The organism is Candidatus Eisenbacteria bacterium, assembly GCA_016235265.1.
In the GTDB taxonomy this organism is placed as follows: domain Bacteria; phylum Eisenbacteria; class RBG-16-71-46; order RBG-16-71-46; family JACRLI01; genus JACRLI01.
In genome coordinates this window covers 1-57,671 of the sequence record JACRLI010000015.1, presented here as the reverse complement: position 1 = coordinate 57,671, position 57,671 = coordinate 1, and the positions used below count along the sequence as shown (strand labels likewise).

General features: G+C 70.5%; 44 protein-coding genes, 1 tRNA gene and 1 pseudogene (1 of these 46 running past the window's edge). 43 read left to right on the top strand and 3 right to left on the bottom strand.

Annotation, left to right across the window (positions count from 1 at the left end; all coding sequences use genetic code 11):
• The 34 genes from ptsP to HZB25_08190 all read left to right on the top strand — a co-directional run.
• Window positions 1-648, top strand: partial view of a phosphoenolpyruvate--protein phosphotransferase gene (gene ptsP, locus HZB25_08355; GenBank protein ID MBI5837241.1) — the 3' portion only. It extends 1,134 nt beyond the left edge of the window; only the last 648 of its 1,782 coding nucleotides appear in the window; its start codon lies beyond the left edge, outside the window; it ends in the stop codon at window positions 646-648.
• On the top strand, window positions 645-1,151 hold the full coding sequence (locus tag HZB25_08350) for an SIS domain-containing protein (GenBank protein MBI5837240.1): 507 nt from the start codon (window positions 645-647) through the stop codon (window positions 1,149-1,151). The genes ptsP and HZB25_08350 overlap by 4 nt, the downstream gene beginning before the upstream one ends.
• On the top strand, window positions 1,148-1,723 hold the full coding sequence (locus HZB25_08345; protein MBI5837239.1) for a hypothetical protein: 576 nt from the start codon (window positions 1,148-1,150) through the stop codon (window positions 1,721-1,723). Before HZB25_08350 ends, HZB25_08345 begins: the two co-directional genes overlap by 4 nt.
• Window positions 1,713-2,705: an NTP transferase domain-containing protein gene (locus HZB25_08340; protein MBI5837238.1), complete on the top strand. Its 993-nt coding sequence runs from the start codon at window positions 1,713-1,715 to the stop codon at window positions 2,703-2,705. The genes HZB25_08345 and HZB25_08340 overlap by 11 nt, the downstream gene beginning before the upstream one ends.
• 50 nt (window positions 2,706-2,755) lie before the next feature.
• Window positions 2,756-3,916: a methionine adenosyltransferase gene (locus HZB25_08335; GenBank protein ID MBI5837237.1), complete on the top strand. Its 1,161-nt coding sequence runs from the start codon at window positions 2,756-2,758 to the stop codon at window positions 3,914-3,916.
• Window positions 3,917-4,037: 121 nt separating this feature from the next.
• Entirely contained in the window at window positions 4,038-5,315 is a 1,278-nt protein-coding gene (locus tag HZB25_08330) for an adenosylhomocysteinase (protein ID MBI5837236.1), read from the top strand.
• Between the two features lie 334 nt (window positions 5,316-5,649).
• Window positions 5,650-6,102, top strand: coding sequence for a hypothetical protein (locus HZB25_08325; GenBank protein MBI5837235.1), 453 nt, complete (start codon window positions 5,650-5,652; stop codon window positions 6,100-6,102).
• A 68-nt stretch (window positions 6,103-6,170) separates the two neighbouring features.
• Window positions 6,171-8,465 (top strand): DNA translocase FtsK 4TM domain-containing protein, encoded by a 2,295-nt coding sequence (locus HZB25_08320; GenBank protein MBI5837234.1) that lies wholly within the window; start codon window positions 6,171-6,173, stop codon window positions 8,463-8,465.
• 78 nt (window positions 8,466-8,543) lie between these two features.
• A complete protein-coding gene (rimO, locus tag HZB25_08315) occupies window positions 8,544-9,893 on the top strand; it encodes a 30S ribosomal protein S12 methylthiotransferase RimO (protein MBI5837233.1) in 1,350 nt (449 codons plus the stop codon).
• On the top strand, window positions 9,883-10,641 hold the full coding sequence (locus HZB25_08310; protein MBI5837232.1) for a hypothetical protein: 759 nt from the start codon (window positions 9,883-9,885) through the stop codon (window positions 10,639-10,641). The genes rimO and HZB25_08310 overlap by 11 nt, the downstream gene beginning before the upstream one ends.
• A gap of 7 nt (window positions 10,642-10,648) precedes the next feature.
• Window positions 10,649-11,431 carry an outer membrane protein assembly factor BamD gene (gene bamD / locus HZB25_08305; protein ID MBI5837231.1) on the top strand — a complete coding sequence of 261 codons (783 nt, stop codon included), beginning with the start codon at window positions 10,649-10,651 and terminating at the stop codon, window positions 11,429-11,431.
• Window positions 11,428-12,024, top strand: coding sequence for a nicotinate (nicotinamide) nucleotide adenylyltransferase (nadD, locus tag HZB25_08300; protein MBI5837230.1), 597 nt, complete (start codon window positions 11,428-11,430; stop codon window positions 12,022-12,024). The genes bamD and nadD overlap by 4 nt, the downstream gene beginning before the upstream one ends.
• Window positions 12,021-14,735 carry a DNA polymerase I gene (polA, locus tag HZB25_08295; GenBank protein ID MBI5837229.1) on the top strand — a complete coding sequence of 905 codons (2,715 nt, stop codon included), beginning with the start codon at window positions 12,021-12,023 and terminating at the stop codon, window positions 14,733-14,735. The genes nadD and polA overlap by 4 nt, the downstream gene beginning before the upstream one ends.
• Window positions 14,722-15,381, top strand: a complete 660-nt coding sequence (locus HZB25_08290) for a dephospho-CoA kinase (protein MBI5837228.1) — start codon at window positions 14,722-14,724, stop codon at window positions 15,379-15,381. Before polA ends, HZB25_08290 begins: the two co-directional genes overlap by 14 nt.
• A gap of 169 nt (window positions 15,382-15,550) precedes the next feature.
• Window positions 15,551-16,573, top strand: a complete 1,023-nt coding sequence (gene prfB, locus HZB25_08285; protein ID MBI5837227.1) for a peptide chain release factor 2 — start codon at window positions 15,551-15,553, stop codon at window positions 16,571-16,573.
• A gap of 80 nt (window positions 16,574-16,653) precedes the next feature.
• A complete protein-coding gene (locus HZB25_08280) occupies window positions 16,654-18,018 on the top strand; it encodes a phosphomannomutase/phosphoglucomutase (protein MBI5837226.1) in 1,365 nt (454 codons plus the stop codon).
• 286 nt (window positions 18,019-18,304) lie between these two features.
• Complete coding sequence (locus HZB25_08275) at window positions 18,305-19,927, top strand: hypothetical protein (protein ID MBI5837225.1); 1,623 nt, start codon at window positions 18,305-18,307, stop codon at window positions 19,925-19,927.
• Between the two features lie 193 nt (window positions 19,928-20,120).
• Window positions 20,121-22,979 (top strand): TonB-dependent receptor, encoded by a 2,859-nt coding sequence (locus HZB25_08270; protein MBI5837224.1) that lies wholly within the window; start codon window positions 20,121-20,123, stop codon window positions 22,977-22,979.
• Window positions 22,980-23,008: 29 nt separating this feature from the next.
• Complete coding sequence (locus HZB25_08265; GenBank protein MBI5837223.1) at window positions 23,009-25,678, top strand: hypothetical protein; 2,670 nt, start codon at window positions 23,009-23,011, stop codon at window positions 25,676-25,678.
• 31 nt (window positions 25,679-25,709) lie between these two features.
• The gene (locus HZB25_08260) at window positions 25,710-26,672 is read left to right on the top strand and encodes a PorV/PorQ family protein (GenBank protein MBI5837222.1); all 963 of its coding nucleotides are present in this window, start codon (window positions 25,710-25,712) and stop codon (window positions 26,670-26,672) included.
• Window positions 26,673-26,728: 56 nt separating this feature from the next.
• Window positions 26,729-28,312, top strand: a complete 1,584-nt coding sequence (locus HZB25_08255; protein ID MBI5837221.1) for a GWxTD domain-containing protein — start codon at window positions 26,729-26,731, stop codon at window positions 28,310-28,312.
• Window positions 28,309-30,993: a hypothetical protein gene (locus tag HZB25_08250; GenBank protein ID MBI5837220.1), complete on the top strand. Its 2,685-nt coding sequence runs from the start codon at window positions 28,309-28,311 to the stop codon at window positions 30,991-30,993. The genes HZB25_08255 and HZB25_08250 overlap by 4 nt, the downstream gene beginning before the upstream one ends.
• 9 nt (window positions 30,994-31,002) lie before the next feature.
• Complete coding sequence (locus HZB25_08245; GenBank protein MBI5837219.1) at window positions 31,003-32,271, top strand: glycosyltransferase; 1,269 nt, start codon at window positions 31,003-31,005, stop codon at window positions 32,269-32,271.
• A gap of 231 nt (window positions 32,272-32,502) precedes the next feature.
• On the top strand, window positions 32,503-33,501 hold the full coding sequence (gene gap / locus HZB25_08240) for a type I glyceraldehyde-3-phosphate dehydrogenase (protein ID MBI5837218.1): 999 nt from the start codon (window positions 32,503-32,505) through the stop codon (window positions 33,499-33,501).
• 2 nt (window positions 33,502-33,503) lie between these two features.
• Window positions 33,504-34,703, top strand: a complete 1,200-nt coding sequence (locus HZB25_08235) for a phosphoglycerate kinase (protein ID MBI5837217.1) — start codon at window positions 33,504-33,506, stop codon at window positions 34,701-34,703.
• A 2-nt stretch (window positions 34,704-34,705) separates the two neighbouring features.
• Window positions 34,706-35,464 (top strand): triose-phosphate isomerase, encoded by a 759-nt coding sequence (locus HZB25_08230; protein ID MBI5837216.1) that lies wholly within the window; start codon window positions 34,706-34,708, stop codon window positions 35,462-35,464.
• 185 nt (window positions 35,465-35,649) lie between these two features.
• A complete protein-coding gene (gene secG, locus HZB25_08225) occupies window positions 35,650-36,027 on the top strand; it encodes a preprotein translocase subunit SecG (protein ID MBI5837215.1) in 378 nt (125 codons plus the stop codon).
• An 18-nt stretch (window positions 36,028-36,045) separates the two neighbouring features.
• Window positions 36,046-36,131: transfer RNA gene (locus tag HZB25_08220), tRNA-Leu, on the top strand.
• 212 nt (window positions 36,132-36,343) lie between these two features.
• A complete protein-coding gene (locus tag HZB25_08215) occupies window positions 36,344-36,910 on the top strand; it encodes a phosphatase PAP2 family protein (protein ID MBI5837214.1) in 567 nt (188 codons plus the stop codon).
• Between the two features lie 57 nt (window positions 36,911-36,967).
• Entirely contained in the window at window positions 36,968-37,315 is a 348-nt protein-coding gene (locus HZB25_08210) for a helix-turn-helix transcriptional regulator (GenBank protein ID MBI5837213.1), read from the top strand.
• 9 nt (window positions 37,316-37,324) lie between these two features.
• Complete coding sequence (locus HZB25_08205; protein MBI5837212.1) at window positions 37,325-37,525, top strand: hypothetical protein; 201 nt, start codon at window positions 37,325-37,327, stop codon at window positions 37,523-37,525.
• Window positions 37,526-37,555: 30 nt separating this feature from the next.
• Window positions 37,556-38,332: a hypothetical protein gene (locus HZB25_08200; GenBank protein ID MBI5837211.1), complete on the top strand. Its 777-nt coding sequence runs from the start codon at window positions 37,556-37,558 to the stop codon at window positions 38,330-38,332.
• Window positions 38,333-38,387: 55 nt separating this feature from the next.
• Window positions 38,388-39,788 (top strand): patatin-like phospholipase family protein, encoded by a 1,401-nt coding sequence (locus HZB25_08195; protein MBI5837210.1) that lies wholly within the window; start codon window positions 38,388-38,390, stop codon window positions 39,786-39,788.
• 109 nt (window positions 39,789-39,897) lie between these two features.
• The gene (locus HZB25_08190) at window positions 39,898-40,374 is read left to right on the top strand and encodes an OsmC family protein (protein MBI5837209.1); all 477 of its coding nucleotides are present in this window, start codon (window positions 39,898-39,900) and stop codon (window positions 40,372-40,374) included.
• A gap of 79 nt (window positions 40,375-40,453) precedes the next feature.
• Here HZB25_08190 and HZB25_08185 read toward each other — a convergent pair whose 3' ends face one another.
• Window positions 40,454-41,170 (bottom strand): class I SAM-dependent methyltransferase, encoded by a 717-nt coding sequence (locus HZB25_08185; GenBank protein ID MBI5837208.1) that lies wholly within the window; start codon window positions 41,168-41,170, stop codon window positions 40,454-40,456.
• A gap of 371 nt (window positions 41,171-41,541) precedes the next feature.
• On the opposite strand from HZB25_08185, the gene HZB25_08180 reads away from it, so the two are divergent.
• The gene (locus HZB25_08180) at window positions 41,542-41,742 is read left to right on the top strand and encodes a cold-shock protein (protein ID MBI5837207.1); all 201 of its coding nucleotides are present in this window, start codon (window positions 41,542-41,544) and stop codon (window positions 41,740-41,742) included.
• A 356-nt stretch (window positions 41,743-42,098) separates the two neighbouring features.
• Window positions 42,099-42,734, top strand: coding sequence for a hypothetical protein (locus HZB25_08175; protein ID MBI5837206.1), 636 nt, complete (start codon window positions 42,099-42,101; stop codon window positions 42,732-42,734).
• A 68-nt stretch (window positions 42,735-42,802) separates the two neighbouring features.
• On the opposite strand, the gene HZB25_08170 is transcribed toward HZB25_08175, so the two are convergent.
• Entirely contained in the window at window positions 42,803-44,092 is a 1,290-nt protein-coding gene (locus tag HZB25_08170; protein MBI5837205.1) for a hypothetical protein, read from the bottom strand.
• A 276-nt stretch (window positions 44,093-44,368) separates the two neighbouring features.
• Here HZB25_08170 and HZB25_08165 point away from each other — a divergent pair, with 276 nt between their 5' ends.
• Together HZB25_08165 and HZB25_08160 are read left to right on the top strand one after the other, a co-directional pair.
• On the top strand, window positions 44,369-46,138 hold the full coding sequence (locus HZB25_08165; protein MBI5837204.1) for a hypothetical protein: 1,770 nt from the start codon (window positions 44,369-44,371) through the stop codon (window positions 46,136-46,138).
• An 83-nt stretch (window positions 46,139-46,221) separates the two neighbouring features.
• Window positions 46,222-47,865: a hypothetical protein gene (locus tag HZB25_08160; GenBank protein ID MBI5837203.1), complete on the top strand. Its 1,644-nt coding sequence runs from the start codon at window positions 46,222-46,224 to the stop codon at window positions 47,863-47,865.
• Between the two features lie 17 nt (window positions 47,866-47,882).
• Here the strand turns inward: HZB25_08160 and HZB25_08155 are convergent, their stop codons facing one another.
• A complete protein-coding gene (locus HZB25_08155) occupies window positions 47,883-49,460 on the bottom strand; it encodes a YifB family Mg chelatase-like AAA ATPase (protein ID MBI5837202.1) in 1,578 nt (525 codons plus the stop codon).
• A gap of 233 nt (window positions 49,461-49,693) precedes the next feature.
• Here HZB25_08155 and HZB25_08150 point away from each other — a divergent pair, with 233 nt between their 5' ends.
• The 5 genes and pseudogenes from HZB25_08150 to sucD form a co-directional block, all read left to right on the top strand.
• Window positions 49,694-52,282 carry a GAF domain-containing protein gene (locus tag HZB25_08150; protein ID MBI5837201.1) on the top strand — a complete coding sequence of 863 codons (2,589 nt, stop codon included), beginning with the start codon at window positions 49,694-49,696 and terminating at the stop codon, window positions 52,280-52,282.
• Window positions 52,283-52,447: 165 nt separating this feature from the next.
• Window positions 52,448-53,575 carry an S-layer homology domain-containing protein gene (locus tag HZB25_08145; protein ID MBI5837200.1) on the top strand — a complete coding sequence of 376 codons (1,128 nt, stop codon included), beginning with the start codon at window positions 52,448-52,450 and terminating at the stop codon, window positions 53,573-53,575.
• A pseudogene (gene rfaE1, locus HZB25_08140) lies at window positions 53,572-55,051 on the top strand (D-glycero-beta-D-manno-heptose-7-phosphate kinase). Before HZB25_08145 ends, rfaE1 begins: the two are co-directional and overlap by 4 nt.
• Window positions 55,052-55,324: 273 nt before the next feature.
• Window positions 55,325-56,464 carry an ADP-forming succinate--CoA ligase subunit beta gene (sucC, locus tag HZB25_08135; GenBank protein ID MBI5837199.1) on the top strand — a complete coding sequence of 380 codons (1,140 nt, stop codon included), beginning with the start codon at window positions 55,325-55,327 and terminating at the stop codon, window positions 56,462-56,464.
• Window position 56,465: 1 nt separating this feature from the next.
• A partial coding sequence (gene sucD / locus HZB25_08130; GenBank protein ID MBI5837198.1) for a succinate--CoA ligase subunit alpha occupies window positions 56,466-57,671 on the top strand: 1,206 nt, incomplete at its 3' end.

Genomic DNA, 57,671 nt, shown 5'->3' with positions numbered 1-57,671 from the left:
CAGCTGCGGGCCATCTACCGCGCCAGCGCGTTCGGGCAGCTCCAGATCATGATCCCCATGGTCACGCAGGTGGGGGAGGTGCTCCGCACCCGCGAGCTGTGCCGGCAGGTCATGGAGGAGCTCACCCGCGAGGGCCACGCGTTCGCCGCGGACGTGCCGCTGGGGATCATGGTGGAGACCCCCGCGGCGGTCCTGATGGCCGATCACCTGGCGCGCCACAGCGACTTCTTCAGCATCGGCTCCAATGACCTGCTCCAGTTCACGCTGGCGGTGGACCGCGGCAACGAGCGCGCCTCGAAGCTGTATGAGCCGCTGGATGTCGCCGTGTTGCGCGCCATCCGGCTGACGGTGCAGGCGGGCCACCGCCGGGGCTTCCCGATCTCGGTGTGCGGCGAAATGTCCAATGACCCGCTGGCGTGCGTGGCGCTGGTGGGCCTGGGCGTGGACAAGATCTCCACCAGCCCCTTCGGGCTTCCCAGCATCAAGAGCATCCTGCGCTCCATCGCCTACGAGGAGGCGCACGAGTGGATGGAGGACGCGGTGCGCCTGGAGTCGGCCTCCCAGGTGCGCGCCTTCCTCACCGAACGGCTGCCGCAGGCCACCGAGATCCTGAGCTGGGGCACCGTCCCCGGGAGGAAGACTACATGAGCGCGCCGCGATCCCTGGACTCCCTGGACCTCGCCGTCCTGGATCCCGCCTCCATGCACCGCCGCATCGCGGGGCTGGCCGTGGATGCGCGCCACGCCCACGAGGCCGCCGCGGGGCTCGACTGGACCGCCCGCCCGCGGCCGCGCGCGCTGGCGGTTTCGGGGATGGGTGGCTCGGCGATCGCGGCCGACCTGCTGCGCGGCTACCTCGAGGAGGAGCTGGAATTCCCGGTGGCGGTGGTGCGCGACTACTCGCTGCCCGGCTGGGTGACGCCCGACTGTCTGTTCGTGGCCTCGTCGTATTCGGGAAACACCGAGGAGACCCTGGCGGCCTACCTGGAGGCGCGCCGCCGCGGGGTGCCCCGCGTGGCCCTGTGCTCGGGGGGGCGCCTGGCTGACCTGGCCAACGAGGACGGAGTGCCGCGCGCCTCGTACCCGCCCGGGTACCCGCCGCGCGCGCCGCGCTGGCGTGGTCGTTCTTCACCCTGCTGGGGGTGTTCGTGAAGCTGGGGCTGGTGGGCAACCGCGATCGGGAGGTGGCCGCGGCCATCGGGCGCCTCGAGGCCGCGCCGGCGGAGCTCGGGCCCGACGTGCCCGAGGCCGCCAACCTGGCCAAGCGCGTGGCCCGCGGCCTGCATGGCCGGATCCCGGTGATCTACGCCGCGCAGCGGCAGCTGGAGCCGGTGGCGCTGCGCTGGCGCCAGCAGCTCAACGAGAATGCCAACACCCTGGCCCATCATGGGGCGCTGCCCGAGCAGAACCACAACGAGGTGGTGGGCTGGGAGTGCCCCGCGGGGCCGCTGGCCGCCACCGCCGTGGTGGCGCTGCGCGACCGCGGCGAGCATCCCCGCGTCCGGGCCCGTTTCGAGCACGTGCTGCCGCTGGCGGAGGCCGCGGGGGCCCGGGTCGCCGCCGTGGAAAGCCGCGGGGAACGCCTGCTGGAACGCCTCTTCTCCCTTGTTGTCACGGGGGATTGGGTCAGCTTATACTTGAGCTTTCTGAACGGAGTGGATCCCACGCCCGTAACCAAGATTGACGGCCTCAAGAGCCGGCTGGAGCAGATCCGTGCCACTTAGCGACGTCCGCGCCATCATCCCGGTGGCCGGCGTGGGCACCCGACTCCGGCCCCACACGCATACTGTCCCCAAGGCGCTCATCAACGTCGCGGGCAAGCCCATCCTGGCTCATATCCTGGATGACCTGTCCGCGCTGGGCGTGGGGCGGGTGGTGCTCATCGTGGGGCACATGGGTGACCGCATCGAGACCTACGTGCGGCGCCACTACGGGCACCTCGAGACCGAGTTCGTGGAGCAGCCGGACCCGCGCGGCCTGGGCCACGCGGTGTACCTGGCGCGCGCGGCCGCCTCGGGCGGGCCGGTGCTGATCGACCTGGGCGACACCATCATCCGGGCCGACCTGTCGCGCCTGGTGCCGGGCGCCCCCAGCATGCTGGGGGTAAAGGAGGTCGCCGACCCGCGGCGCTACGGGATCGTGGAGCTGGTGGAGGGGCGCGTGAAGCGCCTCACGGAGAAGCCCGACAAGCCGGCCAGCAACCTGGCGCTGGTGGGTTTCTACTACCTGAAGGATTCGGCGCTGCTGTTCGAGTGCCTGGATGAGCTGATCCGCCGCGACGTGCGCACCCGCGGCGAGTACCAGCTGACCGACGCGCTGCAGCTCATGCTGGAGCGCGGCGAGACGATGCTGCCGCTCCCGGTGGACGCGTGGTTCGACTGCGGCTCCCCGGAGACGCTGTTGCTGGCCAATCGCGAGTTGCTGGACCGCGGCGCCCCCGCGCCGCACCTGCCGGGCTCGATCGTGGTGCCCCCGGTGTTCGTCGCCCCGGATGCCACGGTGGAGGGCTCGATCCTGGGGCCGCACGTGACCGTGGCCTCGGGCGCGGTGCTGCGGGGGTGCTCGGTGCGCAATTCGATCGTGAACGAAAACGCCCACGTGGAGGACATCTTCCTCGAGGACTCGGTGATCGGCGAACGGGCGCAGGTGCGCGGCCGACGCAAGCGGCTGAACGTCGGGGACTCCTCCGAGGTGGAACTGAGCTGACGCACCCGCGCCGGTCCCGGCGCGGGGTCGAATCGACAAGGAGCATGAGCATGGCGGACGCGAAGCAGCGCTACTTCTTCACCAGCGAGTCGGTGACCGAGGGCCATCCCGACAAGATGGCCGACCAGGTTTCCGACGCGATCCTGGACTCGCTCCTCGAGAAGGATCCCAACAGCCGCGTCGCGGTGGAGAGCCTGCTCACCACCGGGCTGGTGCTGGTGGCCGGTGAGGTGACCACCAACGCGTACATCGAGATCCCCGAGATCGTGCGCAAGACCGTCCAGGACATCGGTTATGACGACGCCGCCTACGGCTTCGACTGCCACACCTGCTCGGTGCTCACCGCCATCCACTCGCAGTCCCCGGACATCGCCATGGGCGTGGACCGCGAGGGCGCCGGCGACCAGGGGCTGATGTTCGGCTATGCCACCGACGAGACCCCCGAGCTGATGCCGCTGCCCATCGCGCTGGCGCACCGCCTGTGCCGCAAGCTCGCCGAGGTGCGCAAGGGCAACATCCTCCCGTACCTGCGCCCGGACGGGAAGAGCCAGGTCACCGTCGAGTACGAGGACGGCCGGCCGGTCCGGGTGGACGCGGTGGTCGTCTCCTCGCAGCACGCCGAGTACGCGCGCGACCTGACACACGAGAAGCTGCGCCAGGACGTGGTCGACAAGGTGATCAAGCCGGTGATCCCGGCCCGGTTCGACGACGGCGAGATCAAGTACCACATCAACCCCACCGGCCAGTTCGTGCAGGGCGGCCCGGCGGCCGACACCGGTCTCACCGGGCGCAAGATCATCGTGGACACCTACGGCGGCATGGGCCGCCACGGCGGCGGGGCGTTCTCGGGCAAGGACCCCACGAAGGTGGACCGCTCGGGCGCCTACATGGCCCGCTACGTGGCCAAGAACATCGTGGCCGCGGGCCTGGCGAAGCGCTGCGAGATCCAGGTGGCCTACGCCATCGGGGTAGCCGAGCCGGTGAGCATCCGCGTGGACACCTTCGGCACCGGCGCCATCTCCGAGCAGGAGATCGAGCACCTGGTGCGCAACCGGTTCGACTTCCGGCCGCGGGCCATGATCGAGACCCTCAAGCTGCGCCGCCCGATCTACCGCGCCACCGCCGCGTACGGCCACTTCGGCCGCGACGAGGAAGGCTTCACCTGGGAGATGACCAACGCCGTCGCCGACCTGAAGGCGGCGGTCAAGTAACACCGCCGGGGCCGGGCGCGCGATCGCCCGGCCCCGCGCGCGCAATCGCAGCCCCGGTTCCCGCCGGGCGATGCAACCCCAGGGGCGCGGTCCGCCGCGCCCCGCAACACGAAGGACCGAGATGGCCAGCCAGACCACCCCGCAGACCCACCACGTCGCCGACCCCGCCCTCGCCGCCGCGGGCGTTCAGCGCATCGAGTGGGCCGACCGCTTCATGCCCGTGCTGCGCGGCATCCGCGCCCGCTTCGCCAAGGAGAAGCCGCTCCAGGGAGTGCGCGCCGCCGCCTGCCTGCACGTGACCACCGAGACGGCCAACCTCATGCGGACCCTCAAGGAGGGTGGCGCGGAGGTGTACCTGTGCGCCTCGAACCCGCTGTCCACGCAGGACGACGTGGCGGCCGCGCTGGCGCTGCACTACGGGATCCCGACGTTCGCCATCAAGGGCGAGGACAACGAGAGCTACTACTCGCACATCCGCGCGGTGCTGGCCCCCGGCCCGCACTACACCATGGACGACGGCGCCGACCTGGTGACCGTGCTGCACACCGAGCGCAAGGAACTGCTGCCGGGCGTGAAGGGCGGCACCGAGGAGACCTCGACCGGGGTCATCCGGCTGCGCTCCATGGAGAAGGAAGGCGTGCTGGCCTACCCGGTGATCGCGGTCAACGACGCCAAGACCAAGCACTTCTTCGACAACCGCTACGGCACCGGCCAGAGCACCATTGACGGCATCGTGCGCGCCACCAACGTGCTGATCGCCGGCTCCACCTGGGTCATCGCCGGCTACGGCTGGTGCGGCCGCGGGCTGGCGATGCGCGCGCGCGGCATGGGCGCCAACGTGATCGTCACCGAGATCGATCCTCTGCCCGCGCTGGAGGCCGTCATGGACGGTTTCCGGGTGATGCCCATGGCCCAGGCCGCGCCGCTGGGCGACGTGTTCGTGACCGTCACCGGGAATATCCACGTGATCCGGCAGGAGCACTTCGACCGGATGAAGGACGGCGCGATCGTGGCCAACAGCGGTCACTTCAACGTGGAGCTGGACCTCGAAACGCTGGGCAAGTCGGCCACGCAGCGCCGCCAGGCCCGCCCGTTCGTGGAGGAGTTCCTGCTCCAGGGCGGCAAGCGCGTGTTCGTCCTGGGCGAGGGCCGCCTGATCAACCTGGCCGCCGCCGAGGGCCACCCCGCGATGGTGATGGACATGTCCTTCGCCAACCAGGCGCTCTCGCTGGAGTACATGAAGAAGGAGGCCGCGAAGCTGCAGAAGAAGGTGTACGTGGTCCCCGCAGAGATTGACCGGGAGATCGCCCGGATCAAGCTCGAGACCATGACCACGAGCGTCGACGTCCTGACCCCCGAGCAGGTGAAGTACCTGGCCAGCTGGCAGGAGGGGACGTAGCGCCCCTCCGCACCGCCGGGGCGGGTGAGGTCACCGCCAGGGATTTACATCTTCGGTCGCGCGTGCTACAGTTTCTCAACACATTTTGCCGGGGAGGTGAGGGGCGGATCGCGCGGGGCGCGGCCGCCCCGCTGCATTCCCGGAACCCACATCGGCCCGCCCGTGCGGGCCCGCAGCAAGGCCGCGGGGCCCGCCCGCTGCGCCCCGGCATCCCCGGTTGCCGGTGAGGCGCGCCGGGCCCCCGCGCCCTCTTCCAAGGGAATTCCACCGCACCGGCCCCGGCCGGGTGGACGCGGTGGTCGCGGACCGCGGATGCCCACGCGGAGGTCCCCCCGTGACTCGCTATGCCGCCATGATGGTGGTGCTGCTCGCGGCGCTGTGCCTGGCGTTCGTGGCAGACTCCTGCGAATCCAACCGGCGCGTGCCCGGTCACCCCGTGTCCCGGGCCGGGGCCGAGGGCGCCGACGCCGGTCTCACTCCCGCCGTGATCCGCGCCGACATGCTGGGATCCGAGGCGTTGCGCGCCATCGAGGATGAGGGGCGCCGGGAGGCCATGGCGCTGCGCCGCAGTCTGTTGCGGGCGCCGGACGGCAGCGATCGCCGCGCCCTGGAACAGGCGGCCCGGGAGCTGCGCCGCGAGACGCAGGCCCGCCTCCTCGAGACCCAGGCCGGGGTGGCCCGGCTCTCCGGGGATGAAGAAGCCGCCCGCCAGGCCGAGCACCGGCTTCAGTTGATGCAGGACCCCGCCTCCAGGGGTGGCGCCGGACCTCCCGCTGGTGTAAAGTAGCCAGCCGGGGCGATTCCAGCCCCTGCAGGACCCTCGAGGGCCCCTGACGCCATGGAGGACGTCGCGCGATGCCAGCCTGGGAACTCTCCGACCGTCGCCAATCCCAGATCCTGGGGGTGCTGCTGCTGGCCCTCGGCGCGCTGACGGCCGTCTCCCTCTTCACTTACGACATCGCCGACTGGCCCCACGCGCTGGGGACCGGTTATCGCAACGCGTGCGGCCCCGTGGGGGCCCTGTTCGCGTTCGCGCTGCGATTCATCTTCGGCAAGCTCGCGGTGTGGGCGGTGCCGGTGGCCCTGTTCGCCTGGGGCTGGAATCGCCTGCGGCAGAACGAGGCCGGGGAGCTGGCGGTCCGGACCGCCATCGGCGCGGCCATCCTGGTCACGTTCGTCACGCTGGTCGCGCTGTGGGTTCCGGAGGCCTGGACCGGCCGAGTGGGCGGCGCGCTGGCGGGAGTGGTCACCGGCGTGCTCAGCCGCGTGGGCAGCGTCATCCTGCTGGGCACGCTGCTCACGGTGCTGCTGCTGGTGGCCAGCGAGGTGGGCTTTTCGCTGGTGGCCCAGGGCATGGGCGCCGCGCTGCGGATGCCGCTCCGGCTGGGAATGGGACTGGCCGAGAGGCTGCGCCCCGGCAGCCGCCGGGCGCCCCGCCGCCGCGCGGAGAAGCCCGCGCGGGGCGACGAGCGGGACGAGAAGGGCGGCAAGCCCGGCATGAAGATCGTCCGCGAGCCCGGCGCGGCGCGCGCCGCGGCGGAGGCGGACGACCTGGACCTGGAAGAGATCGCGCCCGGGCCGCCCGCGAAGAAGCCCGCGCCGCAGATCCACCTGCCCTTCAGCGGCGGGGCCCGGCCCAAGCCCGAGAAGCCCCGGGAGAAGCCGGCCGCCCCGATGCCGCCCGCCGTGGTCACCTCCGGCGACCTGCCGCCCACCACGCTGCTGGCCGAGCCCATCGTCAGCGGCGAAGTGCTCACCGAGGCGGAGCTCAAGGCCAAGGCGCAGGTCCTGGAGCGCACCCTGGCGGAGTTCGACGTCCTGGCCCAGGTCAGCGAGATCCACCCCGGGCCGGTGGTCACCATGTTCGAACTGGAGCCGGGCCCCGGAGTGAAGGTCAGCCAGATCGTGACCCGCTCGGACGACCTGGCGCTGGCGCTGCGCGCCAAGCGCATCCGCATCCTGGCTCCCATCCCGGGAAAGGCCGCCGTGGGCATCGAGGTGCCCAACCCCAACCCGCAGACGGTCTACGTCCGGGAGGTGGTGGAGACGGAAGCCTTCCGTTCCGGTCAGGGCCGGATGCCCATCGCCATGGGCAAGGACACCACCGGCAAGGTGTTCACCACCGACCTCACCAAGGCGCCGCACCTGCTGGTGGCCGGCGCCACGGGCTCGGGCAAGAGCGTGGCCATGAACGTGATCATGGCCAGCCTGCTGCTGCGCCACTCGCCGGCAACGCTGCGCCTGCTCCTGATCGACCCCAAGATGCTGGAGCTCACCGGCTACAACGGCATTCCACACCTGCTGTGGCCGGTGGTGACCGCGGCCAAGCCCGCGGCCCGCGCGCTGCGCTGGGTGGTCTCCGAAATGGAGCGCCGCTACCGCACCCTGGCCGGCAGCGGCGCGCGCCACATCGACACCTACAACGCGGCCGTGGCGCAGAAGGGCGAGGGCGAGAAGCTGCCCTACATCGTGGTGATGGTGGACGAGCTGGCGGACCTGATGCTGACCCTGCCCATGGAGATCGAGGAGCCCATCGCGCGGCTGGCGCAGATGGCCCGCGCGGTGGGGATCCACCTGATCGTGGCCACCCAGCGGCCCTCGGTGGACGTGATCACCGGCGTCATCAAGGCCAATTTCCCGTCCCGGATGAGCTTCCAGGTGGCTTCCAAGGTGGACTCCCGCACCATCCTCGACATGAACGGCGCGGACACCCTGCTCGGCAACGGCGACATGCTGTTCCTGCCCGCCGGCCAGCCCGAGCCCGTCCGCATCCACGGTGCCTACATCTCGGAGGCCGAGGTGGAGGCGCTGTCGCGCTTCTGGCGCGAGCGCGCCCCGCAGGGCCCGCCGGAGCCCCCGGTGGACCTCGGACGGGAGGGCGGCGGCACCGAGGAGGGCGTCTCCGAGGAGGATGACGTGGACGACGAGCTGGTGGCCGAGGCCGCCCGCATCGTGATACTGTCCCAGCGCGGCTCGGTCTCGCTGCTTCAGAGGCGCCTCAAGATCGGCTACTCGCGCGCCGGCCGGATCATGGACAAGCTGGAGAGCCTCGGCGTGGTCGGCCCCTTCACGGGCAGCCAGGCCCGCGAGGTCCTGGTGGACGAGCGCTACCTCGAGGAGCAAGGCCTCGGACGCAAGTCCGGGGTATAGCCCGGCTCCCGGGAGCGCCCGGCGGGCCGTCCGGCCGCGCCGCGCACCTCATCCCTTCGGAAGGCTGACCACGGCACCGTGACACCCACCCCCCGGAAGACCCGACCGGCCGGCCCCTCGCGGGTCGGCTTCGTCACGCTCGGCTGCCCCAAGAACCTGGTGGACAGCGAGCGCATGCTGGGGCTGCTGTCCCAGGCGGGCTTCGAGGCCACCGGCGAGCTGGGTTCGGCCGACGTGGCGGTGGTCAACACCTGCTCCTTCATCGACGCGTCCCGGCAGGAATCGGTGCAGGCCATCCTCGAGGTGGCCGAGCTGAAGAAGACCGGCAGGTTGCGCCGGCTGGTGGTGACCGGCTGCCTGGCGCAGCGCTTCGGAGACGAGCTGCGCCGCGAGATCCCCGAGATTGACGCGCTGCTGGGCACGGGCACCGAGGAGGCGGTGGTGGACGCCTGCCGGACCGAGGGCGGCAGCCCGGGCGGGGTGGGGGCGGCCGGCGCGCGGTGGACCTCCAACGTGCCGCGGGCGCTGTCCACGCCGCCGCACATGGCGTACCTCCAGGTGGCCGACGGCTGCAGCCACGGCTGCGCCTTCTGCATCATTCCCGACCTGCGCGGCAAGCAGAAGGGCCGGCCGGTGCAGGACCTGGTCCGGGAGGCGCGGGGGCTGGCGGCCTCCGGCGTGCGGGAACTCAACCTGATCTCGCAGGACCTCACCGCGTATGGCGAGGACGTGCCCGGGGGCGCCGGGCTGGCGACGCTGCTTCGGGAACTGGCGCGCGTGCCGGGTGTGGAGTGGTTGCGGCTGCTGTACACGCACCCCGCGCGCTACACCTCGGAGCTGGTGGAGCTGCTGCGCACCGAGCCGAAGATCTGCAACTACGTGGACATGCCGCTGCAGCATATTGACGACGCGGTGCTGGCGCGCATGCGCCGCCGGGTCACCGGGGCGCAGACGCGCCACCTGCTGCGCGCGCTGCGCGCGCGGGTGCCGGGCATCGCGGTGCGGACCACGTTCATCGTGGGCTCCCCCGGGGAGTCGGAGGAGGAGTTCGCCGCGCTGCGCGACTTCGTCCGCGAGGCGGAGTTCGACCATCTGGGGGTGTTCGCGTATTCTCCCGAGGAAGGCACGCCGCTGGGGGTGGCCCCCGGGCAGCTGGCCCCGGGCGTGAAGGAGGCCCGCCGGCGGGAGATCATGACCTTGCAGCGCGGGATTTCGCTCCAGCTGCACCGTCGCATGGTCGGCGCCCGCGCGCGGGTGCTGGTGGACCGGGTGACGGGGCGCGACGAGGCCGTGGGGCGCAGCGAGCACCAGGCCCCGGAAATCGACGGCGTAACCATCGTGCGCGGACGCGGGCTGGAAGCCGGCGAGTTCCGCGACGTGACCCTGGTGGAGGCTCGCGCGTATGACTGGGTGGCCGATGCGAACTAGCAGCTGCAGCCTCGCGCTGGCGGGGCTCCTCCTGGGGCTCTCGGGCCCGCAGCCCGCCCGGGCCGCGGGGCTTCCGGCCGCGGAGCGGCTGACCTCCAACTCCGAGATGCTGCGACGCGCGGTGCGCGGCGCGGTGGACTCCATGGTGAGCGTCATGCCGCTCGGTCCGCGGGACGTGGTGGTGATCCTGCCCGCCGCGGGCCAGCGTCCCGAGTGGGCGCTGGAGAACGAGATCGCGGAGCTGCTGCAGCGCCGCGTGGCCCGGCTGAGCTTCCACGGCGCGCTGTCCGACACCGCGGAGAGTCCCGCGCCGGCCGACAGCGAGGCCGAGGAGGACTCCGCCGCCTCCGCCGCCAGGCAGGCGGCGCGCCGGCGCCTGGCCCTCGACCGCAGGCCGCTGGATCCCAACGCCAGCCTGCTCGAGTACCGCGTCGCCGGCCTGAACCTGGGGTACACCGACCTGCACAAGAGCCGCCTGTTCGGTCCGGGCGAGGTGGACCGCCTGGCGACCGTGTCCCTGGGGCTCCGCCTGATGGCGCCCGACGGGCGCCTGCTGTGGTCCGGGCACGGACGGGGCGCGCTCTCCGACCGGGTGCCGCAGGCCCGCCTGGGGGAGGTCGAAGACCGGCTGTTCAGCATCACGCCGCCCTCGGTGCCCGACAAGAGCCTCTCGCGGCTGCTGGAGCCCGCCATCGTGGTGGGGCTCGTGACCGGCCTGGTTTTCCTCTTCTACACCAACCGGAACTGACGCCCCCATGTCCAAGTTTTCAAAGGTCTTGAGACGCTCGCTGCCGTCCGCCGCCGGGATCGCCCTGGCGGCGCTCCTGGCCGGCTGCGGGGCCACCGCGGGTGTGGTCCACTACGCCCCCGGCGAGGAGGCGTTCGTTGCCGGCAAGGAACTGTACCAGACCGGCGACCTGGGCGAGTGCGCCCGCGCGCTCAAGGCCTACCTGGATGCCACGCCGGGCGGGCCCAATGCGGAGGAGGCCTCCTACCTGATCGGCGTGGCATATTCCCGGCTGGGGCAGCACACCATGGCCCAGGTCGAGCTGCGGCACTTCCTGGACGTGTACCCGGCTTCGCCGCGTCTGCCGGAGGTGGAGTACCAGCTGGCGCTTTCGTACTGGGAGGACTCCCGCCCGGCGGCCTACGACCAGGAGAAGACCGTGTACGCGCGCGCGCAGGTGCAGCGCTTCCTGGTGCTGTACCCGGAGAGCCCGCGGGTTCCGGACGCGAAGAAGCTGCTGGAGGCCACGCGCGACCGGCTGGCCGAGAAGGAAGTGCTGAACGCGCGATTGTACACGCACCTCAAGCAGCCGGGCTCGGTGGTGTTCCACGCACAAAAGGTACTGACCGAGTTCGCGGACTCCCCGTGGGCCGCGGAGGCGCTGTACCTCAAGGGGCTGGGCCTGGAGGAGTGGGGCAAGGACGCAGAGGCCCGGCAGGCCTGGGAGCTGCTGGTGAAGGAGAAGTCCGGGACCGAGTGGGCCGAGAGGGCCCGGGAGAAGCTGGCCAGGACGGCCCTGGAACACCCATGAAGCTGGGCCTGTTCGGGGGCACCTTCGACCCGGTGCACCGCGGGCACGTCGAGGTCGCCGTACGCGCCCGCGAGGACCTCGGGCTGGACCGGCTCCTGTGGGTGGTGGCGGGGGACCCGCCGCACAAGCGCGGGCTGCCGCTCAGCCCCGCGGTCCACCGGCTCCGGATGGTGGAACTCGTCGTGGCCGGCCTGCCCGGCATGGATGTCTGCGAGGCCGAGACGCTCCGTCCCGGCCCGCACTACACCGTCGAGACCCTGCGCGCGTTCCGGGCCCTGCTGCCCGGGGCGCGCATCGTGTTCCTGGTGGGCGCCGACAGCCTGCTGGACCTGCCGCGCTGGCGCGACCCCGGGGCTCTGCTGGCCTCCGGCGTGGCGGCCGTCCCGCGCCCCGGCTTCGATGTGCGGCGCGTGCCCTCCTGGGTGCGGCGGCGCGTCACCCTGCTGCGTCGCCCCTGCGTGGACCTGGCCGCCACCGCGTTGCGTTCGCGGCTGCGCGCGGGCGCCGGGGTGGGGGATGCCCTCCCCGCGCCGGTGGCCGCCTACGTCCGCGCCCACCGGCTCTACCGCGGGGGTGCGGGAGGCCCCCGGTGAAGCTGCTCCTGGTGGACGGCATGGCGCTGCTCTACCGCGCCTACTACGCCCTGATCCGCCGGCCGCTGCGCGACTCGCAGGGGCGCAACACCAGCGCCATCTTCGGCTTCGCGCAGGTGATGCTGAGCCTGCTGGAGAAGGAGCGCCCCACGCACTGGGCGGTGGCCTTCGACACCGCCGCGCCGACCTTCCGGCACGACCAGTACCCCGACTACAAGGCCCACCGTCCGCCCATGCCCGAGGACCTGGTCCCGCAAATTGACGAGGTGAAGAAGCTCCTCGAGGGGCTGCGTGTGACGCTGCTGCTGCGCGACGGCTTCGAGGCCGACGACCTGATGGCGGCACTCGCCCGCCGCGCCGCCGCGGAGGGCGCGGACGTGCGCCTGTACTCCGGGGACAAGGACCTGCTGCAGGTGGTGGACGCGCGCGTGCACGCGCTGCTGCCGCGGGGCAGCGGCGAGGAGGCCGGGGAGATGGGCCCGGAGCAGGTGCGCGCCTCGTGGGGCGTGGACCCGGGGCACATCATCGACCTGCTGGCGCTCATGGGTGACTCCTCCGACAACGTGCCCGGCGTGCGCGGGGTGGGCGAGAAGACGGCGGTGAAACTGATGAGCCAGTTCGGCAGCCTGGACGCCGTGTACGAGCGGCTCGAGGAGGTGATGCCGCCCTCGCTGCGCGAGAAGCTGCGCGCCGGGCGCGAGGACGCCTACTTCTCGAAGCAGCTGGTGACGCTGGATCTCGAGGCGCCGGTGGAGGCCACGCTGGACTCCCTGGCAGTGGCCGAGTTCGACGCCGCGAGGCTCGCGGAGCTGTGCCACGGCTGGGAGTTCCGCCGCTTCGAAGCCCGCTTCCGGGAGTTGGCGGGCGGAGGGGCGCCGGCGGTCGCCGGAGGTCCGAAGTCCGGGCCCTCGCCCGGCGCTGCGCGCGCCGAGGCGCCCGCGTCCCTCCTCCATCACCCGGTCGAGGAGCGGGCGGAGGACCCCACCGCCGCGGAGCGGGTCTTTCGCGCCTGGCTGGCCGAGCCGCGGGTGGCGCTGGAGATCACCGGCGCCGGCGCGGGCGCACTGGGGACGGAGCCCGAGTGGATGATCCTGGCCACACCCGTGCGCCGCGCGGCGGTGCACTGGCGGGCCGTCTCCGCGCACGGCGCCGCGCGGCTCGCGGCGGCCGAGTTCTTCGGCGCGGGGCCGGAGCTGGTGCTGGCGGACTCCAAGAGCGTGGCCCACGCGCTGCGCCGCGCCGACCTGCCCGGTCCGCGCACCGGCGACGACCTGGCGCTGGCCGCCTACGTGCTGGAGATGCGCGGTGCCGCGCGCGCGGCGCTGCTGGAGGCCGCCGCCGGGGACGAGACCGCCCCCGGGGAGAACTTCTCGCTGGGCCTGGAGACGGCGGCGCCCAGGCCCGGGCCCCGGATGGAGCGCGCCTGGGCGGTGCTCTCGAGGCGGCTCGCCGACGGGCCGCGCCTGTGCGGCGCGCTGGAAGCGCGCGGGCAGCTGGAACTGTACCGCGACCTGGAGGTGCCACTGGCGCGTGTGCTGGCCGAGATGGAGGAGGCCGGGGTGCGCGTGGACACCTCGGTGCTGGCGGAACTCTCGGGGCGCTACACCTCCGAGCTGCGCGCCCTGGAGGCGGAGGTGCATGCGCTGGCCGGCGGCGAGTTCAACATCCAGTCCTCGCGCCAGCTGGCGCAGGTGCTGTTCGAGAAGCTGGGGCTCCCGCCGGGGCGGAAGACCAAGACCGGGTTCTCCACCGACAGCGACGTGCTGGAGGAGCTCTCCGGGGCGCACGAGCTGCCCGGCCGCGTGCTGCAGTACCGCCAGCTTTCGAAGCTCCTGTCCACGTACGTGGACGCGCTGCCGGCGATGGTGGATTCCTCCACCGGCCGCATCCACGCGCGGTTCCACCAGACGGTGGTTCCCTCGGGTCGTCTCTCGAGCAGCGATCCCAACCTCCAGAACATTCCCATCCGCACCGCGCAGGGCCGGGAGATCCGCCGCGCCTTCGCCGCGGAGCCGGGCTGGAGGATGATCTCGGCCGACTACTCGCAGATCGAGCTGCGCATGATGGCGCACTTCTCGGGCGAGCCCGCGTTCCTCGACGCCTTCGCCCGCGGGGAGGACATCCATGCCCGCACCGCCTCCGAGGTGTTCGGCGTCGCGCCCGGGGAAGTGAGCGGCGAGCAGCGCGGCCGGGCCAAGACCATCAACTTCGGGCTGATGTACGGCATGGGCGCGCAGACCCTGGCCCGCCAGCTGCGCATCCCGCAGAAGGAGGCCGCCGACTACATCGCGCGCTACTTCGAGCGCCTCCCGCGGGTGCGCGCGTTCCGGGAGCGGCTGCTGGAGGAGGCGCGCGAGAGCGGCCACGTGACCACCCTCTTCGGGCGGCGCATCGGGGTGGCCGACCTGCGCAGCGCCGACCGGCGAGCTTCGGCGGGGGCTGAGCGGGTGGCGCTCAACGCGCCGCTGCAAGGCTCGGCGGCCGACCTGGTGAAGCGCGCCATGCTGGACCTCGACGCCGCCATCCGCGAGCGCGGGCTGGCGGGGCGGCTGCTGATCCAGGTGCACGACGAGCTGGTGCTGGAGGCCGAGGCGGACGTGGCGGACGATGTGGCCGCGCTGGCGCGCTCCTGCATGGAGGGAGCCGCCCGGTTGGACGTGCCGCTGGCGGCCTCGGTGGGCACGGGGGACAACTGGTTTGAAATCCACTGATCGCGGCAGCCTGTGCGTGGGGGTGAGCGGCTCCGCCGGCTCCGGGAAGTCCACGCTGTGCCGTCTGTGGACCGGGCGCGGCGCGGGCTGCCTGGACGCCGACGCGGTGGGCCAGGCGCTGCTGCGGGCGGGCTCGCCGGTGTTCGCCCGGCTCGTGGAGGCGTTCGGCCGCGACGCGCTGGGACCGGACGGCGATTTCGACCGGCGCCGTCTGGGCGCACGGGTCTTTGCTGACAGAATGGAGCTGCAGAAGCTAAACTCGCTGGTGCACCCGCCCCTGATCGCCGAGCTGCACCGGCGCCTGGAGGCGTTCCGCGCCGCCCCGGGCCCCTCGCGCGTCCTGATCCTGGACGCGGCACTGCTGGCCGAGTGGGGGGATGCCACCCTGTACGATCGGCTGGTGGTGGTCACCGCGCCCCGCGCGGCGAAGCTCGAGCGCTTGCGCGCCCAGCGCGGCCTGGACGAGGCCGCCGCCGCGGCGCGGCTGGACGCGCAGATGCCCGATGCCGGGCGGGTGAAGCTGGCCGACCACGTGGTGGTCAACGACGGCGACCTTGTGCGCCTGGAGCGGGAGGCCGCAAGGCTGTGGGACGAGTGGCAGGGGTGGCTCGCGCGCGGCGGGCTCCCGGAAGGAAGAGGGAACTGACAGTAGGCGCCGAAGGCCGGGGCTTGGCCGGCGGGAGCTCCCCGCCGGACGCCCCGGGCGAACCCGAAGGACCTGAGCAAGGACTCCCACGTGCCGGATATTTCCTCGCTGCGCCAGCATTACGAGACCCTGACCACCACCCTCACGCAGCTGCGGAGGTACCTTTGACCTGGAGCGCCAGGAAGAGGTGATCCTCCGGGCCGAGGCCCGCATGGGGGAGGCCGGCTTCTGGGACCGCCCCGACGACGCCGAGGCTGTCATCTCCGAGCTCAAGAGCGCCAAGAGGAAGGTGGAGACGTGGGGCGGGCTGAACCGCCGCCTCTCGGACTCGCGCGAGCTGCTGGAGATGGCCGCCGGCGAGGAGGACGCGGCCACCCTGGAGGAGCTGGACCGGGACGCGGAGGCGCTGGCGCGCGCGATCGCCGACCTGGAGCTGGTGAGCCTGCTCTCCGATCCCAACGACCGGCTGGGCGCGCTGGTGTCCATTCACCCCGGCGCGGGCGGCACCGACTCCCAGGACTGGGCCCAGATGCTCTTCCGCATGTACACCCGCTGGCTGGAGCGCCGCGGCTACCCCCACCAGGTCCTGGATCTGCAGTCGGGCGACGAGGCCGGCATCAAGGACGCCACGCTGGAAGTCACCGCCGAGTACGGCTACGGCTACCTCAAGAGCGAGTCGGGGGTGCACCGGCTGGTGCGGCTCTCGCCCTTCGACGCCGCCCACCGGCGCCACACCGCCTTCGCCTCGGTGTTCGTGTTCCCGCGGGTGGACGACACCATCAAGGTCGAGATCGACATGGGCGACGTGCGCGTGGACACCTACCGCTCCAGCGGCGCCGGCGGCCAGCACGTGAACAAGACCGACAGCGCGGTGCGCATGACGCACCTGCCCACCAATATCGTCGCCACCAGCCAGAACGAGCGCAGCCAGCACCGCAACCGCGAGAACGCGCTGACCATACTCAAGGCGCGCCTGTACGCGCACCTGCTGGAGCAGGAGCGCAAGAAGCTGGCGCACATCACCGACAACAAGAGCGATATCGCCTTCGGGAGCCAGATCCGCTCCTACGTGCTGCACCCCTACACCATGGTCAAGGACCACCGCACCGACCACGAGACTTCCAACGTCCAGTCGGTGCTGGACGGCGACCTGGACGGGTTCATCGACGCCTACCTGAGGCGCAGGGAATAAGGCGCCCGCCGAGGCGGGCCTTCTTCAGACTCGCCGCCCCGCCCGTCGGGCCGCGGCGGGTACCATCGAAAGGACCATTCATGAATCCCCTGATCTTTCGCGAGTACGACATCCGCGGCATCGCCGACACGGAGCTCACCGACGAGGTGGCCACGCAGGTGGGCCGCGCCTACGGCACCTACATGCGCCGCCACGGCGCCAGGCACGTCACCGTGGGCCAGGACGTGCGCCTGAGCTCGCCGCGGCTGGCCGGAAAGCTGGCCGAGGGCATCCTGTCCACCGGAATGGACGTGACCCGCCTGGGGGTCACGCCGACGCCGACGCTGTATTTCTCCATCGATCACCTCAAGGTGGACGGCGGGGTGCAGGTCACGGGCAGCCACAACCCGATCGACTACAACGGATTCAAGATGTGCCGCGGCATGGCCCCGGTGTACGGGGGCGACATCCAGAGCCTGGGAGAGCTGTGCCGCCGCGGGAACTACGAGACCGGTCGGGGCACGCTGCGCGAGGCCGACGTGGTGGGCGCCTACCAGGACATGCTGCGCTCCAAGATCCGCCTCACGGCGGGCCGGCGCATCGCGGTGGACGCGGGCAACGGGGTGGCCGGGCCGGTGGCGGTCCCGGTGCTCAAGGGCATGGGCATGGAGGTGCACGAGCTCTACACCGAGCCCGACGGCCGCTTCCCCAACCACCTGCCGGATCCCACGGTGCTCAAGTTCACCCGGGACCTGCAGGCGCTGGTGACCCGGGCGGGTTGCTCGGTGGGACTGGGCTGGGACGGCGACGCCGACCGCATCGGCGCGGTGGACGAGACCGGCCGGCTGCTCTACGGCGACCAGCTCCTGGGCATCCTGGCCGCGGACGTGCTCACGCGCATCCCCGGCGCGCGGGTGATCTTCGACGTGAAGTGCTCGCAGGGGCTCGAGGAGTTCCTGAAGGCGCGCGGGGCCAGCACCCTGATGTGGAAGACCGGTCACGCGCTGCTCAAGGCCAAGATGAAGGAGGAGGGCGCGCCCATCGCCGGGGAAATGAGCGGCCACATGTTCTTCGCCGAGAACTTCTACGGCTTCGACGACGCCATCTACGCCTCGCTGCTGCTGCTCCAGATCCTGGACCGGCGCGGGAAGAAGCTCTCGGAGCTGGCCGCGGAGATGCCCCAGTACGTGAGCACCCCGGAGACCCGCCTGGACACCACCGACGCCGACAAGTTCCGCATCGTGGCCGCGGTCCGCGACCACTTCAAGAAGACCCATGACGTGCTGGACATCGACGGCGCCCGCATCCGCTTCGGCGACGGCTGGGGCCTCGTCCGCGCCTCCAACACCCAGCCCGTGCTGGTGGTGCGCTTCGAGGCGAAGACGCAGGAGCGGCTGGACAGCATCAAGAGCGAAGTCATGGCCAAGCTGGCCGAGTTCGGGGTCGCGCAGGAGACCGTCCACTAGGGGAGGTCGGTGGGAACCCGACCGTCCGCGTACCCTGATACCCGCCTCACCCCCTTCCCGGGGCAGGCGGTAGCCCCCGGTCTGGCCCGATCCCGAGGTGCCCCCCGATTTGGTCTTGACGGAGCCGCCCGGGTCGGGGCATTCTGGAGGCGCTCGAACCCCTCCTGAGCGCCCCGTCCGGGGCACGATTCCGAATTCAATTGACAGTCTGACAACACCTTCATAGAATGCCGGACTTGGTTACCCGGCATTGCGATATGCGTCCGTCGAAAGGAGTTCCATCCGCATGCGGATAGGGCCGCACCACCTTCGCGCCCTCCCGACAATGCTGCTGGCGGCAACGCTGGCCGGCCCCGGAGCCTCGCTCTGCCGGGCCCAGGCGGTCGGGAGTCTCTCGGAGCCCGTATTCCAGGGCCAGCTGGAGCGGACGGCTTCGCGTCCGATCACCGCGCGGCTCTCCGCCATGGGCGGCGCGTACATCGCCGTGGACGACATCAACAACCTGATCAACCTCTGGCGCCTGGACCGCAACCCGGCGGCCCTGATCGAGGACGTCCAGGGCAACCGCCTGGAGATCCAGGGGTTCAGGGTCAGGCCCACCAGCTCCCGGGGCCCCGGGGATTCCGACGCCGGTCGCGCCGACAACGGCTTCTCCACCGAGCGGGTGGGGCAGGCCATCGGGCAGGCCCGCTGGCGCAACCGTTTCGCGGCGCAGGCCGAGGTGGGCTACCTCGCGCACGACAACACCGAGGATGTCTCCCTGGGCGCGCGGCGTGAGGGCGAGGGCAACGGGCCGCGCCTGGCGATGACGCTCAACAATCGCATCGGGCGGTTCTACTGGGGTCTCTCCCTGTCGGCGACCAACATCGACGAGAGCACCCAGTTCCTTTACGACACCACCTACTACAACTCCGTGGCGGTGGACCGGATGGTCAACAACCCGGCTCTCATCACCGACCGCGTGTCCTACCACTCGATCCAGGAACTGCTGGGGCTGCAGTACGAGTTGTTCAACGGGCTGCGCCTGGGCGGCACCTTCGCGCTGGAGCAGCAGCGCATTGACGCCGCCTCCTCCAACCAGCGGATGCAGCTGGACGCCCTCAACAACCGTTCCCTGATCAAGGGGAGCCTGGGCGGGACCTATCGTTACCGCGACAAGGTGATCGTGGCCGCGCGCTACACGCACAACTCCTACGACGCCACGGAGACGTTCCGCTTCAGCCGCCGCAAGAAGTCGGCGGTCCAGGACCCGCCGGTGATCTACGACGGCCGGGTGGCGGACCACGTCTACCGCACCTTCTCCTTCGACAGCCGCGGCACCTGGAGAGTGCACCCGAAACGGCTGCAACTGGGCTTCGCCTACTCCACGGGCAAGAACGAGCTGTACAAGAACGTGGCGGTGGGCCCGGGCTCGTACAACTTCCTGGACTCGCTGTACCTCGCCAGCACCCCCGCGGGGGACTCGGTGGGAGTGTCGGCGGCGGCCCTGGTCAGCGACGCCTCGCGGGTGGAGAAGTACGTGCGCTGGGGCGTCGGCGCCCAGGTGCATCCTTCACCGGTGAGCACGGTTACGGCTGACTACATCCGGTACACGGCGGACCTCCAGGTGAACGGCATGGGCCGCAGCCCCGAAACCCGGGAAATCCGGGTCGGGGGTGAGTATGTGTTCTCGGGAAAGCTGGCGGTGCGCGCCGGTTACCTGATGCTCAAGCTGGACGAGGATCGCAACGGCACAATTGACAAGCGGGACGGGCATCAGGTAACCTTCGGATTGGGCTACACTCGCGACGGGAAGAAGAGTCTGGAGCTGGTGTATCTCACGGGCAATTCCAAGTCCGATTTTGCCGACCCCTCCCACCTGGAAATCCGCGAGCAAGGCCTGCAGTTGTACGGCCGGATGAGTTTCTAGCCCGTGGATCGACCGCTTCCCAAGTGACCTCTCCTATTTTGTGGCGGGCAGTTTCTGCCCGCCGAAGAGGCGTTTCTGAAGATCCGCGGGCCGCTGGCCCGCGCGGGAAGGCTCCCGCGCAGGCGGCGGCGCCGGGCGACCCGGAATCTCCCCACGGGCCGTGTCGGCGCGGACGAGAGGAGTGAGAGCCCATATGCGCAGCTTGATTCTGAAGACCGGCACCTGCCTTGGGGCCCTGGCCATCCTGCTCGCGTTCGCTTTCCAGGCCCAGGCACAGGAAGTGCGGCACCTCGCGCCCGGCAAGTCCGGGAAGATCGTGGTCAAGGCGCTCGAGAAGGGCCAGAGCTGGACGGGGGGAGCGGTCGCGATCCGCGAGCTCAAGCGCGGCTCCAACCTCGGAACGGACGGCACCGCCACCTTCGACGTGCCCCCCGGGACCTACACCATCATCCTGCAGGCGCCCGGCGTCTCGGCCGACCCGAAGACGGTGGTGGTCGGGCCGGGCCAGACGGTCAACGTGGAGATCAACATCCGGGCGGGCGTGGCCAAGACCCTGGACGTGCTCCACGTCATCGGCGAAAAGCAGATGATCCGCACCAAGTCTTCCGACGTGCGCCAGACGGTGAGCGCCCGGGACGTGACCGAGAAGCCGGTGGACAACCTGATCCAGGCCATCTCGCTCAAGGCGGGCGTGGTGAACAACGCCAGCGGCCTGCACGTGCGCGGCGGGCGCAACGGCGAGGTGAAGACCCAGATCGACGGCATCACCGTGTCCGACCCGCTGGTGGGCGGGCTCATCTCCACCACCAACCTGGGCTTCGACAACGCCGACCTGCTGCTGGGCGGCCTGGATGCCGAGTACGGCAACGCGCTTTCCGGCGTGCTCTCGGTGCAGACCCGCGAGGGCCGCGACAAGTTCGAGGGCCAGTTCCAGTACCACACGGACCGCTTCGGCGACGACCGCAAGACCTACGACAACTACACCCGCGTCTCGACCGGCTTCGGCGGCCCCACGCCACTGAAGAGGCTGACCTACTTCGTGTCCTACGACGGCATCTTTACCGACACCTACCTCAAGTCGCAGGCCACCCAGCGCCGCTCGCGGCTGCTGGACTTCGTTTCCTTCGGGCCGCGGCAGGTCAACGAAGGCAACTGGCAGGCCAAGATGGCGTACCGGTTCGGCAAGGACGACGCCATGAAGCTGACCGGCGAGTACCTGAGCAACCGGACCATCGCCGGGGCGTACAACCACATGTGGAGCCGCAAGGGCTATGTGCTGGTGGTGCCCGAGACCACCTTCGTGGACCCGAACCGGCAGGGTGCCGAGAAGCGCGACCCGGGCAACATCAAGAAGATCGGCAAGAACTACCGCGTCTGGAGCCCGGTGCCCGACCCGAACCCGTACGTGCAGTACGGCCAGGCGCCCGGGTTGGGGGATGCCGGCGCTTACTGGGAATCCTACAACGCCGCCGATCACTTCCCGGTGGCCCGCGACGGATTCGACCTGTACAAGGTGGTGTTCCAGCGCCAGCTCTCGGACAAGACGGTGTACTCGGCCAAGATGAGCCGCTACCAGTTCGACAGCCGTTATGGCGTGGAACGCGATGGCCGTTCGCTGGCCCCCGGCGAGTACGAGGTGCAGCGCCCCGACTACTTCTCCGACTACCTGGGCGGACTGTACTACGCCACCCACGGGGACTTCCCGGTGTACAACGAGCGGCACACCGTGGTGTACACGGTGAAGTCGGACATCACCTCACGGCGCGGCGACTTCACCCCGGGCAAGACCAACGGGCACACATTCAAGGCCGGCGGGGAGTTCGTGTACAACCAGGCGCGCTCGCTGTCGCTCAACGACCCGAACCTGTTCGTGGGCACCAGCGGGCTGCCGGGCGCCACCCGCAGCCAGATCACCGCCTACAACCCCGAGGGCTCCGGCTTCGTGCAGGACCGCTGGGAGTACGAGGGCATGGTGATCAACGCCGGGCTGCGCTACGACTTCTTCTCTCCGGGCCCGCAGATTCCGGACAAGGACCTGCCCAGCGGGAGGCGCTTCAAGACGCAGGTGAGCCCGCGGCTGGGGATCGCCTACCCGGTCTCGGACCGCGACGTGTTCTCGCTGCACTACGGACGCACCTACCAGACGCCGGACCGCCTCTACGTGTTCGAGAACCGTGGCGCCAAGAGCTCGGTGGGGGTGCAGGGCAATCCCGACATCTCGCCCGAGACCAACATCTCCTACCAGGCGGCGGTGCAGCACCTGTTCAGCCGCGACATCTTCGGGCAGTTCTCGGTGTTCTTCAAGGACATCTTCGGGCTGCTGACGGTGCGCCAGAAGCTGGACCGGGAGACGGGCAAGCTGGTGAGCTACTACGTGAACGGGGACTACGCCTCCGCGCGCGGCTTCGAGGTCACGCTCACCAAGCGCATGAGCCACCACTTCGCGGGCGAGCTCAACTACACCTACGGCATCGCCACGGGGGTGGCCAACGACCCCAACGAGGCCGGGAGGTTCATCAGCGGCGGCACGCTGTACCTGCCGATCGACGAGAAGCCCCTGGACTGGGACATCCGTCACAACCTCTCCGCGCAGCTCTCGATCAAGAACGAGGGCAGCTGGGGCGTCAACCTCCTGTGGCAGTACTCCACGGGTCGGCCGTACACTCCGCACACCCGCAACGAGGACAAGACGGACCCGAAGGCCGAGAACTCCCAGCGGCTGCCGAGCAACAGCAGTCTCTCGCTGACGGCGGACAAGTACTACCGCATCTGGGGCCGTGATGTGACGTTCTTCGTGGACGCGCGCAACGTGCTCGACGCGGTGAACATCGCCAATATCGCCCAGTCGACGTACCCCAACCCGTTCGTGGGCTTCAACGAGAATGCCAACTTGAACCCCTACGACGTCTACTTCACGGAGACCGGCAAGGCGGGCGGGGCGTTCCTGTACGACCCGTTCCGCACCGGACACCCGACGTGGTTCCCGCTCAACGACCCGCGCGTGTTCGAGGAAGGCCGTTACATCCGGGTGGGCATCGGAGTGTCGTTCTAGGCGCCCGGGAACGGGAAGAGGAGATCACGATGCGCAATCGCACCGCCCTATTGTGGGTCCTCCTGGGAGTTCTGGCCTGCCTGGCGCCCACTTCGGCCCGGGCGCAGGGCTCGCCCGGCCTCGACGACGCGGAGACGCGCTTCCTGGCGCGGCATGCCCGCGCCACCGGGGCCACCGGGATGAAGGACTCCCGCGGCGTCGCCCGGCCGCAGGTCTACGAGGCCGAGGACAGGACCGGCGGGCTCCACACCATCGGCAGCGTGTGGATGCACATGGACAACACCAACTACTCGCCGGGGAACATCTGGTGGCTGGTCTCCAACACCACCAGCCAGGACCCCGGCATGCAGTGGCCGGGCAACTCGGGCACCGAGTACCTGATCTACAGCAACCTGATCCTGGGGGGGAAGGACAAGGACGGCATCCGGCGCACCGACGAGTTCGACGAGCTGCGCGGCGAGCTCCCCGAGTTCGCCAGGACCCGCCATGCCTACGAGGGCATTCCCGGCGGCAGCCGCGGCCAGGATGACGATGTGGACGGAAAGTTCGACGAGGACTTCCTCAACGGGAAGGACGAGGACGGGGACGGCCGCATTGACGAGGACTACGGCGCCGTTTCGCCCGACATGTTCGCCACCGAGATGCTCGACTACACGCCCGAGGCGCTGACTGACCCCGGCTACAACGAGCCCCACGTGGCCCTGGGCCTCAGGGTGCAGCGCTCCTCCTACGCCTGGTCCACCCCAGGCGGCAGCGACTACGTGGGCGTGCACTGGGAAATCACCAACATGACGCGCCTGATCGAGGGCGTGGGCCGCAACGTGGACTCGCTGTACGTGGGTGTATTCTGGCGGCCCATCACTGGCGCCCGCGACAACCCCAACGCCAGCGGCAAGGGCCTGCTCGGCTGGTTCGAGATCGCCGCCGACGGGCGGACCAAGCCCAGCGAAATCCTCGAAGATTCCAAGCGCCCCGAGCGCGCCTCGCACGAGGACTCGATCCTGCACATCTTCTGGAGCTGCAACAACGACGGGGACGAAGGTAAGACGCCGGGCGCAGGCGCGGTGACGTTCCTGGGCGCCTCCCGCTTCCCGCGGCTCGGCTTCAAGGCGAATCCCACGGCCGATGACATCGCCGCCGACGAGTACGGCTACGCCCCGCGCCATTTGTCGGTGCACTCGTACCGGTACTTCCGCTCCTCGCTGCCGTACGCGCAGGGCGGCCGGCCGACCACGGACCTCGAGTTGTACGACGCCATGTCCAACGCATCGAAGAAGAACGTGGAGTTCCCGGACATGGACAACACCGGCAGCTACCGGGCCATGTTCTCCGTCGGACCGTACATCTCGCTGCCCGCGGACAGCACCGTCGAGTTCGACGTGGGCTACTGCGTGGGCAAGGCGGACTACATCGGCAAGGGCAAGACGCTGCTGCCGACGACCATGGATGACTTCGACGTGTTCCAGAAGAAGTTCGGTCGCGAGGTCCCGCAGGGGCTGCTCTCGTCCGTGCAGCAGGCGTGGACCGCCTACCGCGGGGTCCTCAAGCCCAATCCCAGGTACTTCTCGGACCCCAATCCGAACAACCCGAGGCGTCCGGGCGAGCACGCGTGCAACTCGCCGCGCGACCAGCGCAACCCGGGAGACGGGGGCCGCGAGACGTGCATCATCGCCCCGCTGGGCAAGCAGGTGCAGTACCGCGACTGCCAGGACCAGGAGGGTGACCTGCGCGAACTCAGCGACCAGCACTGCTCGTGGTTCGACCTCGACTGCGATGTCACCACCGGCGTGTGCGACGCCGCGCGGGTGCCGCTCGTGGACCGGGTCCGGTGGGTGGGTGCGGCGCCCCCGGTGCCTCCGCGCGTGCAGGTGGTCCGCGGGGACCAGGCGGTGCAGGTCCTGTGGGACGACATCTCGGAGAAGATCCCCAACCCGGGCAAGCTCGGCGAGGTGCTGGACTTCCGCGGCTACCGGCTGTACCGCGCCGTGGGCTGGAAGCGCGACCCGGCCACCGGGCCCAACGGACCGTCCAGCGACCTGTGGGAGCTGGTGGGCGAGTGGTCCAAGCCGGTGGGCCTGATCGCCAACTCGGTGCTGGACTCGGTGCGCAACCCCGAGGTCTCGGACACCGCCGAGTCGAGCTACGACAACACCGTGAGCTGCCCCACGCACCGCGGCGTGCCCTGCCGCGTGCACAAGGTGGGCTACTACCGCTACGTGGACCGCAACGTGCTGAACGGGTTCCGTTACTTCTACGCGGTGACCGCATACAACGAGACCAACAAGACCAACCCGGTCACGCCGCTGGACACCGTCGAATACCAGGAGACAGGCCGGTCGGCCACCGAGGAGAACGTGGTGGTGCCGCGCACCGATTGCAGCCCGGACGTGGACCACATCAAGGTGGTGCCCAACCCGTACCGGTTCCACGCGGCATGGGACCTTCGCGGGAGCCCCGGCGATCCCACGGGCACGCACATCAACTTCAACCACCTGCCGTGTGGCCGCTACACGCTCCGGGTCTTCTCCACCGCGGGCGACCTGGTGCGCACCTTCAACCAGGAAGATGCCCGGGGCGGCGGCACGATCGAGTGGAACCTGGTCTCGCGCAACGGGCAGGACATCAAGGCTGGAATCTACGTATATTCGGTGGAAGGCGACCGCGGGCAAATGGTCGGCCGGTTCACCGTGATCCGGTGATTTTCGTGGAGCGCTCGGAGGAGGTCGACTCGTGAAACGTACTATTGCGGTTCTGCTGCTGATCGCCTTGCCGTTCGGCGCGGCCCGGGCGGCCGAGATCTTCGAGAAGGTCGGCACGTACGACGCCACCTTCCTGAAGATCGGCGTCGGGGCCCGCGCGGCGGGCATGGGCGACGCGTTCGTCGCAGTGGCCGACGACGGCTCCGCCTCCTATTGGAACGCGGCGGGCGTGGCCCACGTGGCCCGGACGGAGCTGATGTTCAACCACAACAGCTGGGTCGGCGGGCTGCTGGTGGACCAGTTCGCCTACGTGTTCAGCATCAAGGGCATCCCGGGCAACTGGTCGCTGGACGCCCGCTCGCTGAGCATGGACCGCCAGGAGGAGACCGAGCCCTATCACCCGGAGGGCACCGGCCGCACCTTTGACGCGGGCTACGCGGCGTTTGGCCTGACCTACAGTCGCTTCTTCACCGACAAGTTCTCCGCCGGCGTGAGTGCGCGGCTGGTGACGGCGGGGCTGGCCGAGAGCGAGTGGCGCACCGTGACCTTCGACGTCGGTTCACTGTACGACGTGGGCCTGGGCGGCATTCGCATCGGGATGGTGATCCAGAACATCGGCGGCAACGTGAAGTACAGCCACGGCGCCGAGGTGGCGGACATCGACGTGCGCACCAGCAAGATGCCCACCATGTTCCGCGTGGGCGTATCCGCCCGCCCGCTGGGCCAGGACAACTCGAAGCTGCTCACGGCGATGGAGTTCTCGCACCCGCCGGACAACCGCGAGCACCTGAACGTGGGCGCGGAGTACCAGTTCAACAACTACCTGTTCCTGCGCGGCGGCTACAAGTTCGGGTACGACTCCGAGAACTGGGCCGGCGGCGTGGGCGTGCGCTTCCCCGTCAGCGCGAAGACCAAGGCCCAGGTGGACTACGCCTACGCGAACATGCAGACGCTGGGCGCGGCGCACCGGGTCTCGCTGAAGTTCGACTTCTAGGCGCGGGACGCCGATCAGTCGCCGCCCGGCCCGGTGCCGGGTGGCCGGGGACGAGCGTGAAGCAGCAGCCGGAGCACGGAAAAGAGCGCGGGGGGCGGTGCCAGGCACTGCCCCTTCGCGTTTGGGTGGCGCTGGCGCTGGCGGCGATGCTGGCGACGGGAACGGGTGGTGTGGCCGCTCCCGCCTTCTCGGAGCCGGCCGCGCCAGGCGGGGAGGTCTCAGAAGACCCCCGCGAGGAAGAAACCCCGCCGCTGCCCCTGCCACGCTTCTCCGAGGGCGACCTGCTCTTCATCGCCGACGCCGCGGCCTTTCCCTCCGCCGACTCGCTGCCGCGCGTCGAGTTCTACCTGCGCATTCCCAACGACCAGTTGAAGTTCGAGTGGACGGGCGCCCTCTGGGTGAGCCGGGTGCAGGTGGAGCTCGACCTGTACCCTCTCCGGGGGGGGGCGGCGCTGCGCTGGTCGCGCGAGTCGCACATGGCGGCTGCCGACTCCGAGGCCGCCGGCACCGCCCAGCTGCGGCAGGTGCTGGAATGGGACACCCCGCTGGCTCCCGGCGACTACGTGGCCGAGGTCAGCGTAACCGACCTGCAGGCCCCCAAGAAGACGCTGCTGGGGATGATCCGCCGCGACCACCGCTCGGGAACCGCCCGGGGCCTGTTGCGGGTGCGCGCGTTCTCGGCGGACTCGCTGGAGCTCTCGGACCTCGAGTTCGCCGAGTCCTTCGCGGCTCCCGACTCCAGCGTCTTCCGCAAGCCGCGCGTGACGGTCTATCCCAACCCGGCGAGGCGCTACGGTCTCTCGGGCACCGACCTGCCGGTCTTCGTGGCCGGCCGCCTGCCGCGCGGCCGGACCGGGGAGGAGCTGCGCGTGATCTGGGAGGTGTTCGACGGGCGAACCGGCGATCGGCGCGTCCTGTGGGCCGACACCCTGCACGCCGCCCCGAACTTCGACCGCGCGCAGGTGCTGCGCCTGGGCGCCCTGCCCGCGGGGCGCTACCGGCTGAGACTCACCGCCAACCCGGCGACCGGCGCCTCCCGTCGCGTGGAGGGCACCTTCGACATGGCCTGGTCGCAGGGCTCGCTGCTGGAAGTGGACGTGCGGGAACTGGCGGAGAAGGCGGAGCTGCTCTTCCAGGACGTGGAACTGGACCACTTCGAGGAGATGACGCCCGGGGAGCAGGAGGCCTACTGGAACGAGTACTGGACCCGCCGGCGCGCGGGGCCCGAGGGGGCGCTCGGCGACCCGCTGGCGGAGTTCGAGTCCCGCCTGGTGGTGGCGGGGCGCTCCTTCGGGGGCAACCTGAGAGGCTACTTCACCGACCGGGGACGGGTGTTCGTGAAGTACGGCCACCCCGACGAGATCCGCCAGCGGGTCATGCCGGTGGGAGGCGAATCGCTCTCCGACCTGGGCTCCGACCTGGCCCTGGGCGAGGACAGCAACCGCGGCCGGGTGCTCGAGAACAAGGGCGCGCGGGGCCGGGGGGACACCCGCTCCTACGAAATCTGGGACTACGATCTCCACGGCCGCATGATCTTCGGCACGCGCGCCCGGCAGGCCCGCCACGGCAGCCACATGCGGTTCATCTTCGTGGACGAGACCGGCACGGGCGACTACGTGCTCAAGTACAGCTCCGAGTGATTCCGGCCCCTCGCTTCCACCCGGCCCGCGCGCCCCTGGGCGCCGCCGGCCGCGGCCTCCGCGTCGCCATCGTGATGCTCCTCGCGTTTCCGGTCATGGCGTCCGCCGGGGCACCGCGTGCGGGCGGACCGGCGTTTGCCGATCCCGATGGGCCGCGGGTGCCGTCCCGGGTGGTGGGCGGCCCGGGCGGCCGCGGCGGCGCCACCCCGCAGATCTACGAGTTGCGCCAGGGAGAGGGCGGCCTGCACACCATCGGCAGCGTCTGGATGCACATGGACAACACCAACTACTCGCCGGGCAACCCGTGGTGGCCCAGCGGGCTCAACTCCGATCCCGGTGGGCAGTGGCCGGGCAACTCCGGCGTGGAGTACATCCTGTGGAGCTCGCTGTGGGTTGCCGGCAAGGACCGCGACGGCGTGCGCCGGGTCAGCGAGTTCGACGAGATCCGCGGCGAAGCCGGCGACTTCGCCCGGACCCGGCACGCCTACGAGGGCATCCCCGCCGGGCTCCGGGGCCAGGATGACGACGTGGACGGGCGCACCGACGAGGACTTCCTCAACGGCAGGGACGACGACGGCGACGGGCGCATCGACGAGGACTACCAGGCCATCTCCCCGGACATGTTCGCCGCCGAGATGCTCGACTACACCCCCGAGGCCTTGGGCGACAGCTACGACGAGGCCCACGTGCCCCTGTACGTGAAGGTGCGGCGCACCTCCTTCGCCTGGAGCACCCCGGGGGGCAGCGACTTCGTGGGCATCCACTACGACATCACCAACGTCACGCGTGAAGTGCTGGGCGCGGGCAAGGATATCGACTCGGTGTACGTGGGCACATACTGGCGCCCCGGGACCGGCGCGCGCGACAACCCCAGCTTCACCCAGGACGACCTCGCCGGGTGGATGCAGGTGGCCGCCGACGGCCGCACGCAGGCCTCCGCGCTGCTGGACGACCCGCAGTGGCCGGAGCGCGCGTCGCGCGAGGACTCGGTTCTGCGCATCTTCTGGAACGCCGACAACGACGGGGACGAGGGCGTGGTGCGCGGCGCCGGCGCGATGCTCCTGCTGGGCGCCTCGCGCTTCCCGCGCCTGGGCTTCCGATCCGTGCTCACCCCCGATGACGTGGCGCGGGACGAGTACGGCAACGCGCCGCGCCACATGTCCGTGCACAGCTTCCGCCTGTTCCAGTCCTCGCTGCCCTACAGCCAGGGCGGGCGTCCGGTGACCGACCTGGAGCGCTACGACGCGATGGCGAACGCCTCCAAGAAGCGTCTCGAGTTCCCGGACCTGGACAACACCGGCGCCTACCGCGCGCTGTTCTCGGTGGGACCGTACGTGACCCTGCCCGCCGACAGCACCCTGGAGCTCGACGTGGCTTTCTGCGTGGGGCGCGCCGACTACGGGCCGCGCGGGCGGGACCTGGTGCCCACCACCCTGGAGGACCTCAACATATTCCAGTCCAAGTTCGGAAACCAGGTGCCGCAGGGGCTGCTGGGCTCCTGCCAGCAGGCGTGGCGCGCGTGGCGGGGGGTGCTGCGCCCCAACGCGAACTACCGGGCCGACACCGTGCCTCCCCGCGCCGGCGCGCACGCGTGCAATTCCCCCCGGGACATCCGTAACCCCGGCGACGGGGGCCGCGAGACCTGCATCATCGCCCCGCCCGGGCGCGCGCTGTCCTACAGCGACTGCAGCGACGAGGAGGGCAACCAGCGCGACGTCGGCGACCAGCACTGCACCTGGTTCGACCTCGACTGCGATCCCACCACCGGGGCGTGCGACATCGCGGGCGTGCCCCTGGTGGACCGCGTGAGCTGGATCGGGCAGGCGCCTCCGGTGCCACCCCGGGTGCGACTGGTGCCGGGCGACCACCGCATGACCGTGCTGTGGGACGACCAGGCCGAGCGCATCCCCGACCCGGGCACCGGGTTGCTGGACTTCCGGGGCTACCGCCTGTACCGGGCCGCCGGCTGGAAGCGCGATCCCGAGACCGGTCCCAACGGGCCCGCGATGGACCTGTGGGAACTGGTGGGGGATTGGGCCAAGCCGGTGGGCCGGGTGGCCTCCGGCACGCTGGACCAGGTGCGCGACGCCGCGGCGGTGCCGGACGGCCCCGCGGGCTGGGATTCCAGCGTCACCTGCCCGGACTTCCGCGGCGAGCCCTGCCACGTCCACAGGGTGGGCTACTACCGCTACGTGGATCCCCAGGTGATCGACGGGTTCCGCTACTTCTACGTGGTCACCGCCTACGACGAGAACACCAAGCCGACGGGCATCCGCACTTCGCCCCTGGACACCGTCGAGCAGCAGGAGACGGGGCGCGCGGCCATCGAGGAGAACGCGGTGGTGGCGCGCACCGACTGCGCCACCGACGCGCGCGGCGTGCGGGTGGTCCCCAATCCGTACCGCTTCCGGGCCGCCTGGGACCTGCGCGGAAGCTCCAATGATCCCACGGGGACGCACATCAACTTCAATCACATGCCCTGCGGGCGCTTCACGCTGCGCATCTTCACCATGGCCGGAGACCTGGTGCGCGAGTACCGCGAGGACGCCGCGCGAGGCGGCGGGACGGTGGAGTGGAACCTGGTGTCGCGCAACGGGCAGGACGTGAAGGGCGGCATTTACCTGTACACCGTCGAGTCGGCCGTGGGGCAGGCCGTGGGCCGGTTCGTGGTCATCCGCTAGGGCGGCGCCGTGTTTCGCGCCTTCGCGCTCTCCTCCGCGGCGGTGTCGGCGCTGTGCATCCTCGCCGGCGCGGCGTGCGCGCTGCGGCGCCGCGCGCGGGGGACCGAGCCCCGGGCATGGCCCGGCGTCACCTGTCTCAAGCCGGTGAAGGGCCTCGACCCCGGCGCCCGAGAGAACTTCGAAGCCCTCCTGGCCCAGGACTACCCCGGCCCGCTCGAGTTCCAGTTCGTGGTGGAGGCGGAGGGCGACGCCGCCCTGCCGCTGCTGCGCGAGCTGGCCGCGCGCGACCCGCGCGTGCGGGTGGTGGTGGCCGGCCTGGCCCGGGCGGGCTCGCAGAAGCTCCACAACCTGGCGGTGGCCGCGGGCGAGGTCCTTCCGGCTGCCGCTGCCGGAGCCGCCCCGGGCGGGATCGTCTCCACCGCGGCCGGTGGCGCTCCGGCCTCCACGCTTCCTCCGCTCCTGCCCCTGGTGTGCTCCTCGGACAGTGACGTGCGCCCCGGCCCCGGCGCGCTGCGCGCGCTGGTCCGCGACCTGCTGGCCTCCGGTGCCGCCGCCATGTGCGCACCGGTCTACTACGACGGCGCGCGCGACCTCGCGTCGCGCGCCTTCCAGGCCTTCGCCAACTCCGACCTGGACGGCATCCTGGCGGTGCAGGAGCGCATCGGCCGCGCGGACACGCTGATCGGCGGCATGTACGTGCTGGGCGCCGCGCGGCTGGCCGCGGCGGGCGGCTATGCATCGCTGGGCCCGCACATCAGCGACGACGGCGCGCTGGGCATGCGCCTCGCGCGCCTCGGGGGCCGCGTGCTGCAGGGGGGGGAGGCGGTGCGGATGTACCTGCCGCGCGCCCGCTGGCGGGAGTTCCTCTCCGCCGGACACCGCTGGTGGCTGATGATGCGGGTGGCCGCGCCCGGACGGTTCCTGCTGGCCGTGCTGCTGCTGGGGCCCGCGTATGGCATGGGGCTGTTCGTGCTGACCTGCGCCGCGCAGCCCGCGGCCGCATGGACCCCGTCCCGGGACCCGTGGGCCTGGCTGGCCGGCCCCGGCCTGGCGCTCCTGCACGTCGGCACCACCGCGCTGGTGGGCCGCCGCTGCGGCCCGCCGGGGCTCCGACTGGGGTACGCCTGGCTGCGCCCGCTGGTGGACGCGGCCAGCGTTCCGATGTGGTGGGCCGCGCTGGTCTGGCCCCGAATCCGCTGGCGCGGGCACCGCTATGTCGTTCGGGCCAATGGCTTTGCCGAGAGATTGGAAGATCCGGGGGGCGCCGACCCGCCTTGACAGGGGGGGGCCGGGCCGATACATTCGAACCCGAACCCGCATTCACGACCGCGGTCCGGCCCGTCGCCGAAGGTGGGGTTGAGGCCGCGATTTCTATGCCCGGGCGCCCCTGTGGCGCCCGGCAGCCTGCGGAACCAGAGCCGAAGACGGGGGGAGGGGTGTCCGCGAGGGCGCTTCGGCCCAGCCGGTTCCGCGCTTCCCGCACCCCGCACGGGGAAGGAGATCATCTCGATGGCAGTGAAGGTTGGAATCAACGGTTTCGGCCGGATCGGTCGCCTGCTGCTGCGCGCCGGGCTCCAGGACAAGAACCTCGACTTCGTGGCCGTGAACGACCTCACCGACGCGAAGACGCTGGCGCACCTGTTCAAGTACGACAGCGTGCACGGCCCGCTGGGCCGCGACGTGCAGGTGGACGGCACCGACATCGTGGTGGACGGCCGCCGCATCAAGACGTTCATGGAGAAGGACCCCACCAAGCTGCCCTGGAAGGACCTCGGAGTGGACGTGGCGGTGGAGAGCACCGGCCGCTTCTCCGACCGGGAGAAGGCCGCGGTGCACCTGGCCGCCGGCGCGCGGAAGGTGCTGGTGTCCGCCCCCTCGAAGGGCGCCGACCTGACCTTCGTGTTCGGCGTGAACGACAAACTCTACGACAAGAACAAGCACACCGTGGTCTCCATCGGCTCGTGCACCACCAACTGCCTGGCGCCGGTGGCCCGGGTGCTGCACGACACCTGCGGCATCGTGCGCGGCATGATGACCACGGTGCACGCCTACACCAACGACCAGGTGACCCAGGACGGCCCGCACAAGGACCTTCGGCGCGCCCGCGCAGCCAGCGAGTCCATGGTGCCCACCTCCACCGGCGCGGCCAAGGCCATCGGCCTGGTGATCCCGGATCTGGACGGCAAGTTCAGCGGCGTGGCGGTGCGCGTGCCGGTGATTGACGGTTCCCTGGTGGACCTGACGGTGGAAGTCTCGAGGCCCACCGACAAGGAGAAGATCAACGCCGCCATGAAGGCCGCGGCCGAGGGCCCGATGAAGGGCATCCTCCAGTACACCGAGGACCCCATCGTGTCCGTGGACATCATCGGAAACCCGCACTCGTCCATCTTCGACGCGCAGCTCACCAACGTGATGGGCGGCAACCTGGTGAAGCTGTTCTCGTGGTACGACAACGAGTGGGGCTTCAGCTGCCGCATGGTGGACGCGCTCAAGCTGATCGGAGCCTGACCGTGAACAAGCTCGGCGTCCGCGACCTGGACGTGAAGGGCCGGCGCGTGCTGGTCCGGGTGGACTTCAACGTGCCCCTGGACGGCGCCCGGGTGACCGACGACACGCGGCTGGTGGCGTCGCTGCCCACCATCCGCTACCTCATCGAGAAGGGCGCCCGGGTGATCCTGATGTCCCACCTGGGACGGCCCAAGGGCGCGCCCAACCCCAAGTACGGCATGGCTCCCGTGGCCGCGCGCCTGGGCGAGCTGCTGCGCATGCCGGTGAAGCTGGCGCCCGATTGCGTCGGCGACGCCACCCGCGCCCTGGCCCTGGCCCTGGCAGACGGCCAGGTGCTGCTGCTGGAGAACCTGCGCTTCCACGCCGAGGAGGAGGCCAACGACGCAGCCTTCGCGACGCGGCTCGCCGAACTGGGCGAGGTGTACGTGAACGACGCGTTCGGCAGCGCGCACCGCGCGCACGCCTCCACCGAGGCGGTGGCGAAGCTGCTGCCGCAGGCCGCTTCCGGCTTCCTTATGCAGAAGGAGCTGGACTACCTCGGCCGCGCGCTGGCCGAGCCGAAGCGGCCGTTCGTGGCGGTGCTGGGCGGCTCCAAGATCTCCGGGAAGATCGACGTCATCGAGAACCTGATGGGCAAGGTGGACTCCCTGCTGGTCGGGGGCGCGATGATGTTCACGTTCTACAAGGCCCGCGGAATGGAGACCGGCCGGAGCCTGGTGGAGGCCGACCGCGTGGAGATGGCGGCGAAGATCCTCGCGGCGGCGAAGTCGCGCGGCGTGGACCTGGTGCTGCCCACCGACGTGCTGGTGGGCTCCTCCGCGGAGAAGTCCGACGGCAGCGAGAAGGCCGTCGCGGCCGACCAGATCCCCGCGGAGGGCGTGGGCCTGGACATCGGCCCGGACAGCGCCCAGGAGTATGCCCGTCGCATCCAGGGAGCCAGGACCGTGGTGTGGAACGGGCCCATGGGGGTGTTCGAGGTGCCGGAGTTCTCGCATGGCACCCTGGCGGTGGCGCAGGCCATGGCCGAGGCCACCGCGAAGGGCGCGACCACCGTGGTGGGCGGGGGCGACTCCGCGGCCGCGGTGAACCAGCTGGGGCTGGAGGCGCGCATGTCGCACGTCTCCACCGGCGGGGGCGCCTCGCTCGAGTTCCTCGAAGGCAAGGCCCTGCCCGGCGTGGCCGCGCTCACGGACAAGTCCTAAAGATGCGCGCCCCGCTGATTGCAGGCAACTGGAAGATGCATCACGGCCCGCGCGCGGCCGAGAGCTTCGTGCGCGCCTTCCTGGAGGGCTTCCACGCCGTGCCCCCCGCCGTGGAGGTGCTGCTGGTGCCGCCGTTCGCCTCGCTGGCGGCAGTGCACACCGGGCTGCTGGGGCGCCCCGTGGCGGTGGGCGCCCAGCTGTGCCACTGGGAGACCCGGGGCGCGTTCACCGGCGAGGTGTCCACCGAGATGCTGGCCGAATGCGGCTGCGCCTACGTGCTGGTGGCGCACAGCGAGCGGCGGCAGTTCTTCGGCGAGACCGACGAGACCGCGCGGAAGCGCGTGGTGGCTGCGAAGCGCGCGGGCCTCAAGCCCATCCTGTGCGTGGGCGAGATGCTGGCCGAGCGCGACGGCGGGCAGACCGAGGCGGTGCTGGAGCGCCAGCTCGACGGCGCGCTGCTGGGTCTGGATGCCGGCGAGCTGGAGGGCCTGGTGATCGCCTACGAGCCGGTGTGGGCCATCGGCACCGGCCGCACCGCCACCACAGGGCAGGCGCAGGAGACCCACAAGTTCATCCGCGGCTGGCTCAAGGCCCGCTTCGACGCCCGTTTTGCCGAGGCCACCCGGATCCAGTACGGCGGCAGCGTGAAGCCGGACAACGCCCGGGCCCTGTTGGGCCAGCCTGACGTTGACGGCGCGCTGGTGGGTGGCGCGAGCCTGGACGCGGCATCGTTCCTGGCCATCGCGGCGGCCGCAGGGTAGGGGAGCGGGGCCGCCTCCAGGGTACACTCGGTTCGCCGGCGCCCCCGCCGGGCCCGGTGGGCGCCCGGTCGAAGCCTCGACGGGCTCGGTCATCGCCCGGTCGTCGCCCTTGACCCGCCCGGCCCGGGGTGCTATCGTTACCGTTTTGGAAAGCCTTGATTCACAACGATTTCAGCGGGGAACCCATGTACGTCCTGATCCTGTTGGTCCACATCCTGGTGTGCTTCGGCCTGATGGTGTCCATCCTGCTCCAGTCGGGCAAGGGTGGCAGCCTGGCCGGCGCCTTCGGCGCAGGCGGCGGCAGCCAGACGCTTTTCGGCAGCCGTGGCGCCTCCACGTTCCTCACCCGGGCGACGCAGTACCTGGGGATCACGTTCTTCGTGACGTCGGTCGTGCTGGCGCTGCTCTCGCGCGGCGCGGCGGTCCAGCCGAAGAGCCTGATCAAGCAGGATACCCAGCGCCGCGGCCGTCCCGCCGCGACGGCCCCCGCGCCCGCGCGCCAGGCCCCGACGCAGGCGCCCGCGACTCCCGCGCCCGTCACGCCCGCGCCGACGGGCAAGTAGGCGCGCGCTCCGGTTTCTGCCGGGATGGTGAAATTTGGTAGACACGCACGTTTGAGGGGCGTGTGGGGAAACCCGTGCGGGTTCAAATCCCGCTCCCGGCACCAATCCCCCGTCCGCGAGGGACGGGCACTCGACGACGGCGGAGCCGCGGATGACGCGCTCCGCCGCGTTGCATTTCCCGGTGCGGCTCCGCGCACTGAAAGCCGCGCCCGTGAACTCCGGGCCCCGCGCACTGAAAGCCGCGCCTTGAGCTCCGGACCCTGCGCACTGAAAGCCGCGCCGTGAGCTCCGATTCCCGCGCCATGAGCCTCACTCCATGATCTCCGTGCCGCCGGACCTGTTTCCCGCCTGGGACGACTCGCTCTTCGTGCTGCTGAACAACCGCGCGCATGCTCCGTGGCTGGACGCCGTCATGCGCGGGCTCACCGACACCTCGAGCTTCCGGCCGCTGATGTACGGCCTGGCGCTGCTTCCAGTGCTGCTGCTCCGCGGGCGCGCGCGCGTGACCTGGCTTGTGGCGTGGATCTCCGTGGCGCTGGGCGACCTGTGCGTCCACCACGTGCTCAAGCCCTGGCTGCACCGGCCGCGTCCGCTGGATGCGGGCCTGCCGGTGCGGGCGCTCACCGCGCTGCGCCATACGTTCGGGTTTCCCTCCGCGCACGCCGCCAACTTCGCCGCGCTGGCCGGTGCGTTCGCGGCCCGGCGCTCGCGCCTTGCGGTTCCGGCCGCGGCGCTGGCGCTGATCGTGGGCTATTCGCGCGTGTATGTCGGGGTGCACCGGCCGCTGGACGTGCTCGGCGGGTGGATGGTCGGGGCCCTGGTGGGTGTGGCGGTGGCGGCCGCGTGGACTACGTGCGTGGGCGTCCTGGAGCGCCGTCGTTGAGACCCGAAGGAATCTCTTGACATCCAGTACTGTGTGGCATACAGTGTATACGACACGATGTATGTCACAGGGGGTGCTGATGTGAGTACGGACCTTTTCGAAAACCTGCGCCTGGAACTCCGCCGGGGCTGTCTCGTGGTTGCAGTGCTATCTTGCTTGCGCGCAGAGCGTTACGGGTATGCCCTGCGCAAGGCGCTGGCCGACCACGGGATGGCCATCGAGGAGAACACCCTCTACCCGCTGCTCCGCCGGCTGGAGTCCCAGGGGCTCCTGCTCAGCGAGTGGCGGGAGGAGGACAAGCGGAATAAGCGATTCTACCGCGTCTCCCCGGACGGGCAGCAGATCCTGGCCCTCCTGGCGGTGGAGTGGCGGAGCCTGAACGCATCCCTGGACCGGATCCTGTAGGAGACAGTCATGGAACTCATCGAGCGCTATCTGCAGGCAGTCGAGATCTGGCTGCCGCGATCCCAGCGGCGGGACATCATTCGCGAGCTCTCCGACAACATCCACTCCCAGGTGGAGGAGCGGGAGGAGGAACGCGGCCGGCCCCTGACGGAGGCCGACCAGGCGGAACTGCTCCGTCAGATCGGGCCGCCCATCCTGCTCGCCTCGTGATACCGGCCCGCGCCGCCCCTGATCGGCCCCGTGCTGCTGCCGTTCTTCTGGCTGGCGGTCCAGGTGGCGATGGTGATCTGCGGCGTGGGCTACGTCGCGCGGTCCGCGGCCATGCTGGCCACCGGAGCGGGGACGATCGCCGCATTCGAGTCCTTCACCGGCTTCATCGGCTCCGCGGTCGGGGTCTTCGGGGTCGTGACCCTGGCCTTTGCGCTCGCCGATCTGTGGCTGGCGCGCTCCGGCAGGTTCGACCGCTGGCGCGAGAGCTGGGATCCGCGCCGGCTGCCGCGTGCCCGACGGGCCCGCGGCACGAAGTCCCTCGCCGGATCGGTGTCTGGGCTGCTGGTGAGCTCCATCTTCAGCGCCTGGTGGCTGCTTGGCCTCAAGGCGCCCGTGCTGGTGCTCGGGCCCGCCGCGGCCCTGTTCACCTGGGGCCCGGTGTGGGAGCGGCTCTATCCGATGATCGTGGTGGTCGCGATCGGTCGCGTCCTCAGCGACTGGGTGATGCTGGTGCGCCCGCTGGCGGCGCCGTTCCGGTTGGTGGCGCGGCTGTTGTTCAGCGGCGGCGAGCTGGCGATCTGCTACCTGCTGTTCCGCGCCCGAGACCTGGTCGTCGTGGTGGACGGCCTCACGCACCCCGCGCCGTACCAGGAGGTGGCCGCCCTGTTCAACGCGGCCTGTTCGCTGGGGCTCATGGTCGGGGTGGTGATCGGCGGGTCGGTGCTGGCCTGGCGCTGCGGGAAGGATGTCGTGGAATTGGTGCGCGGCAGCGGAGAGACGGGTGCCGGAGGTTCCGGGCCGCGCTGAGGGCGTTGGTGTTTCCCCCCCCGCCGGCCGATAATGAAAATGGGGGGAATTGCCGATGAATGCCGGCCGCCGCTTGCGACCCGACCTGCCGTTCTCGCACCCCGCCGTCCTTCTCTCGGGCGGCGGCGCCCTGGGCGCGTACCAGGTGGGCGTCCTGAAAGTCCTGCGGCGGCTGGGACTCAAGCCGGCCATCGTCAGCGGCGTCTCGGTGGGGGCCATGAACGCGGTGGCGTGGGTGGCGCAGGGCCTTTCGACCGACCAGCTCGAGCGCACCTGGCTCCACATGGGCCCCTCCAGCATGGGCTTCCGCTGGACCACCCTGATCATGCGCGTCGCGGGGCTGTTCCTGGCCGCCCTGGCGTGCATGGAAGTGGTGCTCACCCTGTTCGGCTCGCCCAACACCGGGCTGGCCCGCGTGATCTTCCGCCGCGATTCCCTTCCTGCCACGCACTCGTGGGTCCTCGATTCCCTGGCCTGGATGATCGTGGGCGCGGCCGGCATGGCCGGAGCCCTGCTGGCGTCGCGCGCCGAGCTGGGGATGGCGAACGCCTCCGCCGCGGGCGATCCGGAGCGCTGGCAGCGCTGGTTCGGCCGCGCGCTGGCCCTGGCGGTGGCGGTCCACCTGCTCACGTGGGCGCTTGCGTGGCCGTGGCCGCACCGGTTCAGTGCCACCGTGCTGGTGGTGGCCGGGGCCGCCTGGTGGGCCAACCGCCAGGGCAGCTCGGGCCACTGGATCCGCAGGCTGCTCGCCGGGCTGCTTCCGGAGAGCGGCGGCCGCGGTCTGTGGCGCGGCCTCTCGCGCCGCCGGGTGCTGGAGAGCCTGATCGCGGAAGGCGACCGCGACCGCCTGGTGTCTTCGGACGTGCGCCTGCTGATGACCGCGGTGGCCGTGGACACCGGCCGGATGTGCCATTTCATCAACTGGGAGCCCCCGAACGACGTCTTCCGCGAATCCATCCACGCCGCACTCGGCGAGCTGATGGTGCTGCGCGGGCCCGAGGAAGTGGTGGAGGCGGCCGCGGCGTCCTCGGCCATTCCCATCGTGTTCCAGCCGGGCCGGGTGCGCGGGCGCGAGTTCGTGGACGCCGGCATGCTCTCCAGCCAGGTGGTGCGGGCCACGGTGGCCGCCGGCGCGGACGCGCTGCTGGTGGTGGTGATGTCGCCCGCCGTGTGTCCGCATCCGGTGAACGGGGAGATGCACCTGCTGGAGCTGGGCGCGCGCCTGATCGAGCTGGGCACCTGGCGCGACCTGCGCAGCGAGCTGGGCGGCCTGCCGGCGCCGTGGACCCGCGAGGGCCGGCCGGCACGGGTGTGCCTGGTCGAGCCGGATTCCCGGCTTCCGGGTGGGTTCATGCGGGTCGAGCCGCACGAGTCCGCGGAGCTGCGGCGGCGCGGGGAGGAGGATGCGTGGAGGGCGCTGGAGGGCGCGGGGTGGTTGTGCGATGAAGACGCCTAGGCCGAGCGCATGCGCGGAAGCAGGGTCATCCTCCGGGTGCTAGGCTCTCCCCAGGCCCACGGCGGCGGGATGGTCCCGGCGCCTCGGGCTGCCGGGAGGCGCCACAACGATGGGCTCCGAAGCTGTCCACAAGTATGAAGTCGGGATCGCCTGGGAGGGCAACCGGGGCACCGGCACCTCCGCCTACACGGCCTATGACCGCAGCTTTCGCGTGGCGGTCGCCGGCAAGCCCGACCTGGCGGGCACGGCCGATCCCGCGTTTCGCGGCGACCCCGCAGTCCACAACCCCGAGGAACTGCTGGTGGCCGCGGTGGCTTCCTGCCACATGCTCTTCTATCTCTCGCTGTGCGCGCGGGCCGGGATCGCGGTGCTGGAGTACTCCGACGCGGCGCAGGGCACGATGCAGGAGCGGGCGGCCGGCGGGGGACAGTTCACCGGGATCACCTTGCGCCCGCGCGTGACCGTGGCCGCCGGAACCGATCTCGAGACGGCGGAGGCGCTGCACGTCCGCGCGAACGAACTGTGCTTCATCGCGAACTCGTGCAATTTCCCGATCCGGCATCACTCCGAAGTGCGAGTGGCATGATCGGAAGCGCGGGCGACGTGGAGTGCGACGCCCGGCTCGCGTCGGCCTCCCCTCGTGGCGTGGATTGAGTCGTGCGCTCTCACGGCTTCCGCGCGCGGAAGAGGATGTTGCGGGCCAGACCGCGTCCCAGCGGCGCGGGGCAGAGGGCTTCCAGGGCGCCGGAAAGCCCCGCCGGAGGAAACGCCCAGCCGCCCCACAGGGCGTAGAAATTGTAGAAACGGTGGGGGAGAAGTACAAATCCGGTGCCCTGCAGCGACCGTTCCAGGCAGGCGGCGGAGTGAAGCTGGATGCCGGCCGCTCCGTCCGCGGTCCCCGCCGAGATGGGCCCCAGCGGACGGCTCGCGCGCCGCAGCATCCCCGACCGGTTGGTGCACGTGGCCAGGAGGTGCCCGCCCGGGCGAAGGGCGAGGAAGGCCTCGCGGAAGAACTCCCCGGGCTCCTCGAGGTAGCCAAGCAGCGAAACGGCGAGGATGCCGTCGAGGCTGCGAGAACGGAGGGGAAGGCGAAGGGCGTCGGCCACGGCGAGGGGCAGGCCCTGCGCGGCCCGGATCCGGGTGGCCCGCAGCAACCGCAGGTCAATGTCCAGTCCCACCACCCGCCGGCCCGAGCGCAGGAGCTCGATCGCGAGATGTCCCGTCGCGCAACCCACGTCGGCCCAAATCTCGCCCGGCCTGCTGTGCTCAAGGCAGGCGTCCCGCGCCAGCGCGAGGCCGCGGCGGAAGAGCTGCGAGCGGGCGTCCGCGGGCCCGTCGTGGATGCGGTTCCATTCTTCGGGATCGAGGCGGGGCCCCGGCATCTGCGCTCTCCTTAGGGCGGGTGACCGGGGGAGTGTGCGACGGTTCCACGCGCGGCTCAACAGGGGATTCGGGGGCCTGGGCGCAACGGGCCCGCCAGCCGACCGCGGCCCGGAAAAGGCCCGCCCGGGAGCCCCCGGAGAGCCCTGCGAAAAAGACTACCCTTTGAGCGGCCGGTGCCCCATACTCATGGCGTCTTCGGTTGCCTGTGGATGTGCGCCAGCGTTCAGATCCGCCAGAGACTTTCCTGGCGGATTTTTTTGTTGGCCAGACCCGCGGGTGTATCGAAGTCCGGTCACGTTGACCGGACGTTGCCGCGGCGTGAAGCGCGGAGAGCATGGGTCTTCGGACCCGGATTCAACAGGAGTTGCAAGTGGCTAAGGGCACCGTCAAGTGGTTCAACGAAGCGAAGGGTTTTGGTTTCATCTCCCAGGAGAACGGCGAAGACGTGTTCGTGCATTTCTCCGCCATCGCCGGCGAAGGCTTCAAGACCCTCGCCGAGGGTGACGCGCTGGAATTCGACGTGACGCAGGGCCCCAAGGGGCTGCAGGCGGCGAACGTCCGCAAGATCTAGCCCGTCCGACGGCCCCCGGGCCGTTTGACCCAGCTGCTCCAGCCTCCCGCGCCGGTCCACATGCACACGGCGCGGGAGGCATGGAGATTCCCCGCACCTTCCTCCATTCGTTGGTTTCCCCCTCCGAAGACAATGCATTCCCACCAACCCGGCGCATCGCGCTGAGGCAACCCGGAAGACCGTTCCGATCCACACGGACACCGTCCCGGGCGGGTCACCCGCATGGTTGCGCCGGGATCATCCCCTCAGCACATCCTGCTGCGCACAATGACCTGGAAACCGGCACGGGGATTGCTCTAGAACCATGTAGCTCTCACCCGTGAGCAGTGCCCCCTCGAAAGGAGCGCAGGATGAACATGAATCGCAACCTTGCCCGACACCTCTCGACGTCGTTGCTGGCCGGGCTGCTTTTCGTCTCCGCGGCCTCGGCCCAGTCCTTCGGGCAGTTCGGCGTGCTGACCGGGATTCACCCGGGACGGATGGACCTGGGAGCCTACTTCGGCGGCAGCGGTGGCGACATGGTGCCCACCTTCGAGCTGCGCGGAGACCTCTCCTCGGGCGGATCGCTGGGCCTTCAGGCCACCGTGGAGCACCGGGTGTTCGGGGCGCAGCTGGACCTGCGCCGCGCCCTGGTGAACACCGGGGGCAGCCTGGCGCTCGACCTGGGCGGCCAGGTCGCCGGCGGGTTCGCCACCGGGCGCGGCAGCTCCAGGGTGTTCGTGCAGATCGTGCCCGGCGCCAGCGGGGAATGGCGCGTGGGCGGCCGGCAGACGGCCGGTTTGTGGACCGGGGTGGGCCTGAGGCTGACTTCTCCCACCGGCTCCTCCGGCGCGGCGGACGGTGTGTTCCGTTTCGGAGGCCGCTTCGGATTCACCCCGGAGGTCGGCATGGCCGCGGACTTCGAGAACGTGGGCGGGCGCGACCGTCTGATGCTCGGGGTGGATTATCGGTTCGGGGGAAGCGGGATGCGGGGGTTGCGGCGGTCGAGGTAAGCGGTCCGATCCGGTCCCCACCGCAAGGGGAGGGCGCCGCGGACGAAAGCCCGCGGCGCCCTTCGTGCTCACTCCTGGAATCGGTCGGAGAAGTCCGTCTTGGGGAAGCTCCACACCTTGATGTTGTCCATGATCCAGTGGTCGCCTTCCCAGGGATGCCGGTCCCAGTCTCCGCCGGTGATGCGGCTCCCCAGCCGGAGCACCGCGGCCGGGCTCCAGTCTGTCACGCTCCCGATCCAGGTCGAAGTTGATCCGACCGGGCTCCCGTTGTGGTAGAGCTTCACCCGGTTGGCCGGGATCGGCTGGGTACCGTCCCAGGTGAAGGCCACGTGGAACGGCTCGAGGGTCGTCCAGCTGGGCGTGACCGACGGCCTGAGGCTCACCTGCGTGTAGGCGACCACGTACTGGAGCTCCTGCCAGTCGTTGTACTGCATGCCGATGTCGTACATCGCCCCCGGCACGCCGTAGTACATGGTCTCCACGATGTGCCCGACCTGCCAGTTGCTCCAGTCGGGCCAGTACCAGAACTCGATGCAGCCCTTCCGCCCCAGATTCAGGCCGGGGAAGTCGATGAAGTTGCCAGGCACGTTGTGGTTCCCGGTCCGCGGCAGCGCCTTGAAGCCGCTGCCGTGCTTGCAGGGCAGGTAGGTCACACTCCCGGTGATGATTCCGTTGGGCCCCACCACGCTGTGCTGCACCTCGTGCTGCGACCCCAGCTTGTTCCACAGCAGCAGTCCGCGCAGCTGGCGCATGTCAATGCTGACGAAATTCGCCCAGCTGCCGCGTCCCTTGCCTGCCTTGCTGCTCTCGGCCACGATGTCCACGGACTCGCCATCGGCCCACGCGCCCTCATGGCGGACCACCGCGCCCGACGCGTCCAGCTCCGAGACGTCCGCCTGGGCGCCGATCAGCAGCGTCGGCTCGTTCTCGAGGTCGTTCGCGGCGAGGTCGATCCGGTAGGTGTGCTGCGTGACCGCGGGGGAGTGGGTCTGTGAGTATGGGAAGTGGCCGATCCGCGGATTGCCGGCCGGGTTCAGGGGCATGTCCCCGATGGCAGCCGCCACCGCCAGGTGCGTCGCGTTCAGCACCCACGTTGGCTGGGTCGCGTATTGGACGCAAAGCTCGCCCTGGTCCAGCCAGACGTGGACCGCGCCCATCTCGATGGTCCGGCCGGCGATGAGGAGGGCCGTCACACTGGGGATGCCGGCGGGGGCGGACATCGGGCCCGATGGTGTGATCTGGACAGCACGGGAACCGTCGCCGGCGGTGGTGCCCGAGAGCCGATCGGTCTTCCCGCAACCCGAGGCGAGCAACGAGAGGGCGATGAGGCAGGCGGCAAGCGGCGTGAAGCGTTTCACGACAGAACCTCCCCCGGGCACTAGCCCGGCCCCGGCCGGGAGAGGGTCCCGGTCGGGAAATGGCGTTCGCGTGCTGGGGATGCACCTGCCGGGAGTGACCCCCGGGAGCCCGTCGCGATGGGGGCGGGCGTCGAAGCCGTGGGTTCTCCCGCAACTGTCCTACCATTCTAGTTGCGATGCAAGAATCAAATAGCGCAAGCTGGTGCCGGGGTCTTTCGGGTTTCCTGGGATGGAAGGGCACCGAGTTTAGGAGGATAATGGACTCGGAGGTAATCCGTGGGACAACGCGTGTTCCGTCGGGAGTTCAAGCCTGAGGCGGTTCGGCTGGTTTTGGAGCGGGGCGTGAAGGTGAGTCAGGCGGCCCGGCGTTGTGACGCAGGCATCCTGTCCCTACGCGGTGTTTTCGCAAGACCTCCAGAGGGGTCTGCGGTTACCACTCGCTTCTTCTGTATGCTGCTGGCCGGTCTGGTGTGCCTGGCGCTCACAGCCCGGACCCTGCTTGCGGCTGACGGCAGTTGGTCGCTTCTCGTACCAGACGGATCGGGTCCGCAAGCCAGGCAGGGGGCAAGCGCAGTTTACGACTCGGTCACGAAGCAGGTTCTTGTCTTCGGTGGAGCTGACGCGTATCTCTTCACGATGCTCTACAATGATGTCTGGGCCCTCCGCCTCTCCGGACCAGGGGCTCCAGCTTGGCGCCAAGTCGTCGCGACCGGCACCGTGCCTGCCGCGCGGTCCTACCACGCCGCCATCTGGGACCCGAAACGGCGACGGATGATTGTCTCTGGCGGGCGGCTAATTAACCAACCACAGTTGGATTGTTGGTCGTTGTCCCTCGATGACAGCACCTGGACCCAGCTGCAGCCGTCGATGGATCCTGGCGAGCGGGCCGAGCATGTGGCCATCTACGATCCTGTCCACGACTGGATGGTGATCCACGGCGGCACGAACCCGCCCGACTACCGAAGCCGACTGGACGATGCATGGGCAGTGGACCTTTCGACTCTCAGTGGGAGGATGTTGAGTTCGGGAGGACCTTCCTCCGGACTCCAGACTCGCAGCCACACTGCCATTTACGATCCCATTCGGCAGCGCCTCGTCGCATTCGGCGGGTCGCTGGGAGGGCAGGTGTGGCAAACCCCGGTGCGGGATACGCTCGACTGGTCGCAACTTCTGACCAGCGGGACGGCACCAGGGTACCCTACGATGGCATCCTCTGCGTACGATCCAATTCGCGACCGAATTCTGATCTTCGGCGGCTACAAGAGCGGAGTTCAAACGAATGACATTTGGGCCCTGCCACTGGGTCATGTGCCGAACTGGAGTCTCCTGGCGCCAAGAGGGATCCGGCCGGAGCCCCGTGCTGCGACGGCCATGGTCTACATTCGCGGCACGGATGAGCTTGTCGTCTACGGCGGCGGGTTTGCTTTCGGTCTTCAAGCAAGTTACGGAGATACGTGGAGGTTGTCCCTGGCCGAGCCGACCGCGGTCATCATGGCAAACCTCATTGCTTCGACGACGGATGGGGGAATCCGGCTCGGTTGGTCGGCATTCCTGGACGGCCCTGCCACATTCGAGGTTCTTCGCTCTGGTTCCCCCGGAGGCCAATACGAGTCCGTGGGCGGAGAGATCGCGGCTGAGCCCGGGCGCTCGGAGTACTCCGTCACTGATCGATCGGTCGTTCCGGGGAAAACGTATTTCTACAAGATTGTGGGGCGCCAAGGCGGATCCCGCTACTTCGCGGGGCCGGTCAAGGTCGAGGTGCCCCCGCTGAGTTCGGGCCTGCGTCCGGCGAATCCAAACCCCATGAGGACGTCCACAGAAGTTGCTTTTGACCTTGCTCGCTCGGGCCCCATGGACCTCGCCATCTACAACCTCGCGGGTCAGCGACTTCGAACACTCCTCAGGGGTCCATCCGGCGCCGGCCGGGGATCGGTGATTTGGGATGGCCACGATGAAGCTGGGCGGGCCCTGCCAGGAGGATTGTACTTCGCCAGGCTGGTGGGTGGAGCCAGGAGTTACAGCCAGAGGATTGTGTTGATCCACTGACCCTCAGCAGTCCTTTCTGACGTGACCATTCCTGGTTTGACGGGCCTCCTGCGCATGCCGGACCTCTGACCTACTGAATCGAGGTGAAGCTCATGCTAGCTAAACACGCAAGGTGCGGCAGCACGATCGCCTGGCTTGCGGCCCTGGCATGTGCAATCATTGCACCCTCCCAGCAGTCCTGCCTCGCCGCTATCGGGTTCTGGGCGCAACTCCTGCCCGAGGGAGCGGGCCCTTCGCCGCGCTACTACGCGACCATGGTGTTCGACCCAGTTCAGAACCAGGCCATTCTCTTCGGTGGGACAGACCTCGGCTCGTTCAACGACGTATGGATCCTGACCCCGGGAGGGACCGGCGGTCCACGCTGGCGGCTGGTTCAAACCAGCGGCACTCCGCCACTTGCCCGCGAAGGCCACGCCGCGATCTGGGATCCCGTTCGACGTCGCATGATCGTCTCGGGCGGCCACTCCCTGGTCTATGAGTCTCCAGCCGGCGTGTGGGCCTATTCTGTGGATGACAGCACCTGGCACACGATTCTTCCGTCCGGAACTCCATTACCTGCCCGTGCGTACCATGTCGCGATTTATGATCCCGAGCACGACTGGATGGTGGTCCAAGGGGGGAAGTCCCCCCCGGACTTTAGAAGCCCGCTAAAGGACGCTTGGGCGCTCGATCTGCGAACGCTCAGCGGCAGGAAGCTGTCGTTCTCCGGTGTATCGACGTCGCTGCTGCCCGCGTCGCATCACGCCTGCATCCACGACCCGGCCGGGCACCGCCTCGTGATGTTCGGCGGGTACCTGGGCCAGGACACGTGGCAGAGCCCCGTCGGGGATACCCTGCACTGGACCCGGATGGACAGCGTGGGACGCGCTCCAGCGTCTTCTAACGGGATCGGGGCAGCTTACGATCCGCTCCGCGCCAGGATCGTGACGTTCGGGGGGGGTATGCCAGCGTCTGGGCCAGTTACCGACAGCAGTTGGACGCTCGACTTGGCGCCCGGGGGAGTATGGTGCGGCCTGGCTGCAGGGCCACCCCTGCCCACACCGCGCTGGCTCCACTCCATGGTCTGGGACAGCGTGAGTGGCCGGGTCTTGATGTGCTGCGGCGTCACGAGCGCGTGGGCTCCGTTCAGCGACACGTGGGCTCTGTCGTTTGGTGAGCCCACGGGGATCAGCGTCGGCGGGCTGACGGCTTCAACTGGGAGCGGCTTCGTCCGGCTTGAGTGGTCGGCGTATCTCGAAGGTTCACCGGACTTCCGTGTGATGCGGGGGGTTGGCGCAGACGGACCGTACGAGCTCGTCCGCGGCGAGCCGGCTGCACGAGGCGGGAACTCGGATTACGTCTTCGTCGATCGAACGGTACAACCCGGGGCGCTCTACTTCTACAAGGTGGGCTACCGGGCGGACGGCCGCTGGGAGTATTCCGGACCGGTGCGGATAGTGACCCCGGCGGCGGCGTTCTCCCTTGGGAGGGCGCGGCCGAACCCCATGTTCGGTTCGACGGAGTTGGCCTACGAATTCGTTCGGTCAGGCGAGGGCGACCTGTCCATCTACGACCTCGTGGGGCAGCGCGTGCGCACGCTCTTGAGCGGGAGCACGCCGGCTGGCCGAGGGATCGCCACGTGGGACGGACGGGACCAGGCCGGTCGGCGGCTCCCAGCGGGGATCTACTTCGCCCGGCTGACATTTGGTCTTGCTGCGCAGGGTCAGCGAATCCTCCTGATGCGTTGATACTATCGAGTGTGGAGTCACAAGCGGACAGTCAGGGTAGCCCGAAACCCCGCCGCCTCCGCGACATGCTCGGCGCGCACTTCCTCGCAGGCGGCGAGATCGGCGACGGTCCGCGCCGTCCGCAGCAGCCGGTGATACCCGCGCGCCGAGAGCTTCAGCTTCTCCGCGCAGCGCGCCGCCAGTTCCATCGCTGATTCATCGAACTGCCCGCGCGCGAGCAACGGCTCGGGTCGGATTTCGGCGTTGGTCCGCGCCGAGCAGCCGCGCCAGCGCGCCCACTGTGCCTTTCGCGCACCCTCGACGCGCGTCCTCACGCACTCGCTTGCCTCGCCGGGCTCCCGCGCCAGCATCTCCCGCAACGGCACGGAGGGCACCGGCACCTCCATATCAATCCGGTCCAGGATCGGCCCCGAGATGCTCGCGCGGTAGCGCTCGACATCGAGAGGGGTGCACTTGCACGGCTTGTCCGGGTTGCCGAAGTTGCCGCAGCGGCACGGATTCGTCGCCCCCACGAGCATGAACCTCGCGGGGAACTCCACGCTGGACGCCACCCGCGAGATCACCACGCGCCCCTCCTCCAGCGGCTGGCGCAGCAACTGCAGCGTGTGCGCGGGGAACTCCGCCAGTTCGTCCAGGAACAGCACCCCCAGGTGCGCGAGTGTGATCTCGCCGGGGCGCGGGCCGCGCCCGCCGCCCACCAGGCCGGCGCCGCTCACGGTGTGGTGCGGCGCACGGAAGGGGCGGGCGGACACGAGCCCGGTGCCGGAAGACAACAGTCCGGCCACGCTGCGGATGCGCGTCACTTCCAGCGCTTCGGCGGGGGAGAGTGCAGGGAGGATTCCCGGCAGGCATCGCGCCAGCAGGGTCTTGCCCGCCCCGGGAGGGCCGGTGAAGAGCAGGTTGTGCCCCCCGGCGGCCGCTACTTCGAGCGCCCGGCGGGCGTGGAACTGTCCGCGCACTTCGGCCATGTCGGGAGCCGCAATCGCCCCGGGTGCCGCCGCGGCGGCAGCGCATGCGCGTCCCACCGTCCGTGTCCCGGCGAGCACCTCCACGGCTTCCATCAGCGTGTCCACGCCGTAGACCGCGGCACCGGGTATGAGCGCCGCCTCCGCCGCGCTGGCGCGCGGCAGCAGCAGCGCGCGCGCCATTGGCGCCTCGCACGGCAGCGGGTCCCCCGTGGAGCCGCGGCCATTCGCGTGCGCCGCCCCGCCCGCAGCCTGGGCCAGCGCGATCGCCCCCCGCAAGGGCCGCAGCGATCCGTCCAGCGACAACTCCCCCAGCACCACGAAGCCGTCCGCCGCGTTCGAGGGCAGCTGACCGCTGGCCGCAAGAATGCCGAGCGCGATGGGCAGGTCGAACGCCGAGCCTTCCTTGCGCAGGTCCGCGGGGGCCAGGTTCACGGTGATGCGGCGCAGTGGGAATTCCAGGCCGCTGTTGCGCAGCGCGGAGATCACGCGCTCGCGGCTTTCGCGGACGGTCATGTCAGGCAGGCCCACGGTGGAGAAGCCGGCGAGCCCTGGACCCACGTCGGCTTCCACCAGCACGGGATACGCCTCGAGCCCATGGAGGGCGGCGCTCCAGATCCGGGACAGCATGATTGGGATTCCTGCGGGGAGGAGAAACGGGCGGGCAAGTCCATGGTACGGAAGCGGCTGTGCCGGGTCAACGGATTCAAGTTGCCCCGTGGCGGGCCGATAACTTGGGGGACGAGGGGACCACCCCCCGGCGCAAGCCGGTGGGCCCCGGACGTCCCCGTGTTCAATGGTCTTCCATCGGCAGGCGTGCGCGCCTGCGCATACACGCAAGCCGCACTGGCCCAAGAGGTTTCGTGAAGCCCTCGCGTTCCGTCGCAGGCGACCTGGGACAGATCCTGGCCGCGCTCGGACCCCGTGTCCTCGAGGCGTGGCAGGCGCGCGCCCCGCACGCGCGGCAGCTCACGCCTGCCCGCGCGTCCCGGATGTGGGGTGCGGTGTGCGCGCTCGCCGACCGCTACGAAGTGGCCCGGCGCGGCGGGGTGGACTGCGCGTTCGAAGAGAGCGTTCCCGCCCGTCTGGCCCGTCGCCTCCAGCGCGCCGCGCCCTCCCTTTGGCCCGCGATTCGCGAGGCCGTGGACGGCACCATCTCGTCACCCGACGCGTCTGCCGACTTGGCCTGGCGCACCTCCGAGTTCCTCGCGGCCCTGGCTCCGGTGCTCCACCGCGCCCGCTGGCAGGGCACCCGCGCCCGCATTCACGATCGTTTCGAGCGCCGTCGCCGGGAGACCGACGAGGCCATCCGTGTCTTCCGCGCCCTCTTCGACTTCAGCCGCGAAGTGGCATGCGCCCTGGACCTCGACTCCGCCCGCACCTCCATCATCCGCGGCGCCACCCACGTGTTGCACGCCGATTGGGTGTGCCTCTACGAGCCCGACCTGGAGGGACGGACGTTGCGCATGGTTGCCTCCAGCCGTGGGGCCGAGTTTGCCGCGCGCGCCCCGCGCGTGGACCTGGCGGCCGGTGCGCTGGCGGCGCAGGCCTACCAGAGCCTCACGTGCAAGGTGCTGCGCGCCGTGGAGGGGGGCGCCGCCCCCGTTGCCCCGGAGCATGCCGGGCCGGTGAGCGCCCTGTTCGTGCCGCTGCTGGGAGTGGACGGGCCCAAGGGTGTGCTGGTGCTGGGCACCAATTCGCAGCCGCGCGAACTGAGCCAGCTGGAGATAGACACCGCGCTGGCATTCGCCGGGCACGCGGCGCTGGCGGTGGAAAACGCCGGACTGTTCTCCGAAGCCCGCGCGACCAACGAACGCTGGGCCGCGCTGCTGGACGTGTGCCGCGTGGTGAGCTCCTCGCTGGATCGCGACACCATCCTGCGCCGGATCGTGGAGCACGCCGCCTCCCTGAGCGTGGCGCGCGGCTGCACCCTGTTCCTGCTGGACCCCGAGCGCGAGGAGCTCTATCCCATCGCGGCCAACGAGTCGGTGTACGTGGAAGAGATCATGGCCATGCGCCTGAAGCTGGGCGAAGGGATCACCGGCGACGTGGCCCGCACCGGCAAGCCGGAGATCGTGCCGCACGCCATCCGCGACCCGCGCGCCCGGCACGTGGACAACACGCCCGAGGACGAGGACGAGTGCCTGTGCTGCGTGCCGCTGGTCTCCAAGGACCGGGTGCTGGGCGTGATGACGCTGGCCCGCGAGGTGGACCGGCCGTTCCACCGCGAGGACCTGGAACTGCTGATCATCCTGGCGCATCACGGAAGCGTGGCGATTGACAACGCCCGCCTCTACGGCGACGCCCGCCGCGCGCTGCGCGAGCTGGAGGAGGCGCAGCAGCACCTGGTGCGCTCCGAGCGGCTGAACGCCTTCGGCCAGGTGGCCGGCGGCGTGGCCCACGACTTCAACAACCTGCTCGCGGCCATCCTGGGCCGCACCCAGCTGATGCTGCTGCGCACCGAGGACCCCGCGGTGCGCGCCGGGCTGAAGGTGATCGAACAGACCGCGCACGACGGCGTGCAGACGGTGCGCCGCATCCAGGAGTTCACCCGGGTGCGCCGCGATCAGGACTTCATCCCGGTGGACCTGCACGAGGTGGTGCGCTCGGGGCTGGAGATGCTCGCGCAGGCCCTGCACACCCGCCCCGCCGAGGCGGTGATGACCCTGGAGACCGACCTGGGCCCGGTGCCCACGGTGGACGGCTCGCCCTCGGAGCTGCGCGAGGTGCTCACCAACCTGGTGCTCAACGCCGCGGACGCCATGCCCGCAGGCGGGCGCCTCACGGTGCGCACCCTCACCGTGGACGGCAACGCGGTGCTGCAGGTGCAGGACACCGGCACCGGCATGAGCCCCGAGGTGCAGGCCCGCGCGTTCGATCCGTTCTACACCACCAAGAAGTCGGGCGGCACCGGCCTGGGGCTGAGCATCGCGCTGGGGATCGCCAACCGCCACAAGGGCACGCTCAAGGTGGAGTCGCAGGCGGGACAGGGGACGTGCTTCACGCTGACGCTGCCGCAGGGCACCCGCGTGCCCGAGGTGGAAACCACCAAGCAAGACGCCGAACTGCTGGAGCAGGTGAAGGTGCTGGTGGTGGACGACGAGCCCACGGTGCGCGAGGTGATGCGCGACATGCTGGTGAACCTCGGCCACCAGGTGATCCTGGCTTCCGACGGCTCCGAGGCCCTGTCGCTGCTGCGCGCCCAGGGCGCCGACGTGGTGATGACCGACCTCGGCATGCCCGGGCTCAACGGCTGGCAGGTGGCGCAGGCGGTGAAGTGCGAATGGCCGGGTGTGCCGGTGGTGCTCATCACCGGCTGGGGCGGGCAGCTGGACCTGCAGGAGGCCCGCAACCAGAACGTGGACTTCGTGGTCTCCAAGCCCTTCCAGATGGAGGACGTGCTGCGGGTGCTGGGGCAGGCGGTGCGCCTGGCCCGCCGCGACGCGGCCTGAGCGTCCTCCCTTCCGCGCCGGACCGGGGTCGGCCGCCACGCGGCCGGCCCTTTGCACTACCGGCTGGCCCTTCGCATTCCGGGCCCGGCCCCGACCCACCGGTCCGCCGGCCTAATCGCCCGCTCGGTGACGCCCCCGCTCTCCTGTGGTACCTTCCGCGGCGCCATGACCCTGCATTCCGCGGCGCGCGCCGCGCTCCTCACCGCGCTGGCCGCGACCCTTGCCGCGGGTTGCGCGGGCACGCCGAAATCTCCGCCGACACCCGCCGACGGACAGTCCGGCCCGGGGGACAAGGTAGCGCCCGGGGAGACGCGCCGGGTCGCCTCGGCGCGCGTGGACTACGCGCGCATCGCGTCGCTGCAGGCCTACGGTTTGCTGATGGAAGGCTGGACGGATTCCGCGCTGGTGCTCTTTCAGCGCTCGCTGGCCCGATCCGGGGCCGAGCACACCCCCGACGCCGGCGGCCGCTGGGGCCTGGCACTCAGCTACCGCCTCTCCGGCCGCATTTCCGAATCCGACACCTTGGTCATGGGCCTGGCGCATTCCCCCGAGCCGGAGGTGCTGCTCGCCGAAGGCTGGTTCGACGAAGTGCGCGGCGACACTTCCGGCGCGCTGGACCGCTACGCGCGTGCCCGGACCGCCGATTCCACGTGGTCCCCGCCGTACCTCCGTGCCGCGGGACTGCTGGCGGGCCGGGGGGCGCCCCGGGAGGCGCGCGAGCTGCTGGTGCGAGCGGCCGCGATGGGGGACACTTCGGCGATGCGGGTCGCGGAGCGGCTCACGCCCCCGCCGCCGCCCACGCCGGCGGAGAGCCTGCTGGCCGCCGCCTCGTCCAGTCCCGCGCTGACGCGGCTGCAATGGGCCGCGCTGCTGCGCGCGCACGGGGCGCCGCCGCGCCCGCCGCGCTTCCCGGCGCCGGAACTCACGCACTTCCGCGCCGCGCGCGATTCCCTGCGCGACATGGAGGGCACGCCGTGGGTGGGGCTGGTCCGCGGCGCCGTGATGCAGGGCGGGCTGGAACTTTACCCGGACGGCTCGTTCCGGCCGGACGACCAGGTGTCCCGCGGCCGGTTCGCGCTGTGGCTGGACCTGTTCGACTGGCCCGCGGATTCCACGGGTACGGCCGCGGAGTGCGCGGACGTGCCCTCACACGACTACCGCCGGGGCGCCGTGGAGCGCGCGCTGGGGCGGGGGCTCATGACGCCCCGGGCCGCGGGGCGATTCGAACCGGAGGCCCCGATGAGCGGGGAAGAGGCCGTGCGCGCGCTGCGCCGTGCGGCGGAGGTGCGATGAGCGAGAAGCAGATCCTGCGCCGGGCCGCGGCGCGCGTGGGCGAGTTCCCGCGCTGTCGCGTGCTGGTGCTGGGTGACGTGATGCTGGACCGCTACGTGTGGGGCCAGGCCAGCCGCGTGTCCCCCGAGGCGCCGGTGCTGGTGGTGGAGGCCGACCGGGAAAGCGACCGGCTGGGCGGGGCCGCCAACGTGGCGTGGAACGTCCGCGCGCTGGGGGCCGAGTGCGCGCTGGTGGGCGCGGTGGGCGACGACGGCCGCGCCGCGGAACTGCGCGCCGCGCTGGCGCGGGCCGGCGTGGACGCCGCGCACCTGGTGGTGCGCCCGCAGGTGCCCACCACGCTCAAGACGCGCATCGTGGCGCACCAGCAGCAGGTGCTGCGGCTGGACCAGGAGCGGCGGCTGGACCTGGACTCGCGCGAGGCCGCCCGCCTCATTGACGGCATCCGGCCGCTGCTGGAGCGCGCCCAGGGTGTGGTGCTGTCCGACTATGGCAAGGGCGTGGTGACCGCCGAGGTGCTGGAGGGTCTGCTGCCCCTGATCCGTGAACGCGGGCTGCCGGTGTGCGTGGACCCCAAGGAGCGGCACGTGAGGCTCTACCAGGGCGTGAGCACGCTCACTCCCAACACCGCCGAGGCGGGGGAAGTGGCCGGGGTGCGGGTGCACGACCCGGAGAGCCTGCTGCGCGCCGGTTGGGAGATCCAGCGCGTCACCGGGGCGCGCTCGGTGCTGGTGACGCGCGGCAAGGACGGCATGTCGCTGTTCGAACCGCCTTCGAAGGTGACCCACCTGCCGGCGGTGGCGCGCGAGGTCTACGACGTGACCGGCGCGGGCGACACGGTGGTGGCCACGTTCACGCTCACGCTGTGCGCGGGCGGGGACTTCCTGGAGGCGGCGCTGGTGAGCAACCACGCCGCGGGGCTGGTGATCCGCGAAGTGGGCACCGCGGTGCCCGATCCGGCCGCGCTGGCGGCCTCGCTGGAGGACCATGGCCAGGCCTGAGAAGCGGGTGCTGGGGCCCGCCGCGGCGCGCGCGCGCGTGGCCGCGTGGAAACGCCGCGGGCTGCGCGTGGTGTTCACCAACGGCGTCTTCGACATCCTCCATCCCGGGCACGTGCGCATCCTGCGCGCGGCGCGCGCCGCGGGGGATGCCCTGGTGGTGGGGCTCAACACCGACGCCTCGGTGCGACGACTCAAAGGGCCGGCGCGTCCGGTGCAGAAACTGGCGGCGCGGGCGGCGGTGCTGGGAGCGCTTCGCGACGTGGACCTGGTGGTGCCGTTCGGGGAGGATACGCCGCTGAAGCTGATCCGCGCCCTGCGCCCCGACGTGCTGGTGAAGGGCGCGGACTACAAGGTGGCTGCCATCGTGGGCGCCGACCTGGTGCGGGGATGGGGTGGGAGGGTGGTGCGCGTGCCGCTGCACTCCGGACGGCTCTCCTCCACCACCCGGCTGCTGGGCCGGGCAAGGAAACGCGATTGACCTTGCCGCGACCCCGCTGCTACCTTGGGGCCATTCCCGCCCAGCGCGCGTACCCGGTCCCGCAGGCCCCCGGCCTGTGCGGGGGTACCTAAGGAAGCCGCGATCGCTCTCCGCGGCCCCGGCGCACGGCATGCAGCCGGCTTGGAATCACTAGCGGCGAAAGAATTTGCGTACAATTTCCGGCCTCGCCCGCACCCCGCGGGAGGTCGGACAACGGCCCGGCGCGGGTCCCCACCCGCGCGCCGGAGGGGCGCAGCGGAGGAAGAGGGTTCCATGAACATTCAAGAGTACCAGGCCAAGGAGCTGTTCCGGGCCCACGGCATTCCGACCACGATGGGCGAGGTGGCGCGCACTCCCGAAGAAGCCCGCGACGTCGCCGCGCGGATCGGCAAGCCGGTGGTGGTGAAGGCCCAGGTGCTGGTGGGCGGCCGCGGCAAGGCCGGTGGCATCAAGCTGGCGAAGGATCCGCAGGAAGCGCACGAGAAGGCCGCGCAGATCCTGGGAATGGAGATCAAGGGCCTCACGGTGCGCGAGGTGCTGGTGGCGGAGGCCGCCGACATCGCCACCGAGGTGTACCTGGCCATCCTGGTGGACCGCCGCCGCAAGAAGCCGTTGCTCATGACCTGCGCCGAGGGCGGCGTGGACATCGAGGAAGTGGCCCGCCGCAGCCCGGAGAAGATCCTCACCCTTGCGATTGACCCCGACTACGGCCTGCAGGCCTTCCAGGCGCGGCAGGTGATGATGCGCGTGGCTCCCGACGCCAGGGCCGGGCTGGCCATGGCGAAGATCGCGGTGCAGCTTTACCAGGTGTTCAGCCGCGAGGACTGCTCGCTGGCGGAGATCAACCCGCTGATCGTCACGCCCGATGGCCGGGTGCTGGCCCTGGACGCCAAGGTGGGCCTGGACGACAACGCCGAGATGCGCCACCTGCAGGTGCACACGAGCTACCGCCCCTCGGAAACCGAGGGGGAGCGCCTGGCGCGCGAGGCCGGTCTGTCCTACGTGAAGCTGGACGGCGACATCGGCTGCGTGGTGAACGGCGCGGGCCTGGCCATGGCCACCATGGACCTGGTGCAGCACTTCGGGGGCAAACCCGCCAACTTCCTCGACATCGGCGGCAGCTCGAGCCCCGAGAAGGTCACCACCGCGATGAAGATCATCCTCTCCGACCCCAACGTGAAGGCCGTCCTGTTCAACATCTTTGGCGGCATCACCCGCTGCGACGACGTGGCCCGGGGCATCGTGGAGGCGCTGCAGAACATGAAGGTGAACCTGCCGGTCACGGTTCGCCTGACGGGGACGAACGAAGAGGAGGCGCGGCGGATTCTGGAAAGCGTGAACCTCCAGGCGACATCGTCCATGGACGAAGGGGTGCAGGCGGCCATCGCCAGCGCCCGGGAGGCGAGGGCCTGACATGAGCATCCTTGTGGATCGCCGCACGCGCGTGCTGGTGCAGGGCATCACGGGTCGCGACGGCTCGTTTCACTCGCGGGCGATGATGGAGTACGGCACCCAGGTGGTGGCGGGAGTGACCCCCGGCAAGGGCGGGTCGCTGCAGGACGGCGTGCCGGTGTACGACACGGTGATCGAGGCGGCCGAGGCGCAGCACGCGGACACGGCGCTGATCTTCGTGCCCCCGGCGGGCGCGGCCGACGCGATACTCGAGGCGGCCTCCTCGCCGCGCATCAAGCTGATCGTGTGCATCACCGAGGGCGTGCCGGTGCTGGACACCGCGCGCGTCATGGACCAGCTCAAGCGCCGGCCCAGCCCGCCGCGCCTGATCGGGCCCAACTGTCCCGGCCTCATCTCGCCGGGCCGCTGCAAGGTGGGCATCATGCCCGGCCACATCCACGTCGAGGGTCGCGTGGGCGTGGTGAGCCGCAGCGGAACGCTGACCTACGAGGTGGTGCACCAGCTGACCACCAACGGGATCGGCCAGTCCACTTGCATCGGCATCGGCGGTGACCCGCTGATCGGCACCAGCTTCATCCACGCTCTGGAGGCCTTCGAGGCCGACCCCGGCACCGAGGCCGTGGTGATGATCGGCGAGATCGGCGGCAGCGACGAGGAGGAGGCGGCACGCTTCATCGGCGAGAAGATGAGCAAGCCGGTGGTGGGTTTCATCGCCGGGCTCACCGCCCCGCCGGGCAAGCGCATGGGCCACGCCGGGGCGATCGTCTCCGGCGGCTCGGGCACCGCGGCGGACAAGATCACGGCGCTGGAGAACGTGGGCGTTCCGGTGGCCGGCATCCCTTCGGAGATCCCGGTGTTCGTGCGCAAGATGCTGGGGGAGCGGCGGCCGACCGCCGCGCCGGCGGTACGGCGCGAGGCCGGCCCGCGCGGCCCGCGTGTCGGCGGCCGACCGGCCCCGCGCGCGGCGGCCTCCGGGCAGGGCCGCGGCTACCGCGGCGGCCCGTCCAGCTCCTCCGAGCCGCGCCGCGGCTACCGCGGCGGACAGGCAAGTTCTTCCGAGCCGCGCCGCGGGTATCGCGGCGGACAGGCTGCGACCTCCGACCCGCGCCGCGGCCCGCGCAGGCCGGATGAAGCCCCGCGCCGCGGCCAGGGTGCGGTGGGCGGGCCGCGCGGCAGGGCCCAGGGCCCGTCGCGACCGGGGTACGGC

Excerpts from the sequence above, each read along its gene's own strand:
- HZB25_08350 (MBI5837240.1), top strand. The coding sequence starts at position 645 with ATGAGCGCGCCGCGATCCCTGGACTCCCTGGACCTCGCCGTCCTGGAT.
- HZB25_08335 (MBI5837237.1), top strand. The coding sequence starts at position 2,756 with ATGGCGGACGCGAAGCAGCGCTACTTCTTCACCAGCGAGTCGGTGACC.
- HZB25_08330 (MBI5837236.1), top strand. The coding sequence starts at position 4,038 with ATGGCCAGCCAGACCACCCCGCAGACCCACCACGTCGCCGACCCCGCC.
- HZB25_08320 (MBI5837234.1), top strand. The coding sequence starts at position 6,171 with ATGCCAGCCTGGGAACTCTCCGACCGTCGCCAATCCCAGATCCTGGGG.
- HZB25_08310 (MBI5837232.1), top strand. The coding sequence starts at position 9,883 with ATGCGAACTAGCAGCTGCAGCCTCGCGCTGGCGGGGCTCCTCCTGGGG.
- bamD (MBI5837231.1), top strand. The coding sequence starts at position 10,649 with ATGTCCAAGTTTTCAAAGGTCTTGAGACGCTCGCTGCCGTCCGCCGCC.
- nadD (MBI5837230.1), top strand. The coding sequence starts at position 11,428 with ATGAAGCTGGGCCTGTTCGGGGGCACCTTCGACCCGGTGCACCGCGGG.
- HZB25_08280 (MBI5837226.1), top strand. The coding sequence starts at position 16,654 with ATGAATCCCCTGATCTTTCGCGAGTACGACATCCGCGGCATCGCCGAC.
- HZB25_08275 (MBI5837225.1), top strand. The coding sequence starts at position 18,305 with ATGCGGATAGGGCCGCACCACCTTCGCGCCCTCCCGACAATGCTGCTG.
- HZB25_08270 (MBI5837224.1), top strand. The coding sequence starts at position 20,121 with ATGCGCAGCTTGATTCTGAAGACCGGCACCTGCCTTGGGGCCCTGGCC.
- HZB25_08265 (MBI5837223.1), top strand. The coding sequence starts at position 23,009 with ATGCGCAATCGCACCGCCCTATTGTGGGTCCTCCTGGGAGTTCTGGCC.
- gap (MBI5837218.1), top strand. The coding sequence starts at position 32,503 with ATGGCAGTGAAGGTTGGAATCAACGGTTTCGGCCGGATCGGTCGCCTG.
- HZB25_08230 (MBI5837216.1), top strand. The coding sequence starts at position 34,706 with ATGCGCGCCCCGCTGATTGCAGGCAACTGGAAGATGCATCACGGCCCG.
- secG (MBI5837215.1), top strand. The coding sequence starts at position 35,650 with ATGTACGTCCTGATCCTGTTGGTCCACATCCTGGTGTGCTTCGGCCTG.
- HZB25_08215 (MBI5837214.1), top strand. The coding sequence starts at position 36,344 with ATGATCTCCGTGCCGCCGGACCTGTTTCCCGCCTGGGACGACTCGCTC.
- HZB25_08210 (MBI5837213.1), top strand. The coding sequence starts at position 36,968 with ATGTATGTCACAGGGGGTGCTGATGTGAGTACGGACCTTTTCGAAAAC.
- HZB25_08205 (MBI5837212.1), top strand. The coding sequence starts at position 37,325 with ATGGAACTCATCGAGCGCTATCTGCAGGCAGTCGAGATCTGGCTGCCG.
- HZB25_08195 (MBI5837210.1), top strand. The coding sequence starts at position 38,388 with ATGAATGCCGGCCGCCGCTTGCGACCCGACCTGCCGTTCTCGCACCCC.
- HZB25_08190 (MBI5837209.1), top strand. The coding sequence starts at position 39,898 with ATGGGCTCCGAAGCTGTCCACAAGTATGAAGTCGGGATCGCCTGGGAG.
- HZB25_08185 (MBI5837208.1), bottom strand. The coding sequence starts at position 41,170 with ATGCCGGGGCCCCGCCTCGATCCCGAAGAATGGAACCGCATCCACGAC.
- HZB25_08175 (MBI5837206.1), top strand. The coding sequence starts at position 42,099 with ATGAATCGCAACCTTGCCCGACACCTCTCGACGTCGTTGCTGGCCGGG.
- HZB25_08155 (MBI5837202.1), bottom strand. The coding sequence starts at position 49,460 with ATGCTGTCCCGGATCTGGAGCGCCGCCCTCCATGGGCTCGAGGCGTAT.
- HZB25_08145 (MBI5837200.1), top strand. The coding sequence starts at position 52,448 with ATGACCCTGCATTCCGCGGCGCGCGCCGCGCTCCTCACCGCGCTGGCC.
- sucC (MBI5837199.1), top strand. The coding sequence starts at position 55,325 with ATGAACATTCAAGAGTACCAGGCCAAGGAGCTGTTCCGGGCCCACGGC.